Annotated in this window: 49 protein-coding genes and 1 pseudogene (1 of these 50 running past the window's edge); 40 read left to right on the top strand and 10 right to left on the bottom strand. The window is 38.8% G+C overall.

Annotation, left to right across the window (positions count from 1 at the left end; translation table 11 throughout):
- From nadD to H4683_RS13315, 13 genes are all read left to right on the top strand, one after another.
- Positions 1-98, top strand: partial view of a nicotinate (nicotinamide) nucleotide adenylyltransferase gene (gene nadD / locus H4683_RS13375; protein WP_192599322.1) — the 3' end only. 529 nt of this gene lie to the left of the window's left edge; only the last 98 of its 627 coding nucleotides appear in the window; its start codon lies off the left edge, out of view; it ends in the stop codon at positions 96-98.
- Positions 99-164: 66 nt separating this feature from the next.
- Positions 165-467, top strand: a complete 303-nt coding sequence (locus H4683_RS13370; RefSeq protein ID WP_192599321.1) for a YunC family protein — start codon at positions 165-167, stop codon at positions 465-467.
- Positions 468-657: 190 nt separating this feature from the next.
- The gene (locus H4683_RS13365) at positions 658-1,524 is read left to right on the top strand and encodes a YitT family protein (RefSeq protein WP_192599320.1); all 867 of its coding nucleotides are present in this window, start codon (positions 658-660) and stop codon (positions 1,522-1,524) included.
- Positions 1,525-1,877: 353 nt separating this feature from the next.
- Positions 1,878-3,455, top strand: a complete 1,578-nt coding sequence (locus tag H4683_RS13360) for an ATP-binding protein (protein WP_225942087.1) — start codon at positions 1,878-1,880, stop codon at positions 3,453-3,455.
- Complete coding sequence (locus H4683_RS13355; protein ID WP_192599319.1) at positions 3,448-4,116, top strand: response regulator; 669 nt, start codon at positions 3,448-3,450, stop codon at positions 4,114-4,116. The genes H4683_RS13360 and H4683_RS13355 overlap by 8 nt, the downstream gene beginning before the upstream one ends.
- A 106-nt stretch (positions 4,117-4,222) precedes the next feature.
- Positions 4,223-5,281 carry a DctP family TRAP transporter solute-binding subunit gene (locus H4683_RS13350; RefSeq protein ID WP_225942086.1) on the top strand — a complete coding sequence of 353 codons (1,059 nt, stop codon included), beginning with the start codon at positions 4,223-4,225 and terminating at the stop codon, positions 5,279-5,281.
- Positions 5,282-5,451: 170 nt separating this feature from the next.
- Positions 5,452-6,480, top strand: a complete 1,029-nt coding sequence (locus H4683_RS13345) for a DctP family TRAP transporter solute-binding subunit (protein WP_192599318.1) — start codon at positions 5,452-5,454, stop codon at positions 6,478-6,480.
- Positions 6,481-6,612: 132 nt separating this feature from the next.
- Positions 6,613-7,110 (top strand): TRAP transporter small permease, encoded by a 498-nt coding sequence (locus H4683_RS13340; RefSeq protein WP_192599317.1) that lies wholly within the window; start codon positions 6,613-6,615, stop codon positions 7,108-7,110.
- Positions 7,091-8,362, top strand: coding sequence for a TRAP transporter large permease (locus tag H4683_RS13335; RefSeq protein WP_192599316.1), 1,272 nt, complete (start codon positions 7,091-7,093; stop codon positions 8,360-8,362). The genes H4683_RS13340 and H4683_RS13335 overlap by 20 nt, the downstream gene beginning before the upstream one ends.
- 274 nt (positions 8,363-8,636) lie before the next feature.
- Positions 8,637-9,707: a tetraprenyl-beta-curcumene synthase family protein gene (locus H4683_RS13330; protein ID WP_192599364.1), complete on the top strand. Its 1,071-nt coding sequence runs from the start codon at positions 8,637-8,639 to the stop codon at positions 9,705-9,707.
- Between the two features lie 215 nt (positions 9,708-9,922).
- The gene (locus tag H4683_RS13325) at positions 9,923-10,342 is read left to right on the top strand and encodes a pyridoxamine 5'-phosphate oxidase family protein (RefSeq protein WP_192599315.1); all 420 of its coding nucleotides are present in this window, start codon (positions 9,923-9,925) and stop codon (positions 10,340-10,342) included.
- Between the two features lie 230 nt (positions 10,343-10,572).
- Complete coding sequence (locus H4683_RS13320; protein ID WP_192599314.1) at positions 10,573-11,676, top strand: nitric oxide synthase oxygenase; 1,104 nt, start codon at positions 10,573-10,575, stop codon at positions 11,674-11,676.
- A gap of 100 nt (positions 11,677-11,776) precedes the next feature.
- Entirely contained in the window at positions 11,777-13,453 is a 1,677-nt protein-coding gene (locus tag H4683_RS13315) for a MutS-related protein (protein ID WP_192599313.1), read from the top strand.
- A gap of 1,083 nt (positions 13,454-14,536) precedes the next feature.
- Here H4683_RS13315 and H4683_RS13310 read toward each other — a convergent pair.
- From H4683_RS13310 to H4683_RS21950, 4 genes are all read right to left on the bottom strand, one after another.
- The gene (locus H4683_RS13310) at positions 14,537-16,153 is read right to left on the bottom strand and encodes an ATP-binding cassette domain-containing protein (RefSeq protein WP_192599312.1); all 1,617 of its coding nucleotides are present in this window, start codon (positions 16,151-16,153) and stop codon (positions 14,537-14,539) included.
- 14 nt (positions 16,154-16,167) lie between these two features.
- Positions 16,168-18,804: a class III lanthionine synthetase LanKC N-terminal domain-containing protein gene (locus H4683_RS13305; protein WP_192599311.1), complete on the bottom strand. Its 2,637-nt coding sequence runs from the start codon at positions 18,802-18,804 to the stop codon at positions 16,168-16,170.
- Positions 18,805-18,914: 110 nt separating this feature from the next.
- Entirely contained in the window at positions 18,915-19,040 is a 126-nt protein-coding gene (locus H4683_RS21955) for a hypothetical protein (RefSeq protein WP_275403084.1), read from the bottom strand.
- A 135-nt stretch (positions 19,041-19,175) separates the two neighbouring features.
- The gene (locus tag H4683_RS21950; RefSeq protein WP_275403083.1) at positions 19,176-19,301 is read right to left on the bottom strand and encodes a hypothetical protein; all 126 of its coding nucleotides are present in this window, start codon (positions 19,299-19,301) and stop codon (positions 19,176-19,178) included.
- A 959-nt stretch (positions 19,302-20,260) separates the two neighbouring features.
- Here H4683_RS21950 and H4683_RS22195 point away from each other — a divergent pair.
- From H4683_RS22195 to H4683_RS13290, 3 genes are all read left to right on the top strand, one after another.
- The gene (locus H4683_RS22195; RefSeq protein WP_192599310.1) at positions 20,261-20,653 is read left to right on the top strand and encodes an ABC transporter permease family protein; all 393 of its coding nucleotides are present in this window, start codon (positions 20,261-20,263) and stop codon (positions 20,651-20,653) included.
- Complete coding sequence (locus tag H4683_RS22190) at positions 20,640-20,984, top strand: hypothetical protein (protein WP_192599309.1); 345 nt, start codon at positions 20,640-20,642, stop codon at positions 20,982-20,984. Before H4683_RS22195 ends, H4683_RS22190 begins: the two co-directional genes overlap by 14 nt.
- 64 nt (positions 20,985-21,048) lie before the next feature.
- Positions 21,049-21,387, top strand: a complete 339-nt coding sequence (locus H4683_RS13290) for a MutS-related protein (RefSeq protein WP_338062471.1) — start codon at positions 21,049-21,051, stop codon at positions 21,385-21,387.
- Positions 21,388-21,419: 32 nt separating this feature from the next.
- Here the strand turns inward: H4683_RS13290 and H4683_RS13285 are convergent, their stop codons facing one another.
- Positions 21,420-21,815 carry an ABC transporter substrate-binding protein gene (locus tag H4683_RS13285; RefSeq protein WP_338062470.1) on the bottom strand — a complete coding sequence of 132 codons (396 nt, stop codon included), beginning with the start codon at positions 21,813-21,815 and terminating at the stop codon, positions 21,420-21,422.
- Between the two features lie 376 nt (positions 21,816-22,191).
- Here H4683_RS13285 and H4683_RS13280 point away from each other — a divergent pair, with 376 nt between their 5' ends.
- The 5 genes and pseudogenes from H4683_RS13280 to H4683_RS13260 all read left to right on the top strand — a co-directional run.
- Positions 22,192-22,533, top strand: a complete 342-nt coding sequence (locus tag H4683_RS13280) for a zinc ribbon domain-containing protein YjdM (protein WP_192599361.1) — start codon at positions 22,192-22,194, stop codon at positions 22,531-22,533.
- 233 nt (positions 22,534-22,766) lie between these two features.
- Positions 22,767-22,928 (top strand): hypothetical protein, encoded by a 162-nt coding sequence (locus H4683_RS13275; protein ID WP_192599308.1) that lies wholly within the window; start codon positions 22,767-22,769, stop codon positions 22,926-22,928.
- A 266-nt stretch (positions 22,929-23,194) separates the two neighbouring features.
- Positions 23,195-24,310 carry an S-layer homology domain-containing protein gene (locus H4683_RS13270; RefSeq protein WP_192599307.1) on the top strand — a complete coding sequence of 372 codons (1,116 nt, stop codon included), beginning with the start codon at positions 23,195-23,197 and terminating at the stop codon, positions 24,308-24,310.
- A gap of 669 nt (positions 24,311-24,979) precedes the next feature.
- Positions 24,980-25,261: a hypothetical protein gene (locus H4683_RS13265; RefSeq protein WP_192599306.1), complete on the top strand. Its 282-nt coding sequence runs from the start codon at positions 24,980-24,982 to the stop codon at positions 25,259-25,261.
- A gap of 103 nt (positions 25,262-25,364) precedes the next feature.
- Positions 25,365-25,533, top strand: a pseudogene (locus H4683_RS13260) (histidine kinase dimerization/phospho-acceptor domain-containing protein); the annotation flags it as partial.
- Positions 25,534-25,718: 185 nt separating this feature from the next.
- On the opposite strand, the gene H4683_RS13255 reads toward H4683_RS13260, so the two are convergent.
- Entirely contained in the window at positions 25,719-27,191 is a 1,473-nt protein-coding gene (locus H4683_RS13255; protein WP_192599305.1) for a catalase, read from the bottom strand.
- A gap of 240 nt (positions 27,192-27,431) precedes the next feature.
- Between H4683_RS13255 and H4683_RS13250 the strand changes: the two genes are divergently transcribed.
- Complete coding sequence (locus H4683_RS13250; RefSeq protein ID WP_192599304.1) at positions 27,432-29,153, top strand: choice-of-anchor I family protein; 1,722 nt, start codon at positions 27,432-27,434, stop codon at positions 29,151-29,153.
- A gap of 86 nt (positions 29,154-29,239) precedes the next feature.
- Here the strand turns inward: H4683_RS13250 and H4683_RS13245 are convergent, their stop codons facing one another.
- Complete coding sequence (locus H4683_RS13245) at positions 29,240-29,893, bottom strand: potassium transporter TrkG (RefSeq protein WP_192599303.1); 654 nt, start codon at positions 29,891-29,893, stop codon at positions 29,240-29,242.
- A 242-nt stretch (positions 29,894-30,135) separates the two neighbouring features.
- On the opposite strand from H4683_RS13245, the gene H4683_RS13240 reads away from it, so the two are divergent.
- Together H4683_RS13240 and H4683_RS13235 are read left to right on the top strand one after the other, a co-directional pair.
- Positions 30,136-31,827 (top strand): methyl-accepting chemotaxis protein, encoded by a 1,692-nt coding sequence (locus H4683_RS13240; RefSeq protein ID WP_192599302.1) that lies wholly within the window; start codon positions 30,136-30,138, stop codon positions 31,825-31,827.
- A 173-nt stretch (positions 31,828-32,000) separates the two neighbouring features.
- Positions 32,001-33,794, top strand: coding sequence for an SLC13 family permease (locus H4683_RS13235; RefSeq protein ID WP_192599360.1), 1,794 nt, complete (start codon positions 32,001-32,003; stop codon positions 33,792-33,794).
- A 244-nt stretch (positions 33,795-34,038) separates the two neighbouring features.
- On the opposite strand, the gene H4683_RS13230 is transcribed toward H4683_RS13235, so the two are convergent.
- Entirely contained in the window at positions 34,039-34,902 is an 864-nt protein-coding gene (locus H4683_RS13230) for a YitT family protein (RefSeq protein WP_192599301.1), read from the bottom strand.
- Positions 34,903-35,244: 342 nt separating this feature from the next.
- Between H4683_RS13230 and nhaC the strand changes: the two genes are divergently transcribed.
- On the top strand, positions 35,245-36,690 hold the full coding sequence (gene nhaC / locus H4683_RS13225) for a Na+/H+ antiporter NhaC (RefSeq protein WP_192599300.1): 1,446 nt from the start codon (positions 35,245-35,247) through the stop codon (positions 36,688-36,690).
- 50 nt (positions 36,691-36,740) lie between these two features.
- Here nhaC and H4683_RS13220 read toward each other — a convergent pair whose 3' ends face one another.
- Positions 36,741-37,991, bottom strand: a complete 1,251-nt coding sequence (locus tag H4683_RS13220) for a transcriptional regulator (RefSeq protein ID WP_192599299.1) — start codon at positions 37,989-37,991, stop codon at positions 36,741-36,743.
- An 84-nt stretch (positions 37,992-38,075) separates the two neighbouring features.
- Here H4683_RS13220 and H4683_RS13215 point away from each other — a divergent pair, with 84 nt between their 5' ends.
- The 4 genes from H4683_RS13215 (at position 38,076) to H4683_RS13200 (ending at position 44,193) form a co-directional block, all read left to right on the top strand.
- Positions 38,076-39,188: a mandelate racemase/muconate lactonizing enzyme family protein gene (locus tag H4683_RS13215; protein WP_192599298.1), complete on the top strand. Its 1,113-nt coding sequence runs from the start codon at positions 38,076-38,078 to the stop codon at positions 39,186-39,188.
- Positions 39,185-39,871, top strand: a complete 687-nt coding sequence (locus tag H4683_RS13210) for a hypothetical protein (protein WP_192599297.1) — start codon at positions 39,185-39,187, stop codon at positions 39,869-39,871. Before H4683_RS13215 ends, H4683_RS13210 begins: the two co-directional genes overlap by 4 nt.
- A gap of 196 nt (positions 39,872-40,067) precedes the next feature.
- A complete protein-coding gene (helD, locus tag H4683_RS13205; RefSeq protein ID WP_192599359.1) occupies positions 40,068-42,287 on the top strand; it encodes an RNA polymerase recycling motor HelD in 2,220 nt (739 codons plus the stop codon).
- A gap of 217 nt (positions 42,288-42,504) precedes the next feature.
- The gene (locus H4683_RS13200; protein WP_192599296.1) at positions 42,505-44,193 is read left to right on the top strand and encodes a methyl-accepting chemotaxis protein; all 1,689 of its coding nucleotides are present in this window, start codon (positions 42,505-42,507) and stop codon (positions 44,191-44,193) included.
- Positions 44,194-44,317: 124 nt separating this feature from the next.
- Here the strand turns inward: H4683_RS13200 and H4683_RS13195 are convergent, their stop codons facing one another.
- Positions 44,318-44,518 (bottom strand): hypothetical protein, encoded by a 201-nt coding sequence (locus H4683_RS13195; RefSeq protein ID WP_192599295.1) that lies wholly within the window; start codon positions 44,516-44,518, stop codon positions 44,318-44,320.
- A 357-nt stretch (positions 44,519-44,875) separates the two neighbouring features.
- On the opposite strand from H4683_RS13195, the gene H4683_RS13190 reads away from it, so the two are divergent.
- The 11 genes from H4683_RS13190 (at position 44,876) to H4683_RS13140 (ending at position 57,523) form a co-directional block, all read left to right on the top strand.
- A complete protein-coding gene (locus H4683_RS13190; protein WP_192599294.1) occupies positions 44,876-46,072 on the top strand; it encodes an ABC transporter substrate-binding protein in 1,197 nt (398 codons plus the stop codon).
- 65 nt (positions 46,073-46,137) lie between these two features.
- Positions 46,138-47,013 carry a branched-chain amino acid ABC transporter permease gene (locus tag H4683_RS13185; protein ID WP_192599293.1) on the top strand — a complete coding sequence of 292 codons (876 nt, stop codon included), beginning with the start codon at positions 46,138-46,140 and terminating at the stop codon, positions 47,011-47,013.
- A gap of 13 nt (positions 47,014-47,026) precedes the next feature.
- A complete protein-coding gene (locus tag H4683_RS13180) occupies positions 47,027-47,977 on the top strand; it encodes a branched-chain amino acid ABC transporter permease (protein ID WP_192599292.1) in 951 nt (316 codons plus the stop codon).
- Positions 47,967-48,755, top strand: coding sequence for an ABC transporter ATP-binding protein (locus H4683_RS13175; protein WP_192599291.1), 789 nt, complete (start codon positions 47,967-47,969; stop codon positions 48,753-48,755). The genes H4683_RS13180 and H4683_RS13175 overlap by 11 nt, the downstream gene beginning before the upstream one ends.
- Positions 48,748-49,455, top strand: a complete 708-nt coding sequence (locus tag H4683_RS13170; protein ID WP_192599358.1) for an ABC transporter ATP-binding protein — start codon at positions 48,748-48,750, stop codon at positions 49,453-49,455. The genes H4683_RS13175 and H4683_RS13170 overlap by 8 nt, the downstream gene beginning before the upstream one ends.
- 135 nt (positions 49,456-49,590) lie before the next feature.
- Positions 49,591-50,289, top strand: a complete 699-nt coding sequence (locus tag H4683_RS13165; RefSeq protein WP_192599290.1) for a response regulator transcription factor — start codon at positions 49,591-49,593, stop codon at positions 50,287-50,289.
- 20 nt (positions 50,290-50,309) lie between these two features.
- On the top strand, positions 50,310-51,719 hold the full coding sequence (locus H4683_RS13160) for a sensor histidine kinase (protein WP_192599289.1): 1,410 nt from the start codon (positions 50,310-50,312) through the stop codon (positions 51,717-51,719).
- Positions 51,720-51,812: 93 nt separating this feature from the next.
- Positions 51,813-52,571 carry an ABC transporter ATP-binding protein gene (locus H4683_RS13155; RefSeq protein WP_192599288.1) on the top strand — a complete coding sequence of 253 codons (759 nt, stop codon included), beginning with the start codon at positions 51,813-51,815 and terminating at the stop codon, positions 52,569-52,571.
- Positions 52,572-52,576: 5 nt separating this feature from the next.
- Positions 52,577-54,973, top strand: a complete 2,397-nt coding sequence (locus tag H4683_RS13150) for an ABC transporter permease (RefSeq protein ID WP_192599287.1) — start codon at positions 52,577-52,579, stop codon at positions 54,971-54,973.
- A 155-nt stretch (positions 54,974-55,128) separates the two neighbouring features.
- Complete coding sequence (gene corA / locus H4683_RS13145) at positions 55,129-56,088, top strand: magnesium/cobalt transporter CorA (protein WP_192599286.1); 960 nt, start codon at positions 55,129-55,131, stop codon at positions 56,086-56,088.
- Positions 56,089-56,434: 346 nt separating this feature from the next.
- Positions 56,435-57,523 carry a branched-chain amino acid aminotransferase gene (locus H4683_RS13140; protein WP_192599285.1) on the top strand — a complete coding sequence of 363 codons (1,089 nt, stop codon included), beginning with the start codon at positions 56,435-56,437 and terminating at the stop codon, positions 57,521-57,523.
- The last annotated feature ends 148 nt before the right edge of the window (positions 57,524-57,671 follow it).

Below are 57,671 nucleotides of genomic sequence, written 5' to 3'. Positions count from 1 at the left end.
ATGAGTTCTCAATGGATGGAGAGCCCCGTTATCTCCTTCCAGATGCTTGTTATTGGTATATTAAAGAGCATTCCCTTTATACAAGTAGGCATAATTAGGAAGTTTGTAATTCGAACATTTTGCTGCGCTTTTCCATATGTATAGAGAGGAAAGGGGCGGTTAAGATGATTTCATCGGCACCAATTGTACTTGAAGGTCATTCGTTTACGGCAGTAACAGTCCGTTTACCAAAAACGACATTGCTAACGATCTCAAATGATAACGGATATATTATGTGTGGGGCGTTAGATGTTGGGCTTTTGAATACGCAATTACATGAGCGAAAAATACTAGCGGGTCGAGCAGTCGGCGTGAAGACGATTGAGCAGTTGCTAAAAGCACCACTGGAATCGGTTACACTAGAGGCAGAACGACTGGGTATTCATTCGGGAATGAGCGGGGAACAAGCTTTGTTGAAAATGGTATAATTAAAAAAAGCGTAGGGCGCACGGAGTCTGGACAATTAATGAGGGACGTCTTCTGTCTGTTCGCAGCGAAGACGTCCCTCATTTTTGAGGGTGTTTCCCGTTTTTCATTCGATAAGTACCATTTCAGTGCGTAATTCGGTACAATGAGTTTCTAGCAATGCACTTTCATCCGCACCCATAGGAGGTACTTATGTTTTTTATCGAAGCAAAACGGATTATTGTCGTCATTTTCGGTTCTTTATTAGTTGCAATATCACTTAACTTTTTCTTAATCAATGCAAATGTGTATGCAAGTGGATTTGCCGGTGCTGCACAGCTTGCTTCTAGTGTGTTTGAAGATCATTTGGGTATCCGTGTGAGCACAGGGATTCTATTGTTGTTATTCAATATTCCTGTCTTTATACTAGGGTGGTTCAAGGTAGGAAAAGGCTTTACGATTTATAGCGTTGTGTCTGTTATTTTTGCGACTCTTTTTATGGAGCTATTGCCTGTGCTATCTGTGTCAGATGATATTATTTTAAATGCAGTATTTGGCGGCGTTATTGCTGGCGTTGGTGTCGGATTATCCTTGAAATTGGGTGCTTCTACAGGTGGTATGGATATTGTAGCGATGGTTTTATCACGTTTGCAGGATAAACCAATTGGAACTTATTTTTTAATTCTTAACGGTGTCATTATCGTAATGGCAGGCGTTTTATACGAACCAGAAAATGCATTATATACAATGTTGGCACTGTATGTAACGACAGCAGTTATAGATATGATTCATACGCGTCATGAGAAGGTGACTGCAATGATTGTTACACTCAAAGCAGATGAATTACAGCATGCTATTCATCAAAAAATGGTACGAGGTATAACGATTATTCCTGCAAAAGGTGCTTATACAAAAGAAGATAAAAGTATGTTGTATCTTGTCATTACCCGATATGAATTATATGATTTGGAAAAAATAATAGGTGAGATTGATCCAAATGCTTTTACGAACATTGTTCAAACAGTAGGTATTTTCGGATTCTTTAGACGAGAAGGCGAGAATATAAGCAAACCATCATGATTATTTGTTAGATTAGTGAAATGATTTACGATAAAGACCTACGTATTTTTAAAGATACTTGAAGATGTCCTTTTGCCCATATAACTTTTTAAATAAACACCCCGCAAAATCAAATTCCTCAGTTTGATTTTGTGGGGTGTAGATGTGAGTAGACACTATTTTACCATCTAGTTATGATGATTTATTAGTGAATTTCAAATATAAAATCTATCTTTTAACTGAGACAGATCTATTAACAAAAATCCTTCAGGTTAGTCCGACTAGAGATTTTAAAAAATCCGAGTTTTTCTTGTTGAAGGGGAAATTGGAATTGTTTATTTCGAAAAAATGAGAATTGGGATGAGGTATTAAATATGAACAAAATCTCATTGCGCATGAAAATGTTTATCTTTTCTTTTATCCTCGTTGTTTTCTCTGTCGGAACGAGTGGCATCATTATGATACATAATATTTCTGTTGCTTTTGAAAAGGAAATTGGTGCGAGGGCGATTGCGATTGCTCGAACAGTAGCCCAATTGCCAGATGTCAAAAGTCAAGTAGGAATTGATGGCGGTTCAGTTGTCATTCAGCCGATTGCAGAGAGGGTTCGTTTAGCGACTGACGTTGACTATATTGTTATCTTCGATATGGAGAAGATACGTTATTCCCATCCTTCCGAAAGTAAGCTTGGAACTCTTTTTGAAGGCGGCGATGAACAGGCATCTTTATCTGAGCACGAGTATATTTCTAAAGCGCAAGGGGTATTAGGGTATGCTATTCGTGCATTTGTGCCGATAATGAATGAGGATGGAGTCAGTCAGGTTGGGGTCGTTACTGTAGGTATTCTGTCTCCGACGATTCATAGTTTGATTGTTGAATATCGCAACGATATGCTCTTATCCTTGTTTTGGGGTTTATTCATCGGCCTTATTGGGTCACTTATTATTGCGAATCATTTAAAAAGGCAAACGTTGAACCTGGAACCCTATGAAATTGCCCGTCTGGTCGAAGAGCGTTCTAGCATGATGCAGGCAATGGATATTGGTATTTTAGCAACCGATGCACATTCAAAAATTATATTTATGAATCGTTTGGCGAAGCAGTACACAAACTTCTATGGTGACTCAATCATGTTGAGCGAGCTGTTTCCGGATACTTGGTTGGCAAAGGAATCCCAAAATGGCAATGAAGTAATCTATCGTCCACTGCTGTGCCATGGGGGGATGTATCTAGTGAGGATTTATCCAATTAAAGTTCAAGATCGTCCTGTGGGTTCCTTAATGATGATGACCGATCGAAAAGAGGCACATACTCTCGCGGAAGAGTTAACGGGAATAAAAACACTTGTTGATGCATTGCGTGCCCAAAATCATGAATATATGAACAAATTACATAGCATTGCAGGCTTAATGCAGTTAGATCGGACAGAAGATGCGTTAAACATGATAATGGACGAAATTTCTGATGAACAGGATGTTATTCAATTTTTAAAAGATACAATCTCTGATTCCTCTGTACTCGGTCTACTACTTGGAAAAAGATCACGTGCGAAGGAATTGGGTGTCATTCTAATAATCGATGAAGACTCATTTTTATCAGAGATAATGACCGGGTTTTCTAGCGGCGACATGGTAACAATCATAGGGAATTTAGTTGATAATGCGATGGAAGCCTGTTTAAATCTAAACGATCGAATTGTTACTATTCTTATACAAGGAAACGCTGTATCTTTATTCATTGAAGTTCAAGATAATGGAAGTGGATTGCCAGAAAAGTGGGGGAGAATTTTTGAATATGGTTACAGTACAAAGGAAAAGGAAGGAAGGGGAATTGGGTTGGCATTAGTTAAGCAGATTGTCGAATCGAACAAAGGGGAAGTCTCTGTCTGCTCACAATCTGATTCAGGGACTACCTTTACTATCAAAGTGGGGGAGACACAAAGAAATGACTAAGATTTCCGTATTTATTGTTGAGGATGACCCGATGGTATTAGATGTGAATAAAGGATTTTTGGAAAAGATGACTGGCTTCACTTTTATTGGAGCAGCAGCCAATGGAAAAGATGCATTACTACAAATAAAAAAGCTAAAGCCTAATCTTGTGTTGCTAGACATGTATCTACCTGATATTTCTGGTCTAGATATTTTAGTTGAACTGCGGTCAGCGCGGGTTCCTTGCGATGTTGTTATGATTACAGCGGCCAGAGACGCCATTACAATTCAGGAAATGATGCGTTTAGGGGCGGTTGACTATTTGGTGAAACCTTTTCGATTTGAACGCTTTCAAAAATCGCTTCAAGACTATTATAAAATGGCGAAAAAAATAGGAGGCCTAAACCAGCTGAGGCAAGAGGACATTGATGAGTGGTTAGGTAGTACGGGGAACAGCGTAAGTTTGCCAAAAGGATTGAATGAGCTAACAATGAAGCAAATCATGCTTGGTCTAGTAGGCGAGGCATTACCAGTCACCGCAGAGCAGTTAGCTCAAAATGTAGGGATGGCTAGAGTGACAGTGAGAAAGTATCTAGATTTTTTGGCCGTCAAAGAAAAAGTTCATATTGAAATGCAATACGGGAATGTCGGTAGGCCCACTAGGTTCTACTCATTGAAATAGTGATACCAAAAAGATCAAAACGTTCAATAACGACTTAATATTGAGTTTTCTGTGAAAATGTATAAAATAACAATCATCAGATTATTTATTAATTTGGGGGAGCCAATTGGAGCTAACTAACAGTTACAAACGAATCGTTTTCGTATTTATTGGTGGAATTATGCTCTTTGTCTTATGTGGCTGTCAGTCTACCAATTACCCGGTAGATTTTGAGCAATTAAGTGAGGAAGAACGGATTGTTATTCGTTTCTCCCATGTTGTGGGTGAAGAAACGCCAAAAGGATTGGCGGCTCGCAAGTTTGCACAGTTAGTAAAGGAGCGGAGTGGGGGTTATGTAGAGGTTCAGGTTTTTCCAAATGGGTTTCTATATAAGGATGGCGAAGAAATGGAAGCGCTTTCGAATGGTGATGTGCAAATGATTGCTCCTGCGACATCAAAAGTGACTTCGCTTATCCCTGAATGGTCAGTAATTGATCTTCCTTTCGCTTTCAATAGTATTGAGGAAGTACATGACTATTTGGCAGGGCCAGTCGGTCAAGAGCTCGTTTCAAAATTTGATAGTCAAGGGCTCCTCATGTTGGGCATGTGGGATAATGGCTTCAAACAGCTTAGCAACCGCGATTATCTGATTCGCTACCCCGAGGATCTTCAACAGCTGAAAATGAGAATTATGCCGAGTGATATTATTGATAAGCAATTTTCTATTGCTGGTGCGGTTCCTATGAAAATCGATTTTAATGTTGTGTTTCAGCATTTAGAAAATGGGGACATTGACGGACAAGAAAATACATTATCCAATATTACGAGTAAAAATCTTCATTTGCTGCAAAACTATTTGACGGTGAGTAATCATGGCTATTTAGGTTATACATTGTTAATGAACAAACAGTTTTGGGACGAGCTTCCCGAGGACGTCCAGGTGCTAATTACGGACACGTTAGTTGAAGTAAATGAGTGGGAATGGGAAACGGCACGTAAGTTAAATGATGAAAAATTAATGGAATTAGAAGATTGTCACTGTATCGATATTTATCATCTGACATCTGAGGAACGTCAAGTTTGGGAAGAGGCCTTCCAACCAGTTTATAATTATTATATAAAGCGGTTTGGAGCAAAATATGTAAAATCACTTCCTAAGTTTCAAGAAAATTCAACCTACGAGTGAACGAGTTAATAAAGGGGGATAACTTGTTACGTCCATTTTACGGTTGGTGTGCGTGTGGTACCCTCATCAAACCTTACAACTAAGGGAATGGCAAATTATTACCTCAATCGGTTATTAACTTTTTACTATATAAGCTTTGACAGAACGTAAAAAATAGGGGGAAAAGAAAAATGAAAAAAATACTTATGTTGAGTATTATCAGTTTGCTCGCACTTGTTGTGGCAGCATGTTCTGAGGGAAGTACGGGGGGCTCTGGTGAACAGAAAACGGACGATAAACCCATTGTTATTAAATTTTCACATGTTACCTCTATTGATAGTGTGAAAGGGAAGGCAGCCGAGCGCTTTGCCGAGCTAGTAGCAGAGAAAACAGGCGGAAAAGCAAAAGTAGAAGTCTATCCATCTTCTCAATTATACGGGGATAACGATGAATTAGATGCACTTGTTTCTGGAAATGTGCATATGATTGCTCCATCAGTAACAAAAATGGTTAAATTAGATCCACGCTGGCAATATGTTGACATGCCATTCTTATTTGAAAATCAAGCGCATGCACAGAAGTTTTTCGAAAGTGATGTAGCAAAGTCTTTATTAAACAGTGATAAATTAGCAGGCAACGATATCATGGGCTTAGTATTTTGGGAGAATGGATTCAAGCATTTTACAAATAACAAACATCAGTTACAAAAACCTGAAGATTTTAAAGGGCTTAAATTCCGTGCGCAGGCAGGAAAAGTGTTAGAGGCACAATTTAACGCGCTTGGCGCTGGAAGTGCAACGATTTCATTTGGTGAAACATACGCCGCTTTACAACAGGGAACAGTTGATGGACAAGAGAATACGTATAACAATATCGATACGCAAAAATACCAAGAAGTACAAAAGTATATGACACTTAGTGAGCACGGGCGCTTAGACTATGCGGTTTTTGTTAACAAACCATTCTGGGACAAAATGCCGGAAGATATCCGTACACAAGTGGGAGAAGCATTGAAAGAAGCAACGGAGCTCGAATGGCAACTTGCAGCAGACGAAAATGCAGCAAGCCTAGAAAATATTAAAAAATCTGGAAAAGTTGAAGTTCTTGAATTGACTGATGAAGAACGCACGGCTATAGCAGAAGCTTTAGATCCTGTATACGATGAGTTTGGTGAAACAATAACTTCTGAACTGATTGATGGTATTCGCAATCTAAAGTAAGAAATTATGGGTGTCGATCTTCTAATCTGATCGGCACCTATGAATTTTATGAGTGGGTTTTCAGTCTAGCATAGAGGGGACTATAACGGACATATTTTGCTAGTACAGCAAGTGGAAGAGGGAGTGTGAAAAATGAAAAGTTTGAGAAAGTTTTGGGACTCATTTGAGGAAGTTTCAGCGGGAACATTCTTCTTTACGGGAATCACGCTCATATTTTATGGTGTCATCATGCGGTATATCTTTAACGAACCTAAAGCGTGGGTTGAAGAGGTTGTTAGATACGTAATTATTTGGGGGACGTTTCTAGGATTCCCAATCGCTTTGCGATACAACCACCATATTCAAGTTGATATTCTTTACGACAAGCTTTCTCGACGGGCTAAAAAAGTTGTTGATCTTTTTGCAACCTCGGTTAGTATCTTATTTTGTCTTGGCTTTACGTATTATGGCATTATTCTTGTTGAAAATCGTTTTCATTCGGGTATGGTCTCGCTAGATGTTGGAATTCCGATGTGGATTGTCTATTTAATCTTGCCGATTTCCGGAACTTTGTTTACATTACGTTTTATTGAACGGTTAGTCAATTTGGTACGAGGAAAGGAAGAGCATTATGATAATCCTATTACTTAGTATTTTCTTCATATTGCTACTTCTAAGAGTACCGATTGCGATTAGTCTTGCTTTATCGACCATGGTTATTCTGTTGCAAATTGATTTTAACATGACCATGGTTCCACAAAGAATATTTACGGCGCTTGATTCGTTTCCAATGATGGCGATTCCAGGGTTTGTACTCGCTGGTGTATTATTAGCTCGCGGTGGAATTTCAAAATATTTAATCGAAGCATTAAAAACATGGGTTGGGCATTTGCCGGGAGGCTTATCTGTCGTTACAATTCTTGCTTGTATGATTTTTGCGGCTATCTCTGGTTCAAGTCCGGCTACAGCAGCGGCGATTGGTTCGATTATGATTCCGGCAATGGTTAAAGCTGGCTATGATAAAAAGTACTCAATGGGACTCGTCGCGGCGGCTGGGACATTAGGGATTCTTATCCCTCCTAGTATTCCTTTAATTATCTATGGAATTACGGCGGAAGTATCAATCGGCAAGCTGTTTATGGCTGGTGTTATACCTGGTGTGCTTCTTGGAGGCGTTTTGATTTCTTCGGCTATTTTTTATGCGAAGAAAAACGGTTATGGAAAAGGAGAAAAAGCAACTTGGGAGGAAAGAGGAAAAAGCTCACTTAAAGCAATATGGGGCGCCTTTTTACCTGTACTAATTCTTGGTAGTATCTACAGTGGAATTGTTACACCGACTGAATCCGCGGTCATCGCAGTGTTTTATGGAATTATTGTTTCAGCTTTTATTTATCGGGAACTCCACTGGAAAGATATTCGACCGATTATTGTTGAATCTATTAATATAACAGCAATGATTTTCTTAATTATTGGAGCCGCAAGCTTATTCGGACTCTATCTAACGAATGCACAAATACCGCAACAAATAGGTGCTTGGATAGCTGAAAGTGATGTGAATAAGTGGACATTCTTAATTATTGTTAACATTTTATTCTTCTTCATGGGAATGTTCTTGGAAGCTGTTTCAATCATTCTGATTACGTTACCTATTTTGCTTCCGATGCTCATTTATTTTGACATCAATTTATTACACTTTGCAATCATTATGACCATTAATATGGAATTAGGGATGATCACACCACCGGTAGGTTTAAACCTGTTTGTAGTGAGTGGTATCTCTAAAGAAAAGCTCGGAGCGGTAGTAAAAGGTGTCATCCCTTTTATTGTCTTGATGATCATGGTACTTATTATTGTCATCCTCTTCCCGCAGCTTTCGCTCTGGCTTCCAGAGCAAATGGAATAGTCAATTGACTGGCACGTCGGCTCGTGAAGGGTATTCAATGAGGGATTTTCAGTTTTGGAAAGTGGTCTTGAGTTTAGGTTTTGCATCGATGTTTATATTTGCTGCAATGTACTCGGTGCAACCACTTCTGTCAGTAGTGAGTACACTGCTCACTAGACGAAGTTCATTAGAGGTTATCATGGTTTAATCCAAATCGAAGTATTTCAGTATAGGGTTAGTGTCTTGTTCATAGGATAGCTTGTATATATTGACAACAGAATGGGGTGCTGTAAAGATGACTTTACCTCTACATCCGTTTTCGTTAATGAATCAGGTGTATCGTACGATTATGCCTGCGGTTCATAAGGAGCTTAGCTACTGGAAAAAACGAGCAGAAGAAATTCCGAATCAAGAATTGAAAAAGCAATCGCTGGCAAGTATTGAGCAGAAGATGTTTCACTGTGAGGGCGGGTCAATTATGGCGTTGACAGCCCTTGAACAGAAAGATGCCGCTATCAAGTTTATCGTCGCTTACCAGACAATTAGTGATTACTTGGATAACTTATGCGACAGAAGTACATCACTGGATCCGAGAGATTTTGCCGCTTTACATGAGTCGATGATTGATGCCTTGACCGTCGACGCATCACCAAAACTCTATTACAGATTTCGTGAAGATCAAGATGATGGAGACTATTTGGTTGAGCTTATGCAAATGTGTCAGTCTATTTTAAGTGATATGCCGAATTATGGAATGATTAAGCCGTACCTACTCGAACTATGTCAGTATTATTGTGATTTGCAAATCCATAAGCATGTGTGTAAGGAAGAGCGAGAGGAAAGATTGAAAAGTTGGTATGAAAAACATAAGAGTCTGTTACCTAAAATGGGTTGGCATGAATTTGCCGCTTGTTCGGGCTCCACTTTAGGTGTTTTTTGCCTTGTTTCGTATGCGCTACGCAATGATTTTGAAATAAGACATGCTGATAGGATTCGCAAGGGCTACTTTCCTTATATTCAAGGATTGCATATCCTATTGGATTATTTTATTGATCAGGATGAAGATCGTGAAGGCGGCGATTTGAATTTCTGCTGTTATTATGCAAACGATGAAGAACTATGTAAAAGACTGATTCATTTTTTGCATGAGGCTGATAAACATACAAATGATTTGCCTGATAATAAATTTCACAAAATGATTAATCGGGGGCTATTGGGTATTTACTTATCAGATCGTAAGGTGAACGAGCAGAAAGCGGTCAAAGTACTTGCTAAAAAGGTGATGAGACAAGGAGGGGCAGTAAGTATATTTTTCTATTGGAATGGGCGAGCGTACAGATGGTTGCAACAACGGTTAGCAGGCTAGAGGACAAGACTATTGTCTACTAATAGATGAAAATAACACGCAAAAGAAACTAGGAATTGGTTTGTAGGGTAAATAGCTCCTTATTTTTTCTTTTGAATCCACGACGTTCAATGGGTGTCCATTACTGCAAGTTCTTATTCACAAAAGAAGAGGGGTTTAATTGTCTACGACAGAGGAATAATAGGAGAGGATGATCTGGAAGGAGACGATTGCTAATGGCGAAATCTGCAAAAGATATTGCTTTAAAAATCCTGAATGAAAGCATCATTGGCACGATGGCAACGATACAGGGGAGTAAGCCGCATTCTCGTTATATGACATTCTTTAATGATGAGTTCATAATTTACACAGCGACAAGCAAGAGAACTCATAAAGTAGAAGAGGTCCAAAAGAATCCAAACACCCATATTCTTTTAGGTTATGAAGGCAATGGATTTGGCGACGCCTTTTTAGAAATTGAGGGCATTGTTGAGGAATCGCAGGAAGAGACGATGAAGGAAAAAGTGTGGAATAAACTCTTGAAGGGCTGGTTTGATGGGCCTGATGATCCTAATTTCATCATTCTGAAAATTATTCCAACGCAAATCCGTGTCATGAATAAAAAAGGCAAAGAACCACAAATCGTAGAGTTTTGAATCAAGAGATATCCTAAAGGGAACAAGTTGAGTGCCAAGATTAAAACAAATTGAAGTTGTTTTTAATCTTGGTGCCTATTTTTGGTTCTTTACGATGAAATAGGATTTTTAGGTTTCTACCCGTAACATTCTAATAGGAATTTAGAAATAAATGTTCATAAAAATGGCCAAATTGAAACGGGGATTCGTTTTTCATAATGCTATACTAGCACTATTGGAGATGATGGGCATTGAGTAAGCAAGCTGAAGATAATACATTGCTTTTAGAAGCTGAACAATTTATACATAGATGTTATGAAGAACTTGGAATGTCAAAAGCGCAACAGACGGAGAGAGTAGAGGAAATACGAAGAGCAATTACTGAAACGGGTACGTATACTCATACTTCGGTAGAACTGGAACACGGAGCTAAAATGGCTTGGCGTAATAATAATCGTTGTATTGGGCGTTTGTTTTGGGACACGCTTCAAGTGTTTGATGAGCGGGGATTGGAAACAGTTGAAGATGTACTGGAGGCATTATTGCGGCATATTGACTATGCAACGAACAACGGGAAAATCCGTTCAACAATTACAATCTTTCTGCCACGACAAGGTGGAGAGGATTCTGTGAGAATCTGGAATCATCAGCTTATTCGCTATGCGGGATATGAAGAAGCGGATCAGATTATCGGAGACTCCACATCGGTGGCGTTCACGAAGATGTGCGAAAAATTAGGGTGGAAAGGGAAGCGAACTCCGTATGATGTTCTTCCTCTTGTCATTCAAATGAAAGGCGAATCACCTCAATTTTTTGAAATTCCACAAGAGCTTGTGAAAGAAGTAGCAATTACACATCCACAATTCGAGGGTTTTAGTGGACTAGGTATAAAATGGTATGCGGTTCCAATCATTGCGAATATGCGGTTGGAAATTGGTGGAATCCATTATCCAATGGCTCCGTTCAATGGGTGGTATATGGGGACCGAAATCGGGGCGAGAAATTTGGCGGATGAAGATCGGTATAATTTACTCCCGAAAGTGGCAGAGCTGATGGGACTGGATACAAAGTCAAACCGTTCGTTATGGAAGGACAAGGCATTAGTTGAATTAAATATCGCTGTGTTGAATTCCTACAACAATGCAGGTGTGACGTTAGTCGATCATCATACTGCTGCGAAACAATTTAAAAGCTTTGAAAAAAGTGAGCAATCAAAAGGAAGAGAAATCACAGGGAATTGGGCATGGCTTATTCCGCCACTCTCACCTGCAACGACGCATATGTTCCATAGACCGTATAATAATGACATTGTTACACCTAATTATTTTTATCAAAAGGATCCGGATAATTGCTAACGTGGTTTTTATTTTCCTACTGGCATCCATTCTTCTTCTAATTGAAACCATTAGTCATCTGACTCGTAGAATAGAGTAGAAGAAGGGAGTGAATGGATTCATGGAAAATCCATTGGTCATTGTTAGTATAGGGATAATTTTAATTGGTTATATGGTTTATCATGCCTTCACTAAAAATAAAAAGAAGCTTAAGAAATTCCGTGAAGAATGGGAAACAGGCAATTATCTTGCACCCAGCGAGAACTTTGAAACAGTTTCTTCTTATTGGAGGAACAAAAAGAGCAATGCTGTGAGCTATGATGGAGTCGATCAGCTCACTTCAGACGATTTGGCGATGGATGAAGTGTTTAAAAAGATTAACTACACTCAATCTACCGTTGGGTCAGAGTATTTGTTCAATAAACTACGGGATCTTGACCCTGCACTTGAACAGGTACAAGAAAACGAAGCGTTATATCGGTTACTGTCAGATGACCAGAAGTTGAGAGAAGAAGTCCTTCTCACTCTCTCTAGTCTTGGAAAGCGAAATCATACGAACTCGTCGTCATTTTTTTATGGCCTGAATGATAAAAAACTCAACCACGCATATATGTATGGTCTACTTGGTTTTATGCCGATTGCAGCAATTATTCTGATGTTCTTCTCTTTGAAATATGGTATCGGCCTTTTTTTCGCTTCTTTTTTAATCAACACCGTGATTTATTATCGAAATAAAAGTACTTTGGAAAACGATTTGTATGCAATTACCTATGTAGCGAGTGTTATCAACATTGGAAAACAGTTCGCTTCTAGTAAACAGCCTGCATTCACAATGTACGCGATGAAATTCAAAGAAAATGTTAAATCAATTAAAAAAGTATCTATTTTCAGTAAGTTATTTCCATCTGGTAGTGGTGGGGAATTCGATTTTATAGTCGATTATATCCGGATTTTATTCATGTTAGAATTTATTGCATATAATAAAATCGTTCAAACATTAGTTAAAAATAAAGATGAATATCGGAATGTGTGGGAACAAATCGGTAAGCTGGATGCGGCGATTGCAGTCGCGTTTTTCCGTAATTCACTTGATACATACTGCACGCCATCATTTACGGATAGGGAAGAGCTTTCATTTGAAAAGCTCGCTCATCCACTGATCAACGAGCCTATTCGAAACACCTCGCTACTTGGGAAGAGTACGCTCATTACAGGGTCTAACGCTTCTGGTAAGTCGACGTATATAAAAGCAATTGCTCTCAATGCGATCTTGGCGCAGACAATTAACACCGTGCTAGCTGACAAATTTACGATGAAACCAAGCTATATTGTCACGTCAATGGCAATTCAGGATAGTTTATTGGATGGAGATAGCTACTTTATTGCCGAAATAAAATCGCTTAAGCGGATTCTTCGAATTATTGATGGTGGGAAGCCGTGTCTATCGTTCATCGATGAAATTCTCAAAGGAACCAACACAATCGAACGAATTGCAGCGTCGGCCGCGATGATGGAGTGGCTTGCTTCGAATAAAGGAATGAACATCATCGCATCACATGATATTGAACTAACTGAAATGGCGGCATCTGCATACACGAACTATCATTTCAGGGAATCAATCGAAAATGGAAAGGTTCTATTCGACTATACCGTTCACCCAGGTCCATCAGAAACGAGAAATGCCATTAAGCTTCTAGAAATACTTGGCTACCCAGAAAGTGTCACGGATAAGGCGAATACGTTAGCTCAAAACTTTACCCGTCGACGTGAATGGGAAGCGATTGGTGTAGTGAAATAAAAAATTGTGTCTGTTGAAAATAGCTTGTGCAATTTCATACATACCGATCATAGTTGGGGGACTTTTTTGGATTCCGGATCTTCTCATACTAGGTGAGGTATTATTTATTGAAAAATTTGATATTTCAGTCGGTAAATTGATTTGACTATTTATTAGTGGTTTTATTGGTATTGTATTAGGAATATGGAGTCTCATCATTACAGTAAAAGCGATTGCGGAAGCTCACAGATTTACTGCATGGCGTGGGTTATTGACGGTTTTTAATCATTACAGTTCCAATAATAAGCGTACTGTTAGTATCCGAAAATTTCAAGAAAAATAGATAATCAAATACAATTGGGGTAATGGTTAATGAATTGGTCAAATGATACGAATAGGGACAATAGGAATAGAAAAGTGGTTTGTGACAATAGATCCGGAAAATATAAGAAATGGCGGTGTATATGGAAGTAATAGTCTTGGAAGCTGATTTTGGGGTAAGGGAAGCTATGTTCATTTTAGCGATAATGAGCAAAGTGGTTATCATTTAAGTATAATAATAGTCGGTAAAATACGGCGAAATCACCTTTCAAGTTTCTTTTTAGGAAAGTACTGGATGTTGATCTGCTATTTCTTTTAATATACCTAAGTTCAGCCTTATATATGATTATCAGACTTTCTAAAACAAGCAAGTACTTATTTCCAAACAGATGCAGTGGCCAGGAGATCTCCTTAAAAACACGTAAAGCCCTCTCAATTTGAGAGAGCTTTGCTATTCAGTTCTACTGGTATGCTTTTATCCAAAACCGTACACAATAAAACCAGTGTTTCTTATTCAGTTGCGAATTCTCTTGAGTATATATGACGTCTTTTCGAGAGTTATTGTAGTTCATTTTATAACTATATATTCGGCACTACTTATTTGGCATTTACTAGGTGGTATATCTCACCAGTATAACGAACAAATCTAGCGAAAGAGCGACAAGTGTGAGCCGGAGTAATAAGATCATCACCAAGGAAGGATGTAGTTCAATCCTTCCTCAGCGACAAAGCGGTGTTGGAAGAACATTCTATTTGTTAAGTGCCGACTATATAGCACTGTTTTTATTTATAAGTTGTTGACTTTAATTTTCTATTTTCAATCTGGTACACACGGTCATAGTCAGCAAAATCATCTTCCTTAACATGATGACTAACTTCAATAATCGCTTGAGGTAAGCTAAAGAGCGTATCATGAATGCCCTCAGCAGTTTCTTTATCGAGTGCTGCAGTCACTTCATCCGCAATTAACAACTCGCGTTCTCTCAAGATTGCACGTGCGATTTCGACTCGCTGATTCTGCCCACCGGAAAGGTTTTGACCATTTTCTCCGACGACAAAATCAAGTCCTCTTTCTTTAACGACAGATGACAACCCAGCAGCTTTAATTGCTTGATCCAATTCTCCTGGTTCAAAGTCTTCGCCTAATGTGAGGTTGAACTCTAGAGTGTCATCAAATATCATGGGAGTTTGACGTATATAACTAATGTTTCGATTAATAGCGCGTGTGCTTTGCTCGCTCTTATCCCCATATGTTATCTGTCCATCTGGTAGAGGAATATGTTGTTGAATTAAATTCAGAATCGTTGTTTTACCAGATCCCGACTCACCGAGTAGCAGCAACTTCTCTCCAGCATTGATCACCAGATCGAAGCTATCTAATACTAAATTATTTTCAAATTGTACGGTGCCATTTCGAATTTCGAGGGGAAGAATACTTTCAAAAGAATGATTATCGGTTTGTTTAAATGCGTTATTTTCCTCTTCAATAATCGAGAGTTTTTTATGAATACCACTAGTTGTTGACAGCTTGTTAATATTTGCAGCAGCGACAGATAGTGGGTTAGCAATGCGGTCACTAGCGATAAATACTGCTACTAATGCATCGACTTCTAGCAATCCATTAAAGACAAAGATCCCACCGATAAAGACCGGGATCAAGCTCAAGATATGCGATGCGACATAGGCAGTTAGACTTGCTACCACTTGTGCCAAGGTCATCTTAACATTTTTATCTTCTGCATTAGCAATACTAACCTTTAAGCGTTCAAAAAATGTTTGTTCACGCTGATAACCAATAATTGTTTCAACACCTTTAATATCTTCAATTAATTCATTAGTGTAATCTTCGTTGGCCTTACTCCAATCTTTAGCGCTGTTTTCAATTTTCTTTTGATTTAGTTTCGGAAAAATCATAGTGACTAAAGCAAACACGATAAAGATAAAACCTAATTTAAGATTGATAGACAAAATATATCCACTCGCTACAGTAACTAAAACAATAGTTTGAACTGCTGTAATCCAAGCCATAATATAATTATTCTCTAACAATTTAACATCATTTTGAAGAAAAGAAAGTACATCCGATGATCTGGCGTCTGAACCTTTTTGGTGTTTATGAACATGATGTTCATAAACAGTCGATTTCACACTGACATTAAAATTTTTCATTAATTTTGCTATGCTATATTGATAAAAGTATCCACCAAGACCAAGAACTAGGAACCCTACAATACCGAAGCCTACTCCGAATGCGAGTTCTTGCTTACTTCCATTTTCTAATCCTCCAATAACGAGTCGGATGGTCTGTGGCAACAAGAATCCTTCAATGGACGCAACAACCAAACCAATCAAAACAAAAATTACATATTTTGCACTCCCGTGTTTAATCATCAATTTCATCGCTCTCACCCTATTCAATGGTTTCTAAACTTGTTTCTTTGATGATCGATTATTTCTTCTGCTATAGATAAAACTATATCGGTACTAGTGGTTATCTTTTCATTGTTAATAAACGATATCCATCTACTAATAACAGAAACAATCCCCATAGATCCTGTATAAAAATCATGAGCAATTTTAAGTGATTGCTCACCAGGAAACCCTAAAGATTTACCTTCATGTTCGCTAAACACCTCAAAAAGTCTAAACGTTGAAATTTTTCCCTCTATACTTTCATATACCTCTGGATCTTCTTCGACCAATTGATAATATGAGATCAAGAAGTCAGCAACTCCGGCGAGCCCTCTCATCAAACCCGGGAAATATTGAATCTTATGCTCTAAACTTTTTGCAATCTTATCGAGGTAATTTTTATGCTCCGGATTCCTTGTTATACGATAAAACGAAATCAATAACATTCCAACACCAGAAAGCCCATTAAATAAAAATGCGGACTCTACGGACTCTCCGCTACCTTTTTTCTTTCTGTTAATTGTTAAATTCCCAATTTTGTTTGTATAAAGCATATCCAAAACTTCTTTTAATATTTTTTCTGATTCCTCTAGATATTTTCTTTCACCAGTCACCACATAAGTTAATAACAAGGCAAGAGAGACTCCTGCTTTTCCTTCATAAAGACCGGAGTACTCCAACTCATCCCCTTCTATCATTTGATCTGATAGAGCCTTCGCTTGTTCCTTAGATTTAGTGTCTTTCGTTTTCATCCAATAATACAAATGCATAATAACTAATCCGGCTTTGCCATAAAACAAATCATTTAATAAAGGTGCCGGATGCGCAGCTACTTCCTTGTATAAAATCCGTGCTTCATCAATCAAATCTATTTTTAATAAATAGACTACGATCCCTGAACTTCCGATTAGCAAGTTTCTCGGCAGATTCTTTATACTAGAAAATTCTCTTTCGAAAACTTCTAAGCTAATTTCTTCTAATAGAACTGGAGTTGGCTCATCTAAATTACGATATGTTTGATAAATACCAAACAATATCCCATAGATTCCATGACTGATACTAAACGGATTTGTATTAAAAATATGCGGATCTGCGGGGATATAATAGCCTTTTTCTTTTGATGAAAAATCAAATAAACCAAGTATCGAACTTGTAAGTTCGATTAAATCTGTTCCTTTATATTTAGTAGAAGATTTGGTTCTATGACTAATCAAACCCTGAGTTTTGAAATGATTTAATAAAATATCAACATATTCATCAAGCAAAAAAGGTGCATTTTCTTGCGCCCATTCTAACAATGCGATTTTTTTAGTTTCATCTAATTCATACAAATTATTAATGGGATATATCATAACCATACCTATTAGCATTATCTTGTCTAAATCTTTTTTCACTAGATTTTTCTCTTTAGAACGATAACCAATTGTATCCACTCTTAATTCTTCCGTTTCATCAAGAAACATAGAGTGTTCTAAATCAATTATTCTAACATTAAAAGAGCCATCTTCTTTTTCCTCCAATATAACATTTGCATCTGATATGTCATAGATGGCTATACCGTGTTCATGAATAATACCGATTTTTTCAATCAATTGGTTGAAAATATCAAGTATATTCTCGTAATATTTTTTTATTTTAGATACATCTCTCTCTAAACTTATTAGAGGATTTTTTGTATATGTGTATACCCTCAAAGATTTACCTTCAATTTTCTCTTCTACTAAATATCCATTTCCATGCTCTAAAATAAAATCACTTACTTTTGGAGTGATGCCGGTTTTTTCTAGTTGAATTAAAAAATCTTTTTCTCTTTCTAATCTTTCAGGAGCATAGAATCCTGCATAATCTAAAGCTGAATATTGCCTAGCTTCTATTGCAATCCATTGCTTTTCAACCTGATCTTCTACAAGATATATCCCTCCACTTGAAGAAAATTGTAAGGCTTCTTTAGGTTTGTACTTTGATAAAAACAATGATTCTTTTTCAGTTTTTATCGGAACATTTAAATCTTCAACCCATTCTGGAATACGATAATAAGGTACTCTCATATCTTGGACTAATTTATTCTCATTGTTTTTGATAAATGTTTCTGTTGTACCCCGCTCAGAAACTCTTCTAATCGGAATAAATTCACCATATCGATAAAACAAAATTTTTGAATCCTTATATGGTTTGTCTGAGAGGATATAAGGTCCTTCAAAAACCTTTGTTTTATAATGCAAGTCTTCTAATACTGTTAAAATAGAGTCTTCAGGAGGATATAGAACAATGAATTTTCCATGACTTGCTCGATTAGTTGCCTTTCCATTGATTTCTCTAAATTTATCTAAATCTGCTGTGAACTTAAAATTGATTTCATTTTTTATACAGTAATTTGCTGCAATTTTAAGCACTTCTTCATGATTATCAATAGTTGAAGAAATATGTATTTTCCAATCTGCTGTTCTTTTATCAGAGATATTCTTATTGAAAATAAATATAGTCCACGGGTTTTTTATATAAATTTCAACTTTATTTTTATCAAAATCAACAAGATTTATAAAACTATCTTCATTATGTTTAAAATTATTATTTATCATATAAAATGATGTATTATTTTTAAAGGCTACAGCATGATTAGAATATTTCACTGGTAACATTTTATGTCCACCTCTTTCTATTCTATTATAATAAGTTAAAAGATAAGGCTGAGTATATAAAATACCCGGCCTTTTCAATTACATTTTTGTTAATTTGTTTTTTTAGGAATTTAGTTTCCGGTTTTAGTTGGACCATTACAACTGTTAAAAACACAAGAGGCAAATGGTGACATATCAGCGTTAGCACTAAAAGGTGCAGTTACATCCATTCTTTGAAGATCTAATAAACCTGTCATGTTTGTCACCTCCTTTAATCTGTATAATTGTATCTTAATCCATTACTTGGTTAATCTGAAGGAACTACAGAAATTTTTCAATTTTCTTAAAAAGGCCTTTTCAATCACATTTTTGTTAGTTTGTTTTTTAGGAATTTAGTTTCCGGTTTTAGTTGGAACATTACAACTGTTAAAAACACAAGAGCCAAATGGTGACATATCAGCGTTAGCACTAAAAGATGCAGTTACATCCATTCTTTGAAGATCTAATAAACCTGTCATGTTTGTCACCTCCTTTAATGTGGATATCCCTATACTAATCCATTATTTAGTTAATTGCAATAGATTACAAAATTTCTTTTATTTTCTAAAAGGTATAATTGTAAAATGAACCATTTTTTAACTAATTAATTTTCTTTTTTATTTCTTCAATTTTTATGGCAAACGCGTAATCGATGTTCCTTTTGTTTTTCCGGAACTTTTGTACTTAGTCGTTTTGGTAGTTAGCTACTTTATTTTCTTAACAATAAACAAGAGGAAAATGAGTACATAGTAAAAGATGGTTCCACATTTCTCATTCCAAACTAGGAATGCCAGGCTGACTTTCTTGTCCGCAATTTGTCCGCGTAATTAATTTTCTGTACCAAACCTATTTTACTGAATTGATTTACCAATTCGCTAAAACCTTCTTAAATCAAACTTATTTCCAGCTTAACCAGTTTATTTAAGGGATACAAAAACGACAAAGTAGGGGTCGCTGGTTCGAGCCCAGTCGGGATCATAATGATGAACACTTGGTATATAAGGGTTTATAGAGAAATACCCCCATTTGTGTGAACTATACTCCTTTCCCTTTTACTGTACATATAAAGATGAGATAGTGATAAAATGCAGCGGATTTGGAATTTGAGAAGATGTGGAATGGCGATTTAATATGTTCTTTTGAGCATATTAGTTGTTGCCCCTTTATGCTTAGTATTGTTAACAAGCGTTCATCCAGAAGAACAGTCCGAATGGCTTTTACCGCTTCAGGCGATCGTAAATGCCAAGCTCAATCAGGTCATTTTGAATACGATTTTACTTGGATTATTTTTCAAAAGAGTGGACAAAAACCACCGTCTTTAGACGGTATATGCTTTAGTCTTATCTTTTAGTTTTTGAGCTTTGTTTTTGATTTTTATCTTTAGTGGGCTTTAGCCCAAATAGATTCCACCTACTTTAGTAGGTGGTTGTTCAATAAAATGTTTGCAGAGTTTGGGACGCCCGCTACGTTTGGCCGACAAATCGGATTTTACGTATTAACGAGTGAAATCCATAAATATGTTTCAAATTGGCCAATTGACTTTGGAAAGACAACCTCACTTGCGTCTGTTCTACTTGCTATATGTAAGTTGTTTTGGTATATGCAAACTATTATTTCTAGAAAGTTTCAAGACTCTACAATTGGCGGAAAAGGTGGTCGTCAATCTAACGTTGTACTGACTGGATGGAAAAAGGTGGATCTTTGGGGTTACATTATAGTCCTCTTAGCAATATCGATGGGAGTACCTTACTTCTCTATAATTGTTGGGTCGTTGCAAAAGCTCCGGGGGAACGGATTGCAATGGGGGGAATTTCACGATGGCCCACTATAGCGAGCTGTTGAGCGTTGGTTCCCCTGGTCTAAAAGCATTGACAAACAGCCTAGGATTAGCACTATTAGCAGCGACAGTTGCTGCATTACTCGGATTATTTCTAGCACTTCAAATTGGTCGTGCAGAAGAGATTTCACAGCGACTTATTGATTTATTGGGTTTATTACCAAACACGATTCCAGGAATTGTGCTTGTTGTCGGTCTCATTTTACTTTGGAATGCACAGTGGATGCCGATACCTCTATATAATACATATGGATTTGTGGTAGTAGCCTATGTTGTGTTATTTTTCCGAAGTACGGAGTGCCTGTCACCGAAACAATCATGTTAGTTCAAACAAACATGACTTTTCAAACTTTCTCATTTTAATAAGTGACAGGCACTGGGTACTTTAAATTCTCAAAGGAACCAACACAATCGAACGAATTGCAGCGTCGGCCGCGATGATGGAGTGGCTCGCTTCGAATAAAGGAATGAACATCATCGCATCACATGATATTGAACTAACTGAAATGGCGAGATCTGCATACACGAACTATCATTTCAGGGAATCAATCGAAAATGGAAAGGTTCTGTTCGACTATACTGTCCACCTAGGTCCATCAGAAACGAGAAATGCCATTAAGCTGCTAGAAATACTTGGCTACCCAGAAAGTGTCACGGATAAGGCGAATACGTTAGCTGAAAACTTTACCCATCGACGTGAATGGGAAGCGATTGGTTTAGTGAAATAAGAAAACTTTCGCGAGCTTGGGACTCGCTCAATTCAGTGTAATTCCAATTGTTTGTAACAATTGAATGCGATGAAAGTAGCTCCTTCTTCCTGAATAAGGACCTCATTCCACGATGTATCTGGTGCTCTCAACAGCAGGGGATGTTTTGTTTCACTATGAATGGAGAGGGGTATTTTGATGATTTCTACATGGTCTAACCATGGACGCTCCCCGTAATAGTTTGGAAAGACATCAAGACGAATCATATTCTCATCATGACGTATTAATTGGAAGGGGCCACAACCAATAGAATGGGTTTTGAATTCTTCACTCCTTTTGAAAAATTCAATTGGCACAATGGAGGCTTTCTTATTGGACAAATATCTTGGAAAAAGAAAGTTCGGCTCCTTTAGATGGAATTGGATGCTAGTTTTTGTTAGAGTATCAATCTTTTTTATACTTAGTTAAGTTGAACATAGGATATACCCGTGATCTCCAACGAAGGTGTCTACTGGGCTTATCGCGGGAGGCATCCCCAAGCGCCGAGCGTTGTTAGTAGGATTCTATAGTTCAACATATATAGTTAAAATTGGTTCGTTATTTTTTTGATAATGCCTTAGAACCTAATATGTTAACGTATAAATTATTTTTGGACAGCGCATAACTCTAGGATGCAGATGCTATTATAATCGAACGAGAACCTGATACCCGGAACTTTTCGGAATGATTGTCATTACGAGAAGACTGTGGCAACATGTAAGTAAGGGGTTTGTAAATATTCCTTATACACTAGAATCACCAATAACGAATGGAGGAAATGAAATTATGTCAAACTTGCCAAATTGCCCAAAATGTAATTCAGAATACACTTACGAAGATGGAAGTGTATTTGTTTGCCCAGAATGTGCGCATGAGTGGACTTTAGAATCGGAAACTGAAAATAGTGAAGAAAAAAGGATTGTTAAAGATTCAAATGGCAATGTCTTAAATGATGGTGATTCAGTAACAGTAATTAAAGACCTTAAAGTAAAAGGAAGCTCATCAGTCGTAAAAGTAGGTACAAAAGTAAAAACTATCCGTTTGGTTGATGGGGATCATGATATTGATTGCAAAATTGATGGTTTTGGGGCTATGCAGTTAAAATCTGAGTTTGTTAAAAAGCTCTAAGTTTCGATTAATTGATAACAAGAACGTCCGTTAAAGTTGGTTTGTAACTTAATGGGCGTTCAACTTTTTAAGGGATTATACTAGTCGTTGCTTTATCTCGACAATGGCTGAAATCCGTTAACTTAAATAGCTTTTATTCTCAATTTGCCAAGTGAACTATATTGAGAACTAGTTATCAAGAGGGTATTTCAAATATGATTCTCGAAGTACTATAAGCTCTCGGAGTTCCTAGAGTGAAATCAGCGATATATCCGATTATTTACTGGGAATTAGGCATGATTGATAATCTATATAAGTTGAATTTAAGTTTTATACTTTTATTAACAGGCGTGTTGATTATCCAGAAAATTTGGGAATATGGTATTCTGTTTCATAGGGAGCGCCTCTTCTCGTAAATTGTTTGGTAGTACTTACATCTTACAAGAGAGCGTTCCTTTTTGTCGATTTTTTATGGAAATTTATTCATAATCAACACGTCTGGTTTTTTTGCTTTGCCAATCTATGCTTGTCTTCAAAATCTAAGAAGAAAATGTCATTAATACCCCACCCCTCCAATATAATTAAATTTATCTTCTTTATCGTTTAAATTCTTTTTTTAACATATATTTGAAATAAAATGAGTGTTCATGTTAATATAAAAGAAAATCAAAAGGAGTATAGTATGAAAAATAAAAAGTTATTCTTAGCAAGCCTAACAGCACTAGTCGCTATTCCTTCAGCAGTTTATATTGTTCCTGCAAATGATCATGTCGAAGCGGCTAAAGTAGATAAAAGCACTTCCCATGAAGGGATATTCAAAGATGTATCAAGCGAAAGTCCTTATTTTGAAATCATTAATGAAATGCATAACTTAGGCTATATTAGCGGTTACCCTGACGGTACATTTAAGCCAGAAGAAAATATTAGCCGTAAACATGTAGCTGCCCTATTATCAAGAGTTTTACCACTTGAACCAGTAAGGCAATCAAAAGAGTTTAAGGATGTGCAAAAGACACATCTTCACTATGATATCATTCAAAGAGTCCAAAGAGCAGGAATCATGGATGGAGATCAAAATGGAAACTTCAACCCAGAGGCTTTCTTAACACGAGTACAAATGGCTAAAATCATCGACTTAGCTTTTGATTTATCCATAAAGTCAGAAATAGATTTTAAAGACGTACCGCCAGCTCATTGGGGAAACCGGCATGTACGCGCTTTATATTCAAACGGTATTACAACCGGTTATCAAGGGGAGTTTAAACCAACTGAAAAAGTGACGCGTGCGCATTACGCTGTATTTCTTCACCGCGCTTTGAATCTTGGAAATGAGGATCAGCTTGCACAAAAACTTCAAGGTCAGTTTAGCGATATATCAGATAAAACCCTCGAAACATCATTTGATGAGGGAGTAAATATGATGTTGAGTATGATAGGACAAAAAATTACTTACGGCGAACCAGGCCATCTGATTACTGATGGCGAGGTCTATGCTGCCACCATGCAAGGAACACAAAGGCAAGCCCAAATGGCTCGTGAGAACATTCTTTATTTAAAACGATTTGTCAAAAAAGATTCTGAATTCGAAAAGATATTAGACCGATGGTTTGAAGGTGATTTTTCAGAAGTGAAAAATGATATTTTCACTTTACTAGCACAGGATGCAGATAATATGGCAGGAGATAATTGGAATGATCCTTCTCGTATCAGCATTGTAACGAAAGAGGCTGAAGAGCATTATGTTTTAAAAATACATGGAGACGAAGCATTAAAAAGACACAAAGAGCAATATAAGTAATCTAAACTACACCTGATCATTATTAGATTCCATCAGTAATATCTGCGATTCCTCGTTCTAGGCAACCTGCGAATCCCGAGAGGACCCTGTGAGCCATAGCAGACTGAACGTTTGTTAGAATGGCCAGAGTCCATACTTGCTCTCATAGCCGATACACCAGCAAGTTTTTTTGCGTCTCCAACTCTCACTACAGCTTGATCTAATTCTTATAAAATGATGTATCGCCTGTCCAAGCTAAGTTATAAAGGAATGCTGTTGCTCCTGCAGTGTAGCTTAGGCCTAAGGCCTAAGGCGTTATCGGAAACGCTCCCATTAACCGCACCATCATTTAACATGGTCTGTTTAGCTTGGGTAATATCGACAGATGTTGCAAGGGCACCTGAAAAGTCTGCAGCTTTATGAAGTTCGGAAGCTAGATTATATCTGATGAAATTTTAATAATACTCAGTTATTTCCAGAGCATCCGTTTTGAATTGGGAAGCCGGAATACTTGCAAAAGATTTGGTGTATAAAGTAGCATGAGCAGCCAATGATAGTCCCATCCCTGTGAAAGCATTATAACCAGATGAACCGAATGGTTTTCTTAAAGAAGTCTTACCTCCACCAATCGAAATCGAAGCTTTTCCTGAATTTACATAAGCGTATTTATCAAGTACTGAGCCAGCAATATTGGAAATAATAGTTCGATATTGGAAAGATTTATCGAAGGAAATGAAATGGAATAGAAATTGGATTATTATCTCGAGTTGGAGTGGGAATCCGGTAATTGCAGATATAAGTAAAGTTGAAACTCCAATTTATTATGATTATGTTGGAGGAGAATTTTCACCAAAGCTCCTAGTGGATTCACTGGAGAAATTCGACTACTTTTTATCTGTATGGCTAGATAAACATGATGATAGGTACTATAAAAACGGAGAATATCAATCTGATTTCTCGGAAGTGCGCTAGATGGAAGCAGTTTTTAGTAAAAACCGTCCATGAAACGATTAAAGTAACCTTATTCAATTGATACCATCCGAATTGAATCGGTTCAATTCAATAAAAACACAGTGCTCAGAAAACAAAAAATAATCTTATAACCAATGTCTCTCACGACCTTCGCACGCCTTTAACATCTATACTTGGCGCTTATTATAGAAGACAACTATAAAGATGAAGTAGAACTTAGGTATTATATCGATATTGCTTATGAGAAATCTACGAAACTGCGGAGGCAGGTATTCAAAAGAAATCGGAAAAACGTCCATAGTGCAGGGTTAGTTATCTACGGAATTAATAAATGAATAATCAAAAATCCCAGGTTTACAAACAATTTAAAGTTGTTTGTAAACCTGGGATTTATTTTTCAGCTAAGCAATTTGACATAAATAAGATTCAGAATTGTCTCCGTGCCAGGCACCCGTTGTCACTTTACATCAGCTTCACTCAACGGAATGTCGAGTGCTTTTGCAACGCCATCACCATAAGCTGGATCGGCCAAGTAACAATGTTTAATGTGTTTGATTTTAATTTCTGTTGGAGCGTCGCCCATATTCCGGGCTGTATTAGCGAACAGTACTTCTTTTTGGTCATCATTCATTAGGTTGAATAGTTTACCTGGTTGTGTGAAGTAATCGCTATCGTCCTCACGGAAATCGTAGTGACCTGCATCACCGCGTAGTTTTAGCGGCGGTTCTCTGAAATCGGGTTGCTCTTGCCATTCGCCATGGCGATTCGGTTCATAATGAACTGTACTGCCTTTATTGCCGTCGACTCGCATTGCTCCGTCACGGTGGTAGCTATGGAATGGACATTTAGGAGCATTCACTGGAATTTGATGATGGTTGACGCCTAAACGGTAACGCTGCGCATCCCCATAAGAGAATAATCTACCTTGCAACATTTTGTCAGGAGAGAAGCCGATACCTGGTACAATTGCAGCAGGTGTAAAAGCTACTTGTTCTACTTCAGCGAAATAGTTTTCGGGATTTCGATTTAGCTCAAACTCTCCAACTTCAATAAGAGGGAAGTCTTTTTTATACCAGACTTTTGTAAGGTCGAATGGATTATAAGGCATATCCAAAGCTTCATCTTCCGTCATCACTTGGATATACATTTTCCATTTCGGGAAATTCCCATTGTCAATGCTGTTCAATAGATCCCTTTGATGAGATTCGCGATCTGTTCCAATCAATTCTCCCGCTTCTGCATCTGTCAAATTCTCAATACCTTGTTGGGAATGAAAATGGAATTTAACCCAATGGCGTTCGTTTTGAGCATTAATCATGCTGTATGCGTGGCTACCAAACCCATGCATATGCCGAAGTGTTTTCGGAATTCCACGATCACTCATGATGATTGTTATTTGGTGAAGTGCTTCAGGCAATGAAGTCCAAAAGTCCCAGTTGTTTGTCGCACTACGCATATTTGTTCGTGGATCGCGTTTAACGGCGTGGTTCAAGTCTGGAAATTGTAAAGGGTCTCTAAAGAAAAAGACCGGAGTATTGTTTCCGACAAGATCCCAATTTCCTTCCTCTGTATAAAACTTCAAGGCAAATCCACGAATATCCCGCTCGGCATCTGCAGCCCCGCGTTCACCAGCGACTGTGGAGAAACGGGAGAACATTTCCGTCTGTTTCCCAATCTCAGAGAAAATCTTCGCTTTCGTATACTTCGTAATATCATTTGTTACGGTAAATGTACCATGGGCTCCAGAACCTTTCGCATGCATCCGGCGTTCAGGTATAACCTCTCTATCAAAATGTGCGAGTTTCTCTAGGAACCAAACATCTTGCAATAACATCGGTCCTCTAGGTCCTGCGGTCATTGAGTTTTGGTTATCGACAACGGGTGCACCCGCTGCTGTTGTTAATTTCTTATGATTGTCATTGTTAGTCATTTCAAAACGCCTCCTTATGTAGTAGAAGTGCTGTGTTCACTAATTACTATATCAAATGCAATTATCAATTACTACTAATTAGATTATAATTATTATCATTAAGTAATTATATTAATCAATAAAGTATGTCTTTGACCGAAGCTCCACTCACCATTTACAATATCTTAATCTATTATCCATTCTAACTTTACATTCCTTTGCTAAGGTAAATGTAGATTGAAAGGAAGGAAGTAGATACATATGAAAAAATCAGTAATAGCAGGTTTAACTGCGATAGGGCTCTTATTTTCAACGGGAGCACCGATAAATGCAATGGCGGAGGTGCCTTCATTTTTTCAATACGAGGGCTCATCATTACCAATCACACAAATTGGGCACTATGATAGTCTCGCAGGTAAAGGCGGCACTGAAATCCTGGCATACGATCCAATTTCGAAGCAGGCTTTCGTAACAAATGGCGCTGAGTCCGGGATTGATATACTTTCTTTTGCAGATTTGCAAAATGGCAAGTTTTCAAAGGTTAAATCAAAAAAACGGGTCTATTTGAAGGATTTGGGCATGGATCGTGTTAAAGATATTACTAGTATAGCTGTCCATCCAACTGATGATTTGATCGCAGTGGCGGTAGTCAGTGATCCAAGTACGGATCGTGGTTACATTGCATTTCTTACAAAGGATGGGGAGTTTTTAACGAAAGTTCAAGTGGGTTCCTTACCTGATATGGTCACATTCACACCGGATGGTAAAAAAGCTGTAGTTGCCAATGAAGGGGAACCAAGCGTGGATTACTTAGTAGATCCAGAGGGGTCTATCTCGGTGATTGAAATTCCAAAAAAGGTGAAAAAAGGGGCGGTAATCACCGCTAAAATGCTCACATTTGACAAGGTATCACTAGATGATAAGGTACGTGTCTCTTCAAAAGGGACGATCGCGCAACAGCTTGAGCCGGAATACGTCACCATTTCCCCCGATAGCAAAAAAGCTTTTATTTCGTTACAAGAGAATAATGCAATTGCGGCAGTTGATCTTGAAAAGGACCAAATAATCGATGTCAAAGGCCTTGGTGTCAAAGATCACTCAATCGCAGGCAACGAACTTGATGCGAAGAAAAACGGCAAAACCGAGATTGAAAAGCTTCCTCTTCTTGGCTACTATATGCCTGATGCCATCGATTCATTTACAGTTGAAGGAACGACATATATCCTAACTCCCAATGAAGGAGATTCGCGTGATTATGAGGCTTATTCCGAAGAGGTTAAAATCAAGAAAGTGAAAGATGAAATTAAGTTGAACGCTGATCATTATCAAGGTTATACACAGGATGAATTAGACAAACTTGTAGAAGAGGGATTGTTGGATGAACTAGCAGATACGACTATTACGAAGGAAAATGGGAAAGTCGACGGGAAATATGAATCACTCTATACATATGGTGGTCGCAGCTTTTCGATTTTCAATGCAGATACGATGGAGCTCGTATATGATAGTGGCTCTGAATTCGAGCGCGTCATTGCAGAAGCCTTACCGAAATATTTCAACACTACTCATGATGAAATATCTTATGATAAACGAAGCGCATCCAAAGGTCCTGAACCGGAAACTGTGGTCCATGGAATGATTGCTGATAAACGATATGCATTTATCGCCCTCGAACGGCTCAGCGGGATAATGGTCTATGATATCACTGTTCCACAAGAGGCGAAGTTTGTTACTCTGATTTCCAGCCGTGATTTCAGCGGAGACATCGAAGGAGATGTGTCGCCAGAAGGGTTGCAATTCATCCCTGCTGATGTAAGCCCAACCGAAGCGCCATTATTGGTTGCGACTCATGAAATATCAGGGACAGTGGCCGTTTATGAATTTGGAGGGAAAATAGAACGGGGAGTTAACCCGAAAGAAAACGCTACCCGGGCTTATGCAGCGAAAGTCATTTCACTTATGCTGAAAAAACTAGGGAAATAATCTTCGCTGCGAAGGCATCGAATACTACATTCGGAAAAAAGCGCTCTTATACAGGGCGCTTTTTTGTATGTGGATAAAATGAGGATTTAACCAGTATGAATCTGATCATATGAGAAATGATAAGCTTCTTTTTTGGGTCTTAATAATAAAAAGAACAAGGTTAGTGGCCCAATACGACCCATGAACATGACGACGCATAGTATCACTTCTCCAAGAGGACTTAAATCTCCGGTAATTCCCATCGACAAACCAACCGTTCCAAACGCAGAAAAGACTTCCATTGCAAGTGGCAGTAAAGGGGCTTTCTCTGTAATAGTCAATAGAAACAAAGACCCGAAAACGGCCATTGAACTGACCGTTGCAATTGCTAAAGAACGAAATATGATCTCGATTTTAATAGACTTACCAAATAAATGAGGTTCGCGGATTCCTCTGAAATATGAAAGGGTAGCCAAGATAATGACCATAAAAGTCGTCAATTTTATTCCTGAAGCTGTCGAAGCACTGCCTCCACCTATGAACATAAGTAGCATCATATATAACAAAGAGGATTCCTCCATATCACCAATTGGGATGGTGTTGAATCCCGCAGTACGTGGAGAAACGGCTTGGAAATAGGATGTGAGTACTTTGTCTGACAATGAAAAGTCGCCAATTGTATTTATATTATTAAATTTTAGAGTAAACAAAATGATAGTTGAAAAAGCAGGCATGAGAAATGATTTTAGAATTGAGAACATTAATAATAGTATCTCTTCTTTCTTGGCAACAACTTTTTAGTAGAATAGAAGAAAGGCCTATTTTATAAAAGAGGGAGGGCTTGTATTTCTTACGCTGGCTAGTGTGTTGACAGGGTACTCATCATTGCAATTCACTCGTTTATCATAATTGTGTTATAATATAAAACAATTGTATTGAGTGAATTGAATGCACTCACCATGGTCGAATGCCTTCTATAAAAAATGAATACTGGAGAGAGAAAATGACGATTAAAAGTAAGTTAATATCAACTTTTCTATTTGTTTTTATTGTTTTAGGTAGTATTCAAGTCTATTTGATTACTCAAATGAATAACTACAATAACACGATGGAGAGAATTAAGGATGAATCAATCGAAAAAGTGTTAAAAGCTGAACGGTTAAAATTGGATGTCGTTCAAGTCCAACAATGGCTCACAGATATAAGTGCGACAAGAGCAGCAGAAGGCTATGATGACGGTTTTATTGTAGCCGATACATATATAATCGATTTCAATGAGACGTTAAATGAATTAAAGGAACTGGAATCAAAAATTGGCAATAAAGAAATGGATACTTTCAAGCAAACCTTTAAAGAATTCCATGAAACCGGAAAAGAAATGGCAGAAGCATACATCGCGTTTGGTCCTGAAAAGGGAAATGTCTTGATGGCTAAATTTGATGCGTATTCAGAAGGGATAAATGATAGTGTAGACGTCTATTTAAATGATACGATTGAACAGCTCCATCAAGATATTAATCAAATGCATCAGAGGACGGAAACAAATACACGATACACAGTAATTATTTTGGTAATAGGACTCACTGTAACAGCTTTTATTAGCTTCTTTATAATTCGCTCTATCATGACTAATCTAAGAGATGTGAAAAATAGTGCTGAAATAATTGCAAATGGGGATTTAACAACGCCGATTGTGAGAATTCCAAAGGATGAGATTGGCGAACTGGGGATTTCATTTGAGCATATGAGGAACCAATTAAATGCATTAGTGCTGTCTATTAGCAGTCAGTCCAATCAAATAACGACAAATAGCATGGATTTAGATACTAGAGCGATGCAAACAGAAGAGGCAGCGATGCAAATCGCTTCAGCTATGAGTGAGATAGCAAGTGGGATTGAGCATCAAGCGGGCCAATCAAATCAGATACTTGAAGCAATTGGAGATACTGCGAATCGTGTGGAAAAAGGAAATACATTAGTAGATAATACGCTTCAAGTAGCAAAAAATTCGACAATTATGGCTACGGAAGGTAAAGAAAGTATTGGGAAGAGCATTGTTGTCTTAAATCAGACAGTTTACGATATAGAAGTAGCTACACAAAACGTACAAGCGCTCGGAAAACATTCGGAGCAAATTGGTGGAATCGTTGAGTTTATTCAAGGTATTTCGAAACAAACGAACTTGTTAGCACTGAATGCTGCAATCGAGGCTGCACGAGCAGGGGAACACGGAAAAGGATTTGCCGTCGTAGCAGAAGAGGTTAGAAAATTAGCAGAAGAAACGACAGATGCAACGACACGAATTTCGGATATCATTAATGAAACACAAAAAGATACACAGACATCAATTACGCTAATGGAAAAAAATCTAGGGAAATTCGAACAACAAGTGGCTGTTATCCAACAAAATAGTCAAACATTGCAAAATATCGTTGAGCAAGTACAAGAAACAGAAGATAATGTCCAGCAGCTAAAAGAAGTTTTTGACAGCATTAATATGAATACATTAGACGTTCAAAGAAAGATTGAAAACATTTCAGCAATTATCGAAGAAACATCAGCAGGATCAGAGGAAGTGTCAGCGTCTACTGATGATTTAACGAGAATTATCAAGGAGATAGCCTCGACAATTGAAGGACTCGCCAAGATAGCTACAGAATTAAATGATGAAATTAAAATATTCAAAGTGAAGTAAATGTCAAGTGTTGATTAAGAAAAAAGCAGTTACCCCAAAACATATGGAGTGGCTGTTTTTTGCGTTTTTGGCATATTGAATTACAATAAGGAGACTATCGTATAGAAAGGATACAATATAAATTGCAGCTTATACTAACATTTGTCATTCTAGGTATTACTATTTTATTATTCATGAGCAATCGCGTTCGGGCGGATCTTGTCGCGATTCTTGCCCTATTAGCTTTTGTACTTACAGGTATTTTAAATCCGAATGAAGCCCTTGTCGGTTTTTCCAATTCAGTTGTTATTATGATTGCTAGCTTATTTATTGTTGGAGCGGGGATTTTACGTACAGGACTGGCACAACAGGCAGGGAATTTACTTCTGCGCTATTCTGCGGACAGCGAGAAGAGATTGTTCATATTGTTACTTGCCATCGCAGCCACTGTGGGTGCTTTTATGAGCAATACTGGGACAGTCGCAATCATGTTGCCGATTGTTGTAAGTGTTGCCATTAGCATTAATAGTAGCCCATCAAAATTTTTAATTCCTTTATCTTATATTGCTAGTTTTTCAGGGCTATTAACATTGATTGCATCACCGCCGAACTTGATTGTTAGTCAAATGCTTGTTGACCATGGCTTTGAAAAATTAGGTTTTTTCGAAATTACGCCAATTGGTATCATCGGTGTTATTATAGGGATTATTTACTTGTTTTTGATTCGCAATACACTGCTTCCAAATGGGGAAAACCGAAATAGTTCGAAAGATGGACACCAACTTTCACCGAAGCAACTTGCAATCGATTATAAACTTGGAGGTAATTTAATTCGGGTTAGTGTTCCAGAAGGGTCCGAAGTGATTGGGAAACGGTTAGGCCAATTAAAAATACCCGCTACTTATCAATTATGCATTTTGAAAATCAATCGCAAATCAATAGAGGGCATGAATCTATTGCCAATGACCTATCAAGAAATGGCAGGTCCGACTAGCATTATTCAACCGAAGGATATGCTTTATATTCAAGGACTCTTTGAAAATGTGGAGAGGCTTGCGAAGGACTTTGGACTTCTGATTGAGAAGGGAGCGTCGGATGCAGATGAGCTTGTGTCGAAACAATTGGGTATTGCAGAGGTGTTATTGACTCCACATTCCAAATTGATCAATGAAACAGTTCGTGGCATCAGTTTTCGGGAGAAATATAATTTGAATATACTCAGCATTAATCGGCAAGGGGAGTATGTGTTAAAAGAAATGTCAAAAGAGCGTCTTCGATTTGGAGATGCGTTATTGGTACAAGGTTCTTGGGAATCCATTGAACTGCTTGCAAGAGAGACAAAAGACGTTGTTGTAGTTGGACAGCCGAAAGAACATGCAAGTATTGCGGCAGCAAGTGGAAAAGCGCCGATTGCTGGAGCTATCCTGATAGTAATGGTAGCACTCATGATATTGGAAGTGTTCCCGGCTGTTATTTCGGTGCTGATTGGCGCAGTATTAATGATTATTACGGGTTGTTTACGCAATATGGATGATGCCTATGGACATATTAACTGGGAAAGTATTGTGCTTATCGCTGCGATGCTACCGATGGCGACAGCATTGGAAAAAACGGGGGGAATGGTGATTCTTTCAGAGGGAATCATTCAAATGCTTGGCGGATTCGGCGCGTTTGGTGTGCTTGCGGGAATTTATTTCATAACGATGGTGTTCGGTCAATTCATTAGCAATACGGCGACGGCTGTTCTTTTTGCACCGATAGCATTGAATGCAGCGCTTAGTATCGGCGTGAGCCCCTATACGTTTTTAATAGCGGTAGCCGTCGCTTCCAGCATGGCTTTTGCAACACCAGTTGCTTCTCCGACGAATGCATTAGTTATGACAGCTGGAGGCTATAAATTTATGGATTTTGTGAAAGTCGGTGTCCCGCTTCAAATAATCATGTTTGTCGTAATGATGATTGCGATTCCAATTTTCTTTCCGTTTTGAGTGAAAGAGCCAAGCGTTGGAACGGATTTAAACCGTTTCAGCACTTGGCTCTTTATTAAAAAGATAAGAAAAGTATATGTTTTTTGATATGGAACAGTGTCTAGGCTTCAGGCGCCAGACGCTCGGGTCATAAGCAGTCCAGCTATGGAGGGATAAAGTTCTATCCCTCCCGGGCAAAAGACCGCCGCGTCGCTGGACCGACTTATGCCTGTCGCATCTAAACGGCGCCTTGCGCTTTTCGTTGTTAATGTATGGCAGATTTGAATGTACCGCCATGTGTTTCCTGTGTGTTCATGATTGTCAAAAATGCTGAGGGATCGATATCATGTGCAATTTGTTTTAACTTGGAAATTTCAAGGCGAGTGACGACGACGTAAATGACGTCTTTTTCACTTTCGCTGAAGCCACCTTTACCGTGCAGTTTCGTTACGCTTCTACCAAGCCGTTCATTGATGGCTACCCCTAAATCCTCATGCTCGTCCGAAACGATAATGACCGCTTTTGTTTCGTCCAATCCTTGAATAACCGCATCAATCATTTTTGATGCGATGTAGTAGGTGATGATAGAATACATCGCTTGTTCTGAGCCTAAAACGAATCCTGCCCAACCAAAGATAAAGATGTTGAAAAACATAACAAATTCCCCCACAGAAAACGGGATTTTTCTTGTTAGTAAAATGCCGAGAATTTCTGTACCGTCTAGGGCTCCGCCATTCCGGATGACGAGGCCAACCCCCGCACCTAATAATAATCCACCAAAAACGGTTGCAAGAAGCGGATCGGTTACAAAAGCACTGACAGACTTAAGTGGAAATTCAATGATTGCTAATAGGGCGATTGCATAAGAGGATGAAATGAAAAAGTTCTTGCCGATATGCTTGTAACCGAAAAATAGAAAAGGTAAGTTGATAAGTAAAATCAGGATACCGAACGGAATACCTGTCATGAAATTCAATATGAGTGAGACCCCGATGATCCCCCCATCGATTACAGAATTGGGTATGAGAAAAAGTTCAAGTGCAACGGCGGCGAACGTAGTACCGAGCGAAATAAGTATGTATCGTCTAATCAAATGCGAAAGTGCCTCTTTTTTATGGTCTCTCTTCATAAGGTGATGAACTCCTTTTAAGTGGGATAGGGTGTAAGTCCGTACTCTTATATGGTGTTACGCCGGGGAAACGGACCCCAACATTATTTAATTCCATCTTTAAGTCTAAAGTAAACTGCCCGAACAAAAAAGGAAAAAAGCTTATATCAAGGATAAATGTTTACCGACATACCAGAATCGGCAAGTCATGGACCTTTCATACTTTCGATAATTCAAAAGTGAAATCGCTTTCATCTTTTTGAAAAGTGTGTTGACTTTATAACTTTGAAGCTTTATTATGCTAATAACGACTATATAGCGACAAGTTGTAATTTTACGATAACTCAGTTCGGAGGGATATGGATGGAACAGACAAGTGAGAAGAAAATAAAATTCTGGATGGCATTATTGCCGTTGTTCGTTATGATTATTGTGATGATTATTACCGTTGTAGAATTGAAACAGGGTCCGCATATGCCCTTGATTGTCGGAACGACGACTGCGGCTTTGGTTGCATGGAAAGCCGGTTTCAATTGGAAAGAAATTGAGGAAATGATGTACAAAGGAATACGATTGGCGCTTCCGGCAGTTGTCATTATCATGTTGGTTGGATTGACAATCGGTTCATGGATGGGTGGGGGAATCGTTGCGACAATGATCTACTACGGTTTGCAAATCATTACGCCATCATGGTTTCTTGTGACTATTACAATCATTTGTGCAATTGTTTCGCTAGCGATTGGAAGTTCATGGTCTACAATGGCAACAATTGGGGTTGCCGGTATGGGAATCGGGTTGAGCATGGGGATTCCAGCGGGGATGATTGCAGGTGCGGTTATTTCAGGCGCATACTTTGGTGATAAAATGTCACCGTTATCCGATACAACGAACTTGGCGGCTGGTCTGACTGGAACTCAATTGTTTGACCATATTAAGCATATGTTCTACACAACAATCCCAGGATTAGCGATAGCGCTTGGTGTTTATGCTTTTCTTGGTAAAAGATTTACGAATGGGGAAATGGAAGCGCTTGAAATTGCACAAACAGCAAACATTTTACAAGAAAGCTTTCTTATTACCCCGTATCTGTTACTTGTACCACTTGCGGTTATTGTAATGGTTGCGCTGAAAATCCCTGCTGTACCAGCACTTATCGTTGGAATTATACTAGGGTTCTTATCACAAGTTTTCATACAAGACGGTTCATTTGTCAATGCAATAACGGCATTGCAAGAGGGTTTTAAAATCGAGACGGGCAACGAAATGGTTGACGCACTCTTCAATGGTGGAGGGCTAGATAATATGATGTACACTGTTTCAATGACAATTGTGGCGATGACATTTGGTGGGATACTTGAATTCTCGGGTATGCTTCAGGCGATAATGAATCAGTTGTTAAAAGTTGTGAAATCGACAGCTACCTTGGTCACTTCAACAATTGCTGCATGTGTTATGACGAATGCAACTTGTTCGGAGCAATATATTTCAATTGTTGTACCTGCAAGGATGTTTAGTAAAGCTTATAAAGATAAAGGATTGCATTCGAAAAACCTATCCCGTGCCCTTGAGGATGGTGGAACAATTACTTCAGTGTTCATACCTTGGAATACATGTGGTGTGTTCATATTAGGTACGCTCGGTGTTGGTGTGGTTGAATATGGCCCTTATGCAATTCTCAATCTAGTCGTTCCATTCATATCGATAATTTACGCAATGACAGGTTTCTCAATTGTGAAAATGACTAAAGAGGAACTTTTGGAAAGAGATCGTGAACAGGAATTAGAGAAGCAGGAATCAGGTTTGATTTAATAAGTAAAGAAAGGAAAGTCCACAGTTAACGTGTGAACTTTCCTTTCTCTTTACGTATAAGTTGGGAAGTTGAACTCATAAAGGGCTCGGGGTCTTCCTTGTCGATAAGTCATTTCTTCTCCGATGATTTTCGCGTAATTGAACTCTACAAGTCTCTTCAATATCCGTTCTGCGGTTCTTCGTGTGACATTCAAGTGGAGTGCTAAATCATTTGCTGTAAATTGCTTTGATTGACGGGACTTGCTAAACGTCATCAGCTTTGAAATATTGCTCGGGCTTAGTTTTGTTTTTACTGCCATTTCAACGAGTGCAGGTTCATGTATTTTCATTTCAATTGTGCTATGTGATTGTGGAAATGGACCATGTAGTTTTTTGTTTGAATCGAGTACGTAAAAAGAATGATCATCCGTTTTTTTGATGAATTCCAATGCGAATTGTGCATTTTCGGTTGCATCGACAATCGTTTCACCACAACCAAATGCCAGTTTTGCTTGACTGTCTAACGTTTGATATAGGGTGAGAAATTCGTGGTTTTTGATGGAGTATTCAATATTTCCCATTGTGGTGAAAAGTGTATACTCACCTTGCTGCTCGCTCCATCGTGCTTGCATAAGGGTTGCTAGTTGTTCTACAACTGATTCAATATTTTGATTGTGCTCTCGAACTTGAATTACACCTACAGCAATTTGTGCGGAATTGCTCTTTTGTAAAATCGCTTGTTGTTTCGCAAGTTCAATACTTTGGACGATTGAACTTTCTGGGTCAATCATTTTAATGGTAGGGATGTTCTGTTGCTTAAGCTGTTCGTAAACAGCGTGAACACTAGTAATCGCCATATCTGTTTTACTTAGAAGGGATAGTTGTTCATGAAATGATGAAATATCTTGAATTACTTCATCATCCTGTAAGACATGGATAAAAGGGAGTTCAATTATTTGATTTAAGTCATTGATTACATGGTCGATATGTACTTTTTCTCGAATATCAATGGAAATCCGGTTTAAATCTAGTTGTTTTTGTGCAGCTAAATGGAGTAAAGTGATTGCAACAGCTGTTTCATCTTGTTTCAAGTATAATGTAGGAATAGGGAAATTCTCAATCGCTTTCTTCGCATAGGTATACGGCAGTGAACCTGAGAACAGGATTGCGTCACATGGTTTAAGTGTCCGTATTAAATGAGGTGCTTCCTGCGGTTCATTATAACGATACCAGTCAAGTTCAATATCATTGCGATTGATGACGAGTTGTTCTGTCCGACCACAAAAATCAGTCGATCCAATGATTGCAATTTTTACTTTCACAAAGAAGTCTCCTTTATTAGCGGCTATTTAACGACAATGATACAATGTACTAAACTAATTTACCAATAGAAAGGATTATATTCTATGAAAATTTCTGAAATTGAAATCTATGCGATTCATCTACCTCTTTATGAACCCTTTATTATTAGCTATGCTACTTACGATTATATGCCGTCCATTATTGTCAAAATCATAACGGATTCAGGTCATGTGGGTTATGGCGAAGGCGTTGCGGATGAACATGTGACAGGGGAAAGTTGGGAGAGTACTTTTGCGATTTTGAAAAACACGCTTGCTCCGGTGTTAATTGGAGAGAACCCTAGGAATATGGAGCGGATTCATAATCTAATGGATGCGACGATTTATGGTGTTCCTACAGCGAAGGCAGCAATTGACATTGCGTGTTATGACGTAGTAGGAAAGAGTTTGGGTGTACCTGTGTATGACCTTCTTGGGGGACGTTATCATGCAGAATTCCCAATTACGCATGTGTTAAGTATCGCTCCGCCTGAAGCAATGGCAAAAGAGGCTGAAGAAAAAGTGGCCCTCGGTTATCGATCTATGAAGATGAAAGTTGGTACACAAGTTGCGGAGGATGTGAAACGGATTCAAGCGGTCCGGGCACGTGTAGGTGAAGATATTGCAATTCGTGTGGATGTGAACCAAGGATGGAAAAATAGCGCCAATACATTACAAGGTCTTCGGGATCTTGAGCAGTGTTCACTTGATTGGTTGGAACAGCCTGTTCTGGCAGATGATATCGATGGAATGGTAGAAGTGAAGTCGAAATCGTCTGTGCCGGTCATGATTGACGAAGGCATGCGCGGCGTTCGTGATATGCGCGAGATTATTGCGAAACGCGCCGCTGATAAAGTGAATATTAAACTGATGAAATGCGGCGGGATTTATCCAGCAACAAAGCTTGCACATATGGCTGAAATGGCTGGTATTGAGTGTCAAATTGGTTCGATGGTAGAGTCTTCGATTGGTTCCGCGGCTGGATTCCATGTAGCATTTTCGAAAAAAGTCATGACAAGTGTTGAACTGACAGGTCCATTAAAATTCAGTAAAGATATAGGTAATTTGCACTACGATGTACCATTTATTCGCTTAAACGACAAGCCTGGATTAGGCATTGATATTGATGAACAGGTGTTAAGCGAGCTAACGGTGTTCTCTGAGAAGGTAAGCGGATGAATCGACGACATGTATTGGAGAGTGGACATGAAATCACTTTCAAACGAATGACTGTAGAGAATCTGGATGAAATCCTTTCACTTCAACGAAAAGTAATTGCTGCGTTAGCAACGGAATCCTTTTTACAACCATTGACGACGGAGGAATTTTTATTCGTTCTAAATGGAAGCGGACTAATGATCGGTGCATATATTGACGGGCAATTAATCGCTTTCCGGGCGATGCTGGAACCGGAATTGGATGATGAACATTTAGGCAAAGATGCAGGACTTCCGAAAAGTGAGTGGCCGCTCGTATTGTATTCAGAAATAACGAATGTCGATCCGGATTATCAGGGCAATGGTCTTCAATTACTATTGGGGAACATAATCATGGAGCAAGTTGATAACAAGCAGTTCCGTTATATCTGTACGACGGTTGCGCCTTTCAACATCGCCAGTTTGAAAGATAAATTCGCACTTGGGTTGCATATCGTAGCGTTGAAAGTGAAATACGGAAATTTACTGAGGTATATTTTGATGAAAGACCTAACGCAGCCGTTGGAAGTTAGATACGTATTAGAAGTCGGCCTGATTGCAATGGTCAATACGGAAGAACAGCAACAGTATCTGAACGAAGGCTGGATTGGGGTAGGAATGCTGAGAATAGAAGAAGTGTGGTACGTTCGATTTGAGAAACACTAAAAACAAGCTGATTGCCTCGTGCAATCAGCTTGTTTTATCTACATGTGAACAGCAAGATTATACAGAACATTCCTATCATTTTGCTGATCTCTATTGTCATAAGTCTGGTAAAGTGGTAAGATGCAATTCTGTCTTAAAACCCCAACATCTCTTCACGTAAAAAGTAGGACGCAAATACGCAAAATGGAGGAACTGTCTGATGCAGAAACATCCCGATTTTGAGTTTGAATTGCAGCGCCTTGATTACACCAAACAGTATATGCAGCAGTTATTAGAAGAATCGCGTCGTGATGTGAAATCCTCACAGGACCAGATACGGCGTTCAATGGCTGACTTGGATTATTTGGATTCCAGTTTAAGTTACATCAACATTCTAACAAATACTCGTTTTTTTGAAATGGCCCGATCTCAAAAAGAAGGATTGGAAGCGGTTCAGCAAAAGCCCTATTTCGCCCGTATCCATTTTAAAAAGGAAGATGAGGGTGATGAGCTTCTCTATATTGGAAAAACATCGTTATTTCACAGGGAAACACAGGAGCCAATCATTGTCGACTGGCGTTCACCTGTTGCAAATGTTTATTATGACGGCAGGCTTGGTGAACTTAGCTATCATGTACGAGAAGATGAATTCAAAGGTTATCTTTATTCAAAACGGCAGTATAAAATTGAGGAAGGCAAACTTCTTGATGTTCAGGATATCGATTTAACAACGAATGACGAGTTATTGCAGGAAGCGCTTTCTGGCAAAGCGGATGTCCGATTGACGGAGATTGTTTCGACGATTCAAGCCGAGCAAAATGCCATTATTCGGGCTCATTTAAAGCAACCGATTATCGTGCAGGGGGCTGCGGGCAGTGGAAAGACGACCATCGCACTCCACCGTATTTCGTATTTCCTCTATACGATGGGGGAAAACTTCCCGTCCGATAAACTGATGATTCTGGCACCGAGCAAGTTATTTATGGATTATATTGCAGATGTCCTTCCTGAACTTGGTGTTGGACGAATTTGTCAAACGACCTATGCGGAGTATGTATTGAATGCAACAAATTTGAAGCTGAAATTGACTGATCCGAATGCAAAGTTGGAAGAGCTAACACGAATAGCAACGATTGACGCGCTGGAACTATTCGTGACGCGAGTGAAAGGGTCGATGGAATACAAAGAGATTATGCAACGCTATGTGGAGAAACTCGAGCAGCAGATGACGCAATTGTTCGAAGACGTTTACATAGAAAAGTATCGGATTATGAAAGCTTCACGATTGAAAGTATTATTTCTTACGGAACTTGCTTATTTACCTGTCGAGAGAAGACTTGAACGTATCAAAATTATTTTGCAAGGGGATGTGAAGCGGAAACACAAACAACTCTTATTAATGTTGACGACCAAGTATGAGGAAGCATTGGATAAAGCGCTTTATGGCATCCGTGATGATGAAAAGCGAAAGGCGAAGCTAACAAAGATTATGGATGAACGGGATGAGCGAGTTCCTTCTATTGAAAAGGAGGGGAAGACAACAGCATCTGTCTATATGCGTCGGTTCAAAAAATTCAATGTGAAGAAACTATATAGGGAGTGGTTGACAGATAACCAACTTCACACAGAACTCGCATTTCATTGGACGGAAAAGGAGCGGGTTACGTTTGGTGCTGCCCAGAAGAAGGAAATCTGGGAACTTGAGGACTTGGCTGCCATCTATTATTTACATGCGAAACTGAAAGGCGTTGCAGATGAGTGGAAGATGCGAGTCGTTTTCATCGATGAAGTGCAGGATTATAGTGAATTTCAGCTCGCTTCATTGAAAGAGGGACTGGAAACGGATATGTTCACGATGGTAGGAGATCTTGCGCAGGGGATTCATAGCTACCGAGCGTTAACATCATGGGATCCTGTAAAGGCTTTATTTCCACGAGCAACTTATACGACATTGCAAAAAAGTTACCGTACGACGATTGAAATAATGGAGTTGGCCAATGAAGTACTTGCTCGGATGGATGAGGATTTACAGCTTGTTGAGCCTGTTGTCCGCCATGGAAGTTACCCGGAGTTTCATGAAATGGGGGAGTTGGATAGCGTTAAGACTAAAGCAATCTATGATGGCATCATTGAACGAGGCCATCGATCTGTAGCGCTCATCTCGAAAACTGTGGCGGAGGCTAAAACAATCCATGCCAAGTTGCATACGTCTGGAATGCCTGTCCAATTAGTAGGAGAGCAATCCGACATTACGGAGCATAGTCTACTTATTGTTCCAAGTCATTTGGCGAAAGGCTTGGAATTCGATGCCGTTATGATTGCCGCCTTTGACGATCCATTCCGAGATCATCCTATTGACCGGAAGCTGTTGTATGTCGCCATGACGAGACCGATGCATGAACTACATCTACTTTCATGCCAGGATTCCTTACAATAAAAAGCGTGTCTACACTTTCCAAACGGGAGTGTAGGCACGCTTTTATTCGATATGAGCGAATGCCTGTATCCAATTCATCCTTAACATAATCTTAACAAATAATTTACGAAAAGAGGATATAAGTCTTGTATGGAATTCCTTAAGATAAATATAATGACCTACTTTAATTGACCGAGGCACGGGAACAATTAAAAAGAAAAAACACAGGGGGAACAGCATGAGAGTTACAGTTGGAAAGAAACTATGGAGTGGCTTCTTTTCCATTCTACTTATTTTGATTGTTGTTGGCGTAGCTGGATTGTGGTCACTTACTAAAATGAATGGTGACTATCGCTATTTGATTGATGATAAATTAAGGAAAATAGTATTATTCGAGCAGTTATTAGCCAATCAAAATGAAAACTCTAGTAATATACGAGGTTATTTACTCTTTGAAAATGATAGATACTTGATAAAACACAATGAACTGATTGGTTCATTCAATGGGAAAGTGAAGGAATTGAACAGTCTCGTCCATACAAAATCTGCAAAGGAGTTACTTCATGAAGTGAAGGAGGCGGCATTAAGTTACAAAGAAATAACTGATTTCGTAATAAGCGATTCCAAAGATAGCGCTGGAAAAAATGCATTGAAATTGGCAACTGAGGGGGCGCTCTATCAGGATATTCTTGCTAAGAATATAGATGAATTGATCAAACATCAAGAAAAAGAACTAATTAAGACTGAAAAAGAATTGCGGGATGTATTGAAATGGATTCGCATACTGATTGTTGGTCTAATCGGATTTGCTATAGTAGTGAGCATCATCATTGCACGTATTATTAGCCGTAGTATCGCCCGTCCTGTTAGCAATATGACAAGGGCACTACAACAAATAGCTAGAGGTGATTTTTCAATTGAGCCTGTAAATATTCGCAACAAGGATGAAATCGGAGAAATGGCAATCGCTTTTAACGGGATGGTAAGAGATCTTTGCGGCATCATTGCGAGCACACGTGATTCGGCGGTGCGACTCGCTGTACAGGCAGAGGGATTAAATGCTAGTTCACAAGAAAGTCTTGCCGCTTCTGAGATGGTTACTGAAATCGCAGAGAAAAATAGGATTGCAAGCGGTTTACTAGTGTCCATCGCCGAGGATTCAAACGCCTCAATGATTGAGATGTTTTTAGGAATAGATCGAATCACAGCAGACAATGAAGCAATGTTTTTATCTTCTGAAAAGGTAGCTCGATTTGTAAATGAAGGGGCAGGCCTTATGAAAGATTTTACTTACCAAATGACGACAATCAGTACAACCATTGGGCAGTCTGTAGAAATAATGAGTGAAATGACCAATCATTCAGAGAAAATACGAAGTGTAACATCGCTTATAACAGACATCGCTATAAAGACCAATTTATTGGCATTAAATGCCGCGATTGAAGCGGCGCATGCAGGTGAACAAGGTAAAGGCTTTGCAATTGTTGCGGATGAAGTACGTAATCTAGCTGAACAAACAAAACAGTCAGCTGGTGAAATTGGTCGAATGATTGACACGATGATGCGAAATGTTTCGCAAGCTGTTTCTAGTACGAAAGACGGTAATCGTTACGTTGAAGAAGGACTGATTGTAACAGGTAAAACGAGTGAAGTATTTAACCGAATCGAACATGCAGCTGTGGATGTGAGTGAGAAAGTTGCAACAGTTTCTGAAGCAATTGAACAGATTCGGATGATAACTGAAGTAGTAGCAAGTGGCGCAGTGAAAGTTCGGCAACTTGCAATGGCATCTTTAACGGAAGCCCAATCAACAAGTGTAGCGACGGAAGAACAGTTAGCGGCAAACGAAGAGATTTCTTCATGTGCTCAAATGCTAGGGGAACTTGCGGAATTATTGCAAAGTGAGATGGGACGTTTTAATGTATAATAACTTTGCAACTGACAAGCGGAGTTTCACATATGTTAAACGTAGACATAAAAATGACAATCAGATAAAAAGCCATCCCATAAGTTGGAATGGCTTTTTATAGTGGTTGTCACTGGAGCAATTATCATTTGTACGATTTTTCTGATTCAGCTTTTTTACGTTGATTGGGTGTCATCGGCTCGTGTTTAGGTTTCAGATTACCGAGCTCAGCTAACTCAAGAGAAATTTCTTCTTTCATATCACTAGGCCTTATCTTCTGATTTTTTGGAGTTTGCGGTAAAGATCTTGAGTTGTTGCTGGCACCTTTGTGATTATCTCTTCCCATAATGGATCCTCCTTTTTTTTAAAATTTACCTTCTTAATATGGCTTAAGAACTTCATTCTACTCATTCCGAAAAATGTCAGTGTTCATACAAATTAGAATTGATCCGGTACGCTACATTTTATACCGTTTCGAATTGTTTTGGTGTCTGTATCGGCACAATTTGGTCCCACACAATTCCGTAAGGCACTAATATGAAAATTATAGTATTAGAATAATTAGTATAGACTGAATAAGCATTTTGATTTACAATAGAGATGTAAGTAGTTATAAAGTGATATATTTTGTTTGGGGAAGTCTATGATTTATTATACGACTTAAATTGACAGAAGTATCAAATAGAAAAAGGGGGATATACAGATGAAATTGAATAAAATCACGGGTCTATTCGCTGCTTCGATTCTCACTGTCGGTGTATTGGCGGGCTGTGGCGCTAAGAATGATACGGACGGAAAAGACGGTAAGGCGGCGGAAGAAGGTGAGACAATCAAGATCGGTCTTAACCTGGAGTTGTCAGGAGCGGTTGCTTCCTATGGTTCTTCCGAAGCTGAAGGAATTGAACTTGCAATTGAAGAAATCAACAAAGCAGGCGGAATTGATGGCAAGACAATCGTGCCAATCAAAATGGATAACAAATCAGAATCATCCGAAGCAACGAGTGCGGCAATCAAGTTAATAACTAAGGATAAAGTAGTTGCAATCATTGGGGCGGCGACAAGTGGAAATACTGTTGCGCAAGTTGAGATTGCAAATAAAAATAAGACTGTACTTATTAGCCCTTCCGGTACGAGCGAGACGGTAACGATCAACAAAGATGGAAAGGTGAATGAGTTTGCATTCCGTACATCATTCATCGATCCTTTTCAAGGGACAGTTGCAGCGAATTTTGCAGCAAATGAGTTGAAAGTTAAAAATGTAGCAATCTACTCTGATAACGCAAGTGATTACTCTAAAGGTCTAGCATCTTCATTCAAAAAGGATTTTGAAGCTGCGGGTGGAAAAATTGTAGCTGAAGAATTTTATATTGCGAAAGATTCCGATTTCCGTTCAATATTGACTCGTATCAAATCTTCAAATCCTGAATTCATCTTCATCCCCGGATACTATGAAGAAGTGGGTCTGATTGTTAAACAAGCACGTGAAATGGGAATTACAGTTCCATTAATGGGTGCGGACGGTTGGGATTCACCAATTCTCCTTGACTTGGCTGGCGAAAAAGCCTTGAATAACACATTTACTACTAACCATTATTCTTCTGAAGATCCAGATGGCATAATTCAAGATTTTAATAAGAAATTTGGAGAAAAATATAATGGAAAAAAACCGGATTCGTTCAACGCACTTGGTTACGACACTGTTTACTTACTAGCAGATGCTATTAAACGTGCAGGCAGTACGGATTCAACAAAAATCAAGGAAGCGCTTGAAGCAACAAAAGATCTTGGACTCGTTACTGGGCTATATTCGGTGGATGAAAACCATCACCCGATAAAATCAGCAACAATTCTGGAATACAAAGACGGCGCGCAAATATTTAAAACTAAAGTTAATCCTTAATACTACTAATGGAAATGGGAGGGGGAACATCCTCCCATTTCTTTTTTAAAAGGGAGTGAAAATGAATGGAATGGCTACAACAACTTATAAACGGTATTTCACTCGGGAGTATTTACGCGTTAATCGCACTTGGCTATACGATGGTTTATGGAATTATTAAATTAATTAACTTTGCCCATGGTGAGGTCTTCATGGTTGGATCTTTCATCGGATTTATTTCAATTTCTGTTTGGGGTCTTGGATTTTTCCCGGCGTTATTACTATCAATGACTGCTTGTGCTATTTTCGGCGTATTAATTGAACGAATTGCATACAAAAGATTACGGAATGCCACACGAATTGCGGCACTGATTACCGCAATTGGGGTTTCGCTCCTTATTCAAAATGGTGTGATTTATATACGTGGTGCACAACCGGCAGCCTATCCAGATGTATTTGCAAATACATCATACAACTTTTTTGGTGCACAAATAAGCAGCCAAGCTATTTTAATTCTCTCAGTTTCCGTCGCCTTGATGTTAATACTACAATTTATTGTACATAAGACGAAAATCGGGAAAGCGATGAGGGCGGTTTCACATGATGCTGAAGCAGCTAAGTTAATGGGAATCAATGTAGATAACATAATTTCGGCGACATTCGCAATTGGTTCGGCTTTAGCAGGAGCAGCAGGTGTTATTTTCGGCGTGTATTATACAAAGATTGACCCTTTAATGGGTGTTATTCCTGGTGTGAAGGCATTCGTTGCTGCTGTTCTTGGCGGAATCGGAATTATACCAGGTGCCATGGTTGGTGGCCTTGTACTCGGTGTAGTAGAAACAGTGGTAAGTGCCCTAGGATTCTCTCTATGGAGGGATGCGGCGGCATTCATCATTCTGATTTTAATTTTAATCTTCAGGCCCGCTGGAATCTTTGGTAAAAATACACGCGAGAAAGTGTAGGTGAAACAAAGTCATGAAAAAGTCAAAACAATTTTGGCCGTTTATCGGTTCAGCAATTGCAGCTTATGCAGTTATTCAACTACTCATTTCCATGGGAATTTTGGATGACTTTTATTCCAATATATTGATTTTTATGTCCATCAATATCATACTTGCGGTTAGCCTTCATCTGATCATTGGGATTACAGGTCAGTTTTCTCTGGGGCATGCAGGATTTTTAGCGGTTGGTGCTTACATCTCAGCCATCGTTACGATGAAACTAGACCTTCCTTTTCCAGTCGCGATACTACTTGCTGGGATCATGGCAACGCTTGCGGGTTTGGTCGTCGGAATTCCGAGCTTGCGTTTAAGAGGAGACTATTTAGCTATTGCAACATTAGGATTTGCTGAAATTATTCGGATTATCTTTCTTAACATCGACTATGTCGGCGGGGCTGCGGGAATGCAGGTTACCCATATGACGACATGGACATATGCATTTGTTTGTTTGTTTGTCACGATTCTAGTCATCGTGAATTTCACCAACTCGCGGCATGGTCGTGCTTGTATTTCAGTACGCGAAAATGAAATTGCGGCAGACGCTATGGGCATCAATACGACGTACTATAAAGTCATGGCATTTGCTATCGGTGCTTTCTTCGCCGGGGTCGCTGGAGCACTCTATGCACACAACTTCTATATTATCCAACCACAGAACTTTGGATTCTTGAAGTCGATTGATATTTTGGTCTATGTGGTTCTAGGTGGACTTGGTAGTCTGTCAGGGGCGGTCGTTGCTACGGTTCTTTTAACAATCGTATCCACTTTCCTACAAGATTATCCTGAAACACGGATGATCATCTACAGTCTTGTACTCATAATTGTCATGTTATACCGTCCGAAAGGCTTGATGGGTACCATGGAAATTACGGACTACTTCAAGCTGTGGAGAAGTTGGAAAGGAGACAAACAACATGGTAAATGATCCTTTGTTACAAGTTAAAGGGGTTGGGATTCAATTTGGCGGACTCAAAGCCGTTTCAAATTTCAACTTGAAAATAAACCAGGGGGAACTTATCGGGTTGATTGGTCCGAACGGGGCTGGCAAGACAACAAGTTTCAACTTACTGACGGGTGTTTATGCGCCGACAGAAGGTGAAATTTTATTTGACGGGAAACGGATCAATGGCTTACCCCCTTTTAAAGTTACGCAAAGGGGAATCAGCCGTACGTTTCAGAACATCCGCCTTTTCAATGAATTATCCGTTATTGATAATGTCAAAGTGGCCTATCATTCATTGGCAAAACACTCGGTGTTAAGCTCTATACTTCGACTGCCATCCCACTTTTCTGGAGAAAAAGAAATGGAAAAGAAAGCGATGGAGTTTTTAAAAATATTCGAGTTGGATAAGTATAAAGATGAGGATGCCAAAAACCTGCCGTATGGTAAGCAGAGACGTCTGGAAATTGCGCGAGCGCTGGCAGCCGCTCCCCGATTATTACTGCTTGACGAACCAGCCGCAGGGATGAATCCGCAAGAAACGAAAGACCTTATGGAGCTAATCGCCTTTGTAAGGAAAGAATTCAACCTGTCGATTTTGCTGATTGAACATGATATGAATCTCGTGATGGGTATTTGTGAACGTATTTATGTATTGGATCATGGTGTGTTATTAGCTGAAGGAACTCCGGAAGAAATTCGTAATAACCCAAAAGTGATAGAGGCTTATTTGGGAGAGGAGGTCCATGATGAGCATGCTTAAAGTTGATAACTTAAACGTTTACTATGGCGCCATTCATGCCTTAAAAGGGGTTTCGCTAGAAGTGAATGAAGGAGAAGTTGTGACGTTAATCGGTGCGAATGGAGCAGGGAAAAGTACATTGCTTAAAACGTTGTCCGGATTGCTTAAACCGAAAGAAGGAACAATAGACTATTTAGGTAAGTCAATCGCAGGAAGTGCTGCTCAATCGATTGTTAAAGCAGGGATTTCTCATGTGCCTGAAGGACGGCGTGTGTTTGCGAATATGACAGTTGAAGAAAATATCGAATTAGGTGCTTTTTTAAGAAAAGATTCACAGGGCATTAAACAAGATTTTGAAAAAGTGTATGCAACGTTTCCTCGCTTGCTTGAACGACGTAAGCAGCTGTCAGGGACATTGTCTGGTGGAGAGCAGCAGATGTTAGCAATGGGTAGAGCGATGATGGCGAAACCAAGGCTGCTATTACTCGATGAACCATCGATGGGACTTGCGCCGTTGATGGTGAAAACAATTTTTCAGGTCATTAAAGATATCAATAAGGAAGGCACAACTATTCTCTTAGTTGAACAAAATGCGAATATGGCGTTATCGATTGCTGACCGTGCGTACGTTATTGAAACGGGTCGGGTGATCATTTCAGGTACTGCTGAAGAATTGCAAGCGAGTGAAGAGGTTAAATTAGCTTATTTAGGTGGCCATTGATTATTTCTATAGTAGGAAAAGGGCTGTTCACTTATGTGGCAGCCCTTTTTGAATGAAGGAAATAATTGTCGAAACGAAAAAGTCCGTATACAATTAGTAAAACTTAGAAATTCTGCACGTATTGGAGGGTAATGAATGAATCCACAAAAGAAAATACTTATGATTGAAGATGAAAAAGACATTTCACGTATTGTAAAGGATTATCTTAGCAAAAATGGCTATGAGCTTGTGATAGCGGAAAACGGGAAAGATGGTTTGCACTTTATTGATAGTATCGATTTAGATTTTATTATTCTAGACCTTATGCTTCCGGATGTGGATGGGATTGAACTCTGTCGCAAAATCAGAGAAAAAGTTAATACACCACTCCTTATTTTAAGTGCGAGGACGAGTGATACGGATAAAGTTCTTGGACTTGGGTTTGGTGCGGACGATTATATGACGAAACCCTTCTCATTAAGTGAGTTAGTCGCCAGAATAAATGCCCATCTACGTCGCTATAAGGGAACTGGTGGTACACAAAGGAAAGAGGATGTTTTGCACTTTGGAAATATCGTCATTGATAAAAAAGCGTACCGTGTAACGGTAGGCGGCAACGAGATTGCACTATCTTCCAAGGAATTCGAACTCCTCTATTTTTTGTCCGAAAATAAGAATCAAGTTTTTTCGAAAAGTCAGTTGTTGGATGCAGTATGGGGATACGGAGCGTATGGCGATGAAAATACCATCACTGTTTATATTCGGAGAATACGAGAGAAATTTGAGGTCGATCCTTCAAACCCGAGATACATTAAAACGGTTTGGGGCGTTGGCTATAAACTGAGCCTAGATTAAGTTCGGGATAGGAGAACGCGATGACTTTGAATGACTGGATGAAAAAATGGTTTGCAGCGGTTTCAGTATGTCTGTTGCTGTTTTTGGGATGTGTTGTGTACTTGTTTGCCGATCATATCCTAAATGACAATGAAGCTAAGCCTGCATATGTGATAAATCCAGCCCGCTTACTTGTAAGTGACAGTATGGTATATCTTGAGCAATATCATGATGAAATCGATCCTATTGCTCTTCAGGCGATATGTGATAAGAACGATATGAGCTTGCTTGTAACCCAATTGGATGGCAATGTATTATTTAACTCCTCAGCTGATAAAACGATTCAAAAAGTCGATGTGAAAACGTCGCTACATTATGATTTGTATACTGCAAAAGTTGAAAAAGATTTCTTCAAGATTACTTTCCCAATTGTTGATGACCAAACACATATTCAAATGGGGAACGCTATTTTTTTATTGCCAAAAAGGGCAGTAGGTATGGAGAATACATATGCACTTCCTCTTATTCCACTTTTGTTGATGAGTACCTTTTTACTTTTTCTCGTCGGTTTACTTTTTATTCTGAAAAAGAAAATGAAGAAGGATATAATCCAGCCCATTCAAAAATTATCGTACTATTCAGAGGCGATTTTAAAAGGGGATTATGAGCAAAAGGCGGAATATGGACGGACAGACGAGATGGGCGAAGTGTATGCAGTGTTCGACCAAATGCGGATTGAAATTATGCATCATAGCAAGCGAAGAGATGCACAAGAGAAAGCCCAAAAGGAACTGATTACAACTATTTCCCACGAAATAAAAACCCCTTTGACGACAGTGAAAGCATACATCGATGCAATAAGCGATGGCGTCTGTCCAGACATGGAATCTGTTATGGAATATATTGAGGTGATGCGAACGAATACGAACAAAATGACGAGACTTGTGGAAGATTTATTGCTGCATGCACTTCAAGAATTAGGGCAGATATCGGTAAATCCTATCGAGCAGTACAGTAAAAGCATGCTTCTACAGATGATTAAACCGATGGGCCATTACGTTCGTACAGCGGGGGTGTCATTTATAGAGCCACGAGAAATTCCAGATGTGCTTATAGATGTCGATGCAAATAGATTGGAGCAAGTTATTTCTAACCTCATAACAAATGCGTTAAAACATACGTCCCCTGGGGATTCTATTCGCATTCAAATCGAGCAAGAGTTGGAGCAGTTAAAAATTACAATAGCGGATACAGGGGAGGGAATACTCCCGCAAGACATGCCTTTTATATTCGGCCGTTATTTTAAAGGGCAAGTTAACGCAAAAAATGAAGGTAATGGTTTGGGGCTTTCAATTTGTAAACATATTATTGAAGCACATCATGGGTCAATTTCTTTTAAGAGCACAAAAGGGGAAGGCACTGTTTTTTATTTTACGATTCCTTTATGCTGAATTTCCTTTGTAATAATTCATTAATAACTTGATAAGTATTTTTAAATAATTGCACGCTACAATGAGAGTTAGAACAAAAGGGAGTGTGCAGTTTTGTTGAAAAAAGCTATTATACATGCAACAAATCTTTGCAAAACATATTCAACAGGAAGTGAGCAATTTCATGCAATTCGAAACATTGACTTGGACATTTACGATGGAGATTTCACTGTAATTATGGGGAATTCAGGTTCAGGGAAGTCAACGCTTCTTTATCTTTTGAGTGGACTTGATAGCATAACGGCAGGAGAGGTGTACTTTCAAGATCAGCGAATAGACACATACAATGAAAAGGAGATTGCGGATTTCAGGGCTAAAAAAATCGGTTATATTTATCAAAGCATAAATTTGGTACCTGATCTTACATTAATTGAAAATATTTCTCTGCCTAGTTATATAGCGGGTCACCCTAAAAAGGAGGTCAAGAAAAAGGCACTTTCGCTGATGAATGCGATGAGTATTGAGGAACAGCAAAATCGGTTACCCTCCCAAACGTCGGGTGGCCAGCAACAAAGAGCAGCCATCGCTAGAGCACTCATTAATTCGCCAGACATCCTATTTGCAGATGAACCAACGGGCAGTTTAAATTATGATCAAGGTGTTGCAGTTTTGGATATTTTAACGGAAATGAACCGTAAACGGCAATCAATCGTGATGGTAACCCATGATATAAAGGCCGCTTGTAGGGCGGATCGTCTTATCTATATTCGGGATGGAAAAATTGGTGGAGTGCTGGAATTTGAAAAATATGATGCTACTACAATCCAGGACAGAGAAAACGTGATCTTTTCATACGTTTCTGGAAAGGAGTAAGCACTATGAATGCAGTTTGGACACTTTGTGTAGCTAATTTAAGGGAAAAAAAGATTCAAAACGGATTAACCGCCTTACTTATCTTGTTAGCCACATTACTACTTGCAACGTCGGTTAATGTTATTTTAACTACAGGGAATTTATTTACGGCTATTCATGAAAAAACAAATGGTTCGCACCAGATTTTGAAGTTTACGAATAAATTGCATGATCCTCGGATGGTAAATGACTGGTGGAGCAAGCAGGATGGGGTTGCCACATCGAAGTTATTGCCGTTTAAGAACTTAACGACGGTCATGTATGAAGGGCAAGAAATTCCAAATTTATATTTATATATGATGAATACACCAGAGCTACCTTTTGGTGTTGATGAACCTACGTTCGTGAAAGGGGATGTACGTTCAAATCCTGCAACCGGCACAATATGGATATCAACTGCTTTAGCGTATGCGCATGGTATGTCCTTAGGTGACCATCTTGGATTTACAACGGGTTTAGAAAAGTTTGAGTTAGAAGTATCAGCCATTGTAATTGATGTTCCCTATGGCGCACCTTTTTCAAATGGTATACGAATCTGGATGAATACTGAAGATTATCAAGAAAAGCTAAGTTCAATGCAAGTGAGCGATATGTATATGATGGGGCTTAGATTTAACGATTATAGTCAAAACGCATATCATTGGGATCGTTTTGAAAATTTTCTTGGTACGCCTTTTCTTGAATCGAAAGATGAGTTCGAGACTATTTCTGCGTTCTATCTAATTATAAACAAAGTTATCGCATTTGCGATGAGTTTTCTCGGAGTCGTTATGATGTCTATCGCCTTAATCACGATTGGATTTACGATTTCTGACGCTATTTTGTCGAACTATAAAACAATTGGTGTATTAAAATCTTTAGGTTTATCAGCAAATAAAATAATCTTGACATATGTCAGTCACTATTCTTTCCTTGCTATAATTTCGATCATTCCCGGGTTATTACTCAGTCATTTTTCATCAAAACTTATCGTAGAAAGTTCACTTTCTAACTTGGAAATGGAAAGTACAACCTCAAGTATACATGGTGGGATGATTTCATTGGTCGTAGGAGTGTTTGTTTTTCTCCTTGTTTTCCTTTGTGTATTGATTTATTCCAATAAGACTCGGTCAATAGAACCTGCACAAGCGATTCGATATGGAATGTCTGAAGTGGAAAACAGTAAAATGACAAAGCGTTTGGGTTCTTCAGGGGTAAATAAATTTGGATTTGCGTCCTATCCAGTAGCATTTGTCATTGGGCTAAGAAACTTATTGAAAAATAGGAAAGGTTCCCTTTTAATAATGGTGTTAGCCACCGTTACATCGGCCGTGCTTGTTTTCGGATTTGTTTTATTGAACAGTATCGTTTCCATTGAAAAAACAATGCCATTATGGGGGTACGATTCTTCTGACATATCGGTCGTTGTATTTAATAAGGCGGCTTTTTCCAGGGGCGACTTTGAAAAAGAAATGTTGGTAGATGAACGAGTTGAAACAATCGGTTGGATGGGGGATGAGTTAAGTGGTATATTTCCATCTGAAGGTCAAACGACTGGGTCAAAAAGTGTTTCACTCGACATCATGGATGGGAACTATGATGAGTTGGGATTTGCTACATTAAAAGGTAATAACCCTAAAAATAAAAATGAAATCGCATTAGGCATCAACGTTGCAAAGCATCTTAACAAAGATATAGGAGACGTAACGGAAGTATATATAGATGGGAACAAGCATACGCTTACCGTTACGGGTATCTACCAAACAATCCGAGAAATGTCTAATTCAGCAAGAATTACAGTCGATGTAGTAAAGGTATATAAGCCTGACTACTATGCCACGTTTCTTGGGTATATTATGCTTAAAAACACGGCGGATTCGGACGACATTGCAGCTGAATTGAATGCCAAATATAAAAATTCAGTAAATGCATTGGCTAAGCAGACGTTAATCGATTCAGTATTTAAAGAAGCCGTATCCATTTTAATCGTGCCAATGAGTATCATGGGATTGATGTTTGTGCTGGTTACATTTATCATTATCTACAGCACGTGCCGGATGAACATCCGAAAAGAAAGTAAAACGTACGGCATTTATAAGTCTGTAGGAATGACTTCGATTAAGATAAGACAATGTGTGACTTCGGGTGTTGTCGTTCTGTCTACAATCGGTGCCTTGCTCGGAATAGTTGTTGGCACCTCGATATTGCCAATTGTTATGGAATCAGTCCTATCTAGTTATGGGATTGTTGAACTACCTCTGCTTTTCAATTGGGGTGGCATCCTACCAATGGCGTGTATAAGTATCGTTTCAGCAGGTTTTGGTTCCTGGTTGTCTTCAAGAATTATCGCCAAAACTTCACCCCGTATACTTGTGGTTGAGTAATTGAATAGGGGGAAAAGTCATTGCGCGAGCGCCATAGGCACTCGCGCAATTCACTGATGAAATGCAACTTTGTGGACATTGGCAACGGGTGCATGTAGGATTTCAAGTAATTGTGCAATTCTCCACTGATAGCGAAAAAGAAAGAAGGTTGAACAATGATTCGGACGATGGGGCTTACAGAGGATAACGAAATAATCTTTGATTTCCCACTAGCTGAAATCTCCGAACGTTCATTACAATGGTACTGGGTAGATTTTGATCAGCCAACTAAAAATGAAGAATCGATGCTGCATTCGGTTTTTAATTTTCATCCACTTGCAATTGAAGACTGTCTAGATCGTTTGCAACGACCAAAATTAGATTACTATGATTCCTATGCTTTCTTTGTGCTGCATTCCATACGACATGAGGGATTAACAGCCGAAGAACTAAATTTGTTCCTTGGCGAAAACTTTGTAGTCACGTTTCATTTTACGGACATTCCTGAACTGGCGGACGCACGGGATAAAATAATACAGAATCCTACAAAGTGGGAACGTGGCCAGGTGTTTATGGCTTATGAAATCATTGATAAAGTGGTGGATCATTATTTCCCAGTCCTTTATAAAATTGAAGACCATTTAAATGAAATCGAAGAACAGCTGTCTCTGTCTACTGTCCATTTGTCGATGGATTATGTATTCGAAGTCCGCAGTAATCTTTTGCGTTTACGGCGAACGATTTTTCCGATGCGGGAACTTTTATATCGGATGCTTTATTCGGAACGGTTAGGTTTTACTTCACATGAACATGCTTATTTCACTGATATTTATGATCACTTGCTTCGACTGGGGGAAATCATTGAGGAGAACCGTGAATTAACATCTGATATAAGGGACAGTCAATTATCAATTAATTCGAATCGGATGAACAGTATTATGATGACATTGACGATTATTTCATCCATCTTTATCCCCTTAACTTTCATAGTGGGTGTGTACGGGATGAATTTCGATTATATGCCTGAACTTCATTGGAAGTACGGTTATGCAATCGTCCTTGGAGCCATGCTCTTAACGGGGATTGTGATGATGCTATGGTTTAAATACAAAGGCTGGCTCCGTGTTTTTAAGTGATATGTGGGTGTTCTTCTTATCGAGAAGATAATGAAAACAGCCGATTGTGCAAAGAGTTCAGCTAGTTTTTTCTGATAAGTAAAAATTAATGTAGATAATTATCAAAGAAGTTGTTATAATCAATATTATTAGAATCTAAGTTATGATTTTTTGAGTGACGAGAGAGAAGTATTGTATTGCGTAATTACATATGAATCAAGATTCTTTATCATGTACACCTGTATAATGAAAGGGAATATCTAGTAAGCGTTTTTTTCGCTTATATTGATATTCCTTTTTAGTAAATTCACTTTCAAAATCAGCCATGCCGACATATCGGAATATGAGCATAAGGAGAAAACGCATCATGACAAAACCAGCAATCGAAATCAAATTGAGCAAATCAAAAAAACAGAAACCATTGGCTGAACAACTGGAATTCGGAAAAGTATTTACTGACCATATGTTCCTCGCCGATTATTTGGAAGGGGAAGGGTGGAGCAATCATCGAATCGTTCCATACGAACCCCTAATGCTAGATCCAGCGGCTACGATTTTTCACTATGGCCAAACTGTGTTTGAAGGCATGAAGGCATATTTGGATAAAGACGGAAGCGTTCGCTTATTTCGTCCAGAGGAAAATATGCGTCGCATGAATCAGTCGGGTGAACGGCTCTGTATGCCTCAATTTGATGTGGAAAACGCACTCGATGCGCTGAAGCAGCTTATTATAACAGATCGGGAATGGATTCCAGCGACGGAGGGGACATCACTTTATATTCGTCCTTTCATGATTGCGACGGAACCGTATCTAGGTGTAGCACCTTCCAAGAAATATATATTCGTTATCATCCTTTCTCCGGTTGGTTCCTATTATAAAGAAGGAATTCACCCTGTTAAGATTCTTGTGGAAAACGAATATGTACGTGCGGTAGCAGGTGGTACAGGTATGGCGAAAACGGCTGGTAACTACGCATCTGGATTGCGCGCTCAAGAAATAGCGGATCGAAAAGGGTATTCCCAAGTTCTATGGTTAGATGGTGTGGAAAGGAAATACATTGAAGAAGTCGGCAGCATGAACGTTTTCTTTAAAATTAATGGAGAAGTTATCACACCTGCTTTAAATGGAAGTATTTTAGATGGAATCACAAGAAAATCAATCATCCAATTGTTAAATCATTGGAATGTCCCAGTGACAGAACGTAAAATTTCCATGGAAGAAATTCGTTCAGCTCAGCAGGAAGGTACTTTGGAAGAAGCTTTTGGAACAGGAACAGCGGCTGTCATCTCACCCATTGGAGAATTTAACTGGAGTGATGAAAAGCTGGTTGTCAATAGCGGAGAAACAGGGGAACTTTCTAAAAAGTTATATGAAACCCTTACTGGTATTCAGAAAGGCGATTTGGAAGATCCGTTCGGTTGGACATTCGAGGTACCTGATCCTGCAATTGTATGATTTTTGAATTGAAAGAAAGGGATGACTCTTCATGGAGTTGTCCTTTTCTTTTGTTGTGTGCCCGGCATGGGTAATCGCTAGGTGGTGAAAGTCCACTACAGGCTTGGCAGTAGGAACTGTTAGCAGAAGGCAAGGGTGTCCTCCGCGA

Origin of the sequence: Sporosarcina limicola (assembly GCF_014873855.1) — a bacterium.
Taxonomy (GTDB): Bacteria; Bacillota; Bacilli; order Bacillales_A; family Planococcaceae; genus Sporosarcina; species Sporosarcina limicola.
Note: the sequence above shows the minus strand (reverse complement) of the source record. Positions and strands in the feature narration are given on the sequence as shown.

Bases quoted from the DNA above. Each gene is read 5' to 3' on its own strand.
- H4683_RS13370 (WP_192599321.1), top strand. From the start codon at position 165: ATGATTTCATCGGCACCAATTGTACTTGAAGGTCATTCGTTTACGGCA.
- H4683_RS13365 (WP_192599320.1), top strand. From the start codon at position 658: ATGTTTTTTATCGAAGCAAAACGGATTATTGTCGTCATTTTCGGTTCT.
- H4683_RS13360 (WP_225942087.1), top strand. From the start codon at position 1,878: ATGAACAAAATCTCATTGCGCATGAAAATGTTTATCTTTTCTTTTATC.
- H4683_RS13355 (WP_192599319.1), top strand. From the start codon at position 3,448: ATGACTAAGATTTCCGTATTTATTGTTGAGGATGACCCGATGGTATTA.
- H4683_RS13345 (WP_192599318.1), top strand. From the start codon at position 5,452: ATGAAAAAAATACTTATGTTGAGTATTATCAGTTTGCTCGCACTTGTT.
- H4683_RS13340 (WP_192599317.1), top strand. From the start codon at position 6,613: ATGAAAAGTTTGAGAAAGTTTTGGGACTCATTTGAGGAAGTTTCAGCG.
- H4683_RS13335 (WP_192599316.1), top strand. From the start codon at position 7,091: ATGATAATCCTATTACTTAGTATTTTCTTCATATTGCTACTTCTAAGA.
- H4683_RS13330 (WP_192599364.1), top strand. From the start codon at position 8,637: ATGACTTTACCTCTACATCCGTTTTCGTTAATGAATCAGGTGTATCGT.
- H4683_RS13325 (WP_192599315.1), top strand. From the start codon at position 9,923: ATGGCGAAATCTGCAAAAGATATTGCTTTAAAAATCCTGAATGAAAGC.
- H4683_RS13315 (WP_192599313.1), top strand. From the start codon at position 11,777: ATGGAAAATCCATTGGTCATTGTTAGTATAGGGATAATTTTAATTGGT.
- H4683_RS13310 (WP_192599312.1), bottom strand. From the start codon at position 16,153: ATGAAATTGATGATTAAACACGGGAGTGCAAAATATGTAATTTTTGTT.
- H4683_RS13305 (WP_192599311.1), bottom strand. From the start codon at position 18,804: ATGTTACCAGTGAAATATTCTAATCATGCTGTAGCCTTTAAAAATAAT.
- H4683_RS21955 (WP_275403084.1), bottom strand. From the start codon at position 19,040: ATGACAGGTTTATTAGATCTTCAAAGAATGGATGTAACTGCACCTTTT.
- H4683_RS21950 (WP_275403083.1), bottom strand. From the start codon at position 19,301: ATGACAGGTTTATTAGATCTTCAAAGAATGGATGTAACTGCATCTTTT.
- H4683_RS22195 (WP_192599310.1), top strand. From the start codon at position 20,261: ATGTTTGCAGAGTTTGGGACGCCCGCTACGTTTGGCCGACAAATCGGA.
- H4683_RS22190 (WP_192599309.1), top strand. From the start codon at position 20,640: ATGGCCCACTATAGCGAGCTGTTGAGCGTTGGTTCCCCTGGTCTAAAA.
- H4683_RS13280 (WP_192599361.1), top strand. From the start codon at position 22,192: ATGTCAAACTTGCCAAATTGCCCAAAATGTAATTCAGAATACACTTAC.
- H4683_RS13270 (WP_192599307.1), top strand. From the start codon at position 23,195: ATGAAAAATAAAAAGTTATTCTTAGCAAGCCTAACAGCACTAGTCGCT.
- H4683_RS13255 (WP_192599305.1), bottom strand. From the start codon at position 27,191: ATGACTAACAATGACAATCATAAGAAATTAACAACAGCAGCGGGTGCA.
- H4683_RS13250 (WP_192599304.1), top strand. From the start codon at position 27,432: ATGAAAAAATCAGTAATAGCAGGTTTAACTGCGATAGGGCTCTTATTT.
- H4683_RS13245 (WP_192599303.1), bottom strand. From the start codon at position 29,893: ATGTTCTCAATTCTAAAATCATTTCTCATGCCTGCTTTTTCAACTATC.
- H4683_RS13240 (WP_192599302.1), top strand. From the start codon at position 30,136: ATGACGATTAAAAGTAAGTTAATATCAACTTTTCTATTTGTTTTTATT.
- H4683_RS13235 (WP_192599360.1), top strand. From the start codon at position 32,001: ATGAGCAATCGCGTTCGGGCGGATCTTGTCGCGATTCTTGCCCTATTA.
- H4683_RS13230 (WP_192599301.1), bottom strand. From the start codon at position 34,902: ATGAAGAGAGACCATAAAAAAGAGGCACTTTCGCATTTGATTAGACGA.
- nhaC (WP_192599300.1), top strand. From the start codon at position 35,245: ATGGAACAGACAAGTGAGAAGAAAATAAAATTCTGGATGGCATTATTG.
- H4683_RS13215 (WP_192599298.1), top strand. From the start codon at position 38,076: ATGAAAATTTCTGAAATTGAAATCTATGCGATTCATCTACCTCTTTAT.
- H4683_RS13210 (WP_192599297.1), top strand. From the start codon at position 39,185: ATGAATCGACGACATGTATTGGAGAGTGGACATGAAATCACTTTCAAA.
- H4683_RS13200 (WP_192599296.1), top strand. From the start codon at position 42,505: ATGAGAGTTACAGTTGGAAAGAAACTATGGAGTGGCTTCTTTTCCATT.
- H4683_RS13195 (WP_192599295.1), bottom strand. From the start codon at position 44,518: ATGGGAAGAGATAATCACAAAGGTGCCAGCAACAACTCAAGATCTTTA.
- H4683_RS13190 (WP_192599294.1), top strand. From the start codon at position 44,876: ATGAAATTGAATAAAATCACGGGTCTATTCGCTGCTTCGATTCTCACT.
- H4683_RS13185 (WP_192599293.1), top strand. From the start codon at position 46,138: ATGGAATGGCTACAACAACTTATAAACGGTATTTCACTCGGGAGTATT.
- H4683_RS13180 (WP_192599292.1), top strand. From the start codon at position 47,027: ATGAAAAAGTCAAAACAATTTTGGCCGTTTATCGGTTCAGCAATTGCA.
- H4683_RS13175 (WP_192599291.1), top strand. From the start codon at position 47,967: ATGGTAAATGATCCTTTGTTACAAGTTAAAGGGGTTGGGATTCAATTT.
- H4683_RS13170 (WP_192599358.1), top strand. From the start codon at position 48,748: ATGCTTAAAGTTGATAACTTAAACGTTTACTATGGCGCCATTCATGCC.
- H4683_RS13165 (WP_192599290.1), top strand. From the start codon at position 49,591: ATGAATCCACAAAAGAAAATACTTATGATTGAAGATGAAAAAGACATT.
- H4683_RS13160 (WP_192599289.1), top strand. From the start codon at position 50,310: ATGACTTTGAATGACTGGATGAAAAAATGGTTTGCAGCGGTTTCAGTA.
- H4683_RS13150 (WP_192599287.1), top strand. From the start codon at position 52,577: ATGAATGCAGTTTGGACACTTTGTGTAGCTAATTTAAGGGAAAAAAAG.
- corA (WP_192599286.1), top strand. From the start codon at position 55,129: ATGATTCGGACGATGGGGCTTACAGAGGATAACGAAATAATCTTTGAT.
- H4683_RS13140 (WP_192599285.1), top strand. From the start codon at position 56,435: ATGACAAAACCAGCAATCGAAATCAAATTGAGCAAATCAAAAAAACAG.